61 protein-coding genes and 3 pseudogenes are annotated in these 54,960 nt (G+C 63.4%); 43 read left to right on the top strand and 21 right to left on the bottom strand.

Annotated features, from left to right (window positions below):
- Positions 1–147 precede the first annotated feature (147 nt).
- The 24 genes from ACFOMH_RS17700 to ACFOMH_RS17585 all read left to right on the top strand — a co-directional run bounded on the left by ACFOMH_RS17700 (position 148) and on the right by ACFOMH_RS17585 (position 20,529).
- Positions 148–312, top strand: a complete 165-nt coding sequence (locus ACFOMH_RS17700) for a hypothetical protein (RefSeq protein ID WP_170152199.1) — start codon at positions 148–150, stop codon at positions 310–312.
- Positions 313–487: 175 nt separating this feature from the next.
- Entirely contained in the window at positions 488–856 is a 369-nt protein-coding gene (locus tag ACFOMH_RS17695) for a thermonuclease family protein (protein WP_272020339.1), read from the top strand.
- 97 nt (positions 857–953) lie between these two features.
- On the top strand, positions 954–1,511 hold the full coding sequence (locus tag ACFOMH_RS17690; protein WP_272020340.1) for a hypothetical protein: 558 nt from the start codon (positions 954–956) through the stop codon (positions 1,509–1,511).
- A 60-nt stretch (positions 1,512–1,571) separates the two neighbouring features.
- Positions 1,572–1,988 carry a hypothetical protein gene (locus ACFOMH_RS17685; protein ID WP_272020341.1) on the top strand — a complete coding sequence of 139 codons (417 nt, stop codon included), beginning with the start codon at positions 1,572–1,574 and terminating at the stop codon, positions 1,986–1,988.
- Entirely contained in the window at positions 1,981–2,625 is a 645-nt protein-coding gene (locus tag ACFOMH_RS17680; RefSeq protein ID WP_272020342.1) for an antitoxin of toxin-antitoxin stability system, read from the top strand. Before ACFOMH_RS17685 ends, ACFOMH_RS17680 begins: the two co-directional genes overlap by 8 nt.
- A 157-nt stretch (positions 2,626–2,782) precedes the next feature.
- Positions 2,783–7,132: a strawberry notch-like NTP hydrolase domain-containing protein gene (locus ACFOMH_RS17675; RefSeq protein WP_377746136.1), complete on the top strand. Its 4,350-nt coding sequence runs from the start codon at positions 2,783–2,785 to the stop codon at positions 7,130–7,132.
- Entirely contained in the window at positions 7,132–8,175 is a 1,044-nt protein-coding gene (locus ACFOMH_RS17670; RefSeq protein WP_377746135.1) for a DUF7146 domain-containing protein, read from the top strand. The genes ACFOMH_RS17675 and ACFOMH_RS17670 overlap by 1 nt, the downstream gene beginning before the upstream one ends.
- Before the next feature lie 336 nt (positions 8,176–8,511).
- On the top strand, positions 8,512–9,447 hold the full coding sequence (locus ACFOMH_RS17665) for a DUF2493 domain-containing protein (RefSeq protein ID WP_377746133.1): 936 nt from the start codon (positions 8,512–8,514) through the stop codon (positions 9,445–9,447).
- A gap of 162 nt (positions 9,448–9,609) precedes the next feature.
- Entirely contained in the window at positions 9,610–10,026 is a 417-nt protein-coding gene (locus tag ACFOMH_RS17660; RefSeq protein WP_377746131.1) for a hypothetical protein, read from the top strand.
- A gap of 710 nt (positions 10,027–10,736) precedes the next feature.
- On the top strand, positions 10,737–11,138 hold the full coding sequence (locus ACFOMH_RS17655) for a single-stranded DNA-binding protein (RefSeq protein WP_377746129.1): 402 nt from the start codon (positions 10,737–10,739) through the stop codon (positions 11,136–11,138).
- 466 nt (positions 11,139–11,604) lie between these two features.
- Positions 11,605–11,853 (top strand): helix-turn-helix domain-containing protein, encoded by a 249-nt coding sequence (locus ACFOMH_RS17650; RefSeq protein WP_377746128.1) that lies wholly within the window; start codon positions 11,605–11,607, stop codon positions 11,851–11,853.
- A gap of 59 nt (positions 11,854–11,912) precedes the next feature.
- Positions 11,913–12,224: a DNA -binding domain-containing protein gene (locus tag ACFOMH_RS17645; RefSeq protein WP_449301457.1), complete on the top strand. Its 312-nt coding sequence runs from the start codon at positions 11,913–11,915 to the stop codon at positions 12,222–12,224.
- Positions 12,225–12,335: 111 nt separating this feature from the next.
- Entirely contained in the window at positions 12,336–12,560 is a 225-nt protein-coding gene (locus ACFOMH_RS17640) for a transcriptional regulator domain-containing protein (RefSeq protein ID WP_377746127.1), read from the top strand.
- A 40-nt stretch (positions 12,561–12,600) separates the two neighbouring features.
- Positions 12,601–13,098, top strand: a complete 498-nt coding sequence (locus ACFOMH_RS17635) for a DUF2285 domain-containing protein (RefSeq protein ID WP_377746125.1) — start codon at positions 12,601–12,603, stop codon at positions 13,096–13,098.
- A 140-nt stretch (positions 13,099–13,238) separates the two neighbouring features.
- Positions 13,239–13,520, top strand: coding sequence for a helix-turn-helix transcriptional regulator (locus tag ACFOMH_RS17630; protein ID WP_134726904.1), 282 nt, complete (start codon positions 13,239–13,241; stop codon positions 13,518–13,520).
- Between the two features lie 114 nt (positions 13,521–13,634).
- Positions 13,635–14,714, top strand: coding sequence for a replication initiator protein A (locus ACFOMH_RS17625; RefSeq protein ID WP_449301459.1), 1,080 nt, complete (start codon positions 13,635–13,637; stop codon positions 14,712–14,714).
- Positions 14,711–15,364: a ParA family partition ATPase gene (gene parA / locus ACFOMH_RS17620; RefSeq protein ID WP_377746122.1), complete on the top strand. Its 654-nt coding sequence runs from the start codon at positions 14,711–14,713 to the stop codon at positions 15,362–15,364. The genes ACFOMH_RS17625 and parA overlap by 4 nt, the downstream gene beginning before the upstream one ends.
- Positions 15,361–16,104 carry a DNA-methyltransferase gene (locus ACFOMH_RS17615; RefSeq protein ID WP_377746120.1) on the top strand — a complete coding sequence of 248 codons (744 nt, stop codon included), beginning with the start codon at positions 15,361–15,363 and terminating at the stop codon, positions 16,102–16,104. The genes parA and ACFOMH_RS17615 overlap by 4 nt, the downstream gene beginning before the upstream one ends.
- Positions 16,101–16,355 carry a hypothetical protein gene (locus ACFOMH_RS17610; RefSeq protein WP_377746119.1) on the top strand — a complete coding sequence of 85 codons (255 nt, stop codon included), beginning with the start codon at positions 16,101–16,103 and terminating at the stop codon, positions 16,353–16,355. Before ACFOMH_RS17615 ends, ACFOMH_RS17610 begins: the two co-directional genes overlap by 4 nt.
- Entirely contained in the window at positions 16,352–16,837 is a 486-nt protein-coding gene (locus ACFOMH_RS17605) for a DUF2840 domain-containing protein (protein ID WP_377746118.1), read from the top strand. The genes ACFOMH_RS17610 and ACFOMH_RS17605 overlap by 4 nt, the downstream gene beginning before the upstream one ends.
- Complete coding sequence (locus ACFOMH_RS17600; protein ID WP_377746117.1) at positions 16,834–17,376, top strand: S26 family signal peptidase; 543 nt, start codon at positions 16,834–16,836, stop codon at positions 17,374–17,376. Before ACFOMH_RS17605 ends, ACFOMH_RS17600 begins: the two co-directional genes overlap by 4 nt.
- 67 nt (positions 17,377–17,443) lie before the next feature.
- Entirely contained in the window at positions 17,444–17,779 is a 336-nt protein-coding gene (locus ACFOMH_RS17595; RefSeq protein WP_116223334.1) for a DUF736 domain-containing protein, read from the top strand.
- A gap of 2 nt (positions 17,780–17,781) precedes the next feature.
- On the top strand, positions 17,782–18,546 hold the full coding sequence (locus tag ACFOMH_RS17590) for a lytic transglycosylase domain-containing protein (protein ID WP_377746145.1): 765 nt from the start codon (positions 17,782–17,784) through the stop codon (positions 18,544–18,546).
- 243 nt (positions 18,547–18,789) lie between these two features.
- Entirely contained in the window at positions 18,790–20,529 is a 1,740-nt protein-coding gene (locus ACFOMH_RS17585; RefSeq protein WP_377746115.1) for a relaxase/mobilization nuclease domain-containing protein, read from the top strand.
- Positions 20,530–20,833: 304 nt separating this feature from the next.
- On the opposite strand, the pseudogene ACFOMH_RS17580 reads toward ACFOMH_RS17585, so the two are convergent.
- The 6 genes and pseudogenes from ACFOMH_RS17580 to ACFOMH_RS17555 form a co-directional block, all read right to left on the bottom strand.
- Positions 20,834–21,046 (bottom strand): annotated as a pseudogene (locus ACFOMH_RS17580) (hypothetical protein); the annotation flags it as partial.
- Positions 21,045–21,602, bottom strand: a pseudogene (locus ACFOMH_RS17575) (conjugal transfer protein TrbE); the annotation flags it as partial. The pseudogenes ACFOMH_RS17580 and ACFOMH_RS17575, both read right to left, overlap by 2 nt.
- Positions 21,603–21,612: 10 nt before the next feature.
- Complete coding sequence (locus ACFOMH_RS17570) at positions 21,613–21,894, bottom strand: VirB3 family type IV secretion system protein (RefSeq protein WP_080620506.1); 282 nt, start codon at positions 21,892–21,894, stop codon at positions 21,613–21,615.
- Positions 21,894–22,223 (bottom strand): TrbC/VirB2 family protein, encoded by a 330-nt coding sequence (locus ACFOMH_RS17565; RefSeq protein ID WP_272019983.1) that lies wholly within the window; start codon positions 22,221–22,223, stop codon positions 21,894–21,896. Before ACFOMH_RS17565 ends, ACFOMH_RS17570 begins: the two co-directional genes overlap by 1 nt.
- Positions 22,220–23,170 (bottom strand): P-type conjugative transfer ATPase TrbB, encoded by a 951-nt coding sequence (gene trbB, locus ACFOMH_RS17560; protein ID WP_449301458.1) that lies wholly within the window; start codon positions 23,168–23,170, stop codon positions 22,220–22,222. Before trbB ends, ACFOMH_RS17565 begins: the two co-directional genes overlap by 4 nt.
- 239 nt (positions 23,171–23,409) lie before the next feature.
- Positions 23,410–23,637, bottom strand: coding sequence for a hypothetical protein (locus ACFOMH_RS17555; RefSeq protein ID WP_272019985.1), 228 nt, complete (start codon positions 23,635–23,637; stop codon positions 23,410–23,412).
- On the opposite strand from ACFOMH_RS17555, the gene ACFOMH_RS17550 reads away from it, so the two are divergent.
- Positions 23,632–24,117 carry a pyridoxamine 5'-phosphate oxidase family protein gene (locus tag ACFOMH_RS17550; RefSeq protein WP_272019986.1) on the top strand — a complete coding sequence of 162 codons (486 nt, stop codon included), beginning with the start codon at positions 23,632–23,634 and terminating at the stop codon, positions 24,115–24,117. The two genes, ACFOMH_RS17555 and ACFOMH_RS17550, sit on opposite strands and share 6 nt — an antisense overlap.
- Positions 24,118–24,218: 101 nt before the next feature.
- On the opposite strand, the gene ACFOMH_RS17545 is transcribed toward ACFOMH_RS17550, so the two are convergent.
- Both ACFOMH_RS17545 and ACFOMH_RS17540 read right to left on the bottom strand, forming a co-directional pair.
- A complete protein-coding gene (locus ACFOMH_RS17545; protein WP_272019987.1) occupies positions 24,219–24,647 on the bottom strand; it encodes a CopG family transcriptional regulator in 429 nt (142 codons plus the stop codon).
- A gap of 4 nt (positions 24,648–24,651) precedes the next feature.
- Positions 24,652–26,289, bottom strand: a pseudogene (locus ACFOMH_RS17540) (conjugal transfer protein TraG); the annotation flags it as partial.
- A 74-nt stretch (positions 26,290–26,363) separates the two neighbouring features.
- Between ACFOMH_RS17540 and trbK-alt the strand changes: the two are divergent.
- From trbK-alt to ACFOMH_RS17510, 6 genes are read left to right on the top strand one after another with little or no spacing between them, the layout of a single operon-like run.
- Positions 26,364–26,651, top strand: a complete 288-nt coding sequence (gene trbK-alt, locus ACFOMH_RS17535; protein WP_272019980.1) for a putative entry exclusion protein TrbK-alt — start codon at positions 26,364–26,366, stop codon at positions 26,649–26,651.
- Positions 26,652–26,653: 2 nt separating this feature from the next.
- Positions 26,654–28,012 carry a P-type conjugative transfer protein TrbL gene (trbL, locus tag ACFOMH_RS17530; protein WP_272019979.1) on the top strand — a complete coding sequence of 453 codons (1,359 nt, stop codon included), beginning with the start codon at positions 26,654–26,656 and terminating at the stop codon, positions 28,010–28,012.
- Positions 28,009–28,698: a conjugal transfer protein TrbF gene (gene trbF, locus ACFOMH_RS17525; protein ID WP_272019978.1), complete on the top strand. Its 690-nt coding sequence runs from the start codon at positions 28,009–28,011 to the stop codon at positions 28,696–28,698. The genes trbL and trbF overlap by 4 nt, the downstream gene beginning before the upstream one ends.
- The gene (trbG, locus tag ACFOMH_RS17520; protein ID WP_377746113.1) at positions 28,695–29,723 is read left to right on the top strand and encodes a P-type conjugative transfer protein TrbG; all 1,029 of its coding nucleotides are present in this window, start codon (positions 28,695–28,697) and stop codon (positions 29,721–29,723) included. The genes trbF and trbG overlap by 4 nt, the downstream gene beginning before the upstream one ends.
- Positions 29,720–30,850 (top strand): TrbI/VirB10 family protein, encoded by a 1,131-nt coding sequence (locus ACFOMH_RS17515; RefSeq protein WP_272019977.1) that lies wholly within the window; start codon positions 29,720–29,722, stop codon positions 30,848–30,850. The genes trbG and ACFOMH_RS17515 overlap by 4 nt, the downstream gene beginning before the upstream one ends.
- Positions 30,851–30,852: 2 nt before the next feature.
- Positions 30,853–31,092: a DUF2274 domain-containing protein gene (locus ACFOMH_RS17510; RefSeq protein WP_272019976.1), complete on the top strand. Its 240-nt coding sequence runs from the start codon at positions 30,853–30,855 to the stop codon at positions 31,090–31,092.
- Here ACFOMH_RS17510 and ACFOMH_RS17505 read toward each other — a convergent pair.
- Positions 31,025–32,008, bottom strand: a complete 984-nt coding sequence (locus ACFOMH_RS17505; RefSeq protein WP_272019975.1) for a LysR family transcriptional regulator — start codon at positions 32,006–32,008, stop codon at positions 31,025–31,027. The two genes, ACFOMH_RS17510 and ACFOMH_RS17505, sit on opposite strands and share 68 nt — an antisense overlap.
- A gap of 338 nt (positions 32,009–32,346) precedes the next feature.
- Between ACFOMH_RS17505 and ACFOMH_RS17500 the strand changes: the two genes are divergently transcribed.
- The 3 genes from ACFOMH_RS17500 (at position 32,347) to ACFOMH_RS17490 (ending at position 34,303) form a co-directional block, all read left to right on the top strand.
- Positions 32,347–32,601, top strand: coding sequence for a heavy-metal-associated domain-containing protein (locus ACFOMH_RS17500; RefSeq protein WP_272019974.1), 255 nt, complete (start codon positions 32,347–32,349; stop codon positions 32,599–32,601).
- 278 nt (positions 32,602–32,879) lie between these two features.
- The gene (locus ACFOMH_RS17495) at positions 32,880–33,914 is read left to right on the top strand and encodes a cation diffusion facilitator family transporter (protein ID WP_272019973.1); all 1,035 of its coding nucleotides are present in this window, start codon (positions 32,880–32,882) and stop codon (positions 33,912–33,914) included.
- A 44-nt stretch (positions 33,915–33,958) separates the two neighbouring features.
- The gene (locus ACFOMH_RS17490) at positions 33,959–34,303 is read left to right on the top strand and encodes an ArsR/SmtB family transcription factor (protein WP_272019972.1); all 345 of its coding nucleotides are present in this window, start codon (positions 33,959–33,961) and stop codon (positions 34,301–34,303) included.
- Between the two features lie 141 nt (positions 34,304–34,444).
- Here ACFOMH_RS17490 and ACFOMH_RS17485 read toward each other — a convergent pair whose 3' ends face one another.
- Genes ACFOMH_RS17485 through ACFOMH_RS17475 form a run of 3 tightly spaced genes read right to left on the bottom strand, consistent with a single transcriptional unit; the run spans position 34,445 to position 36,018 of the window.
- Positions 34,445–34,942 (bottom strand): DUF305 domain-containing protein, encoded by a 498-nt coding sequence (locus ACFOMH_RS17485; RefSeq protein WP_272019971.1) that lies wholly within the window; start codon positions 34,940–34,942, stop codon positions 34,445–34,447.
- A 21-nt stretch (positions 34,943–34,963) separates the two neighbouring features.
- Entirely contained in the window at positions 34,964–35,725 is a 762-nt protein-coding gene (locus ACFOMH_RS17480; RefSeq protein WP_272019970.1) for a glutaredoxin family protein, read from the bottom strand.
- A 17-nt stretch (positions 35,726–35,742) separates the two neighbouring features.
- Positions 35,743–36,018 (bottom strand): metal-sensitive transcriptional regulator, encoded by a 276-nt coding sequence (locus tag ACFOMH_RS17475; protein ID WP_064790834.1) that lies wholly within the window; start codon positions 36,016–36,018, stop codon positions 35,743–35,745.
- A 116-nt stretch (positions 36,019–36,134) separates the two neighbouring features.
- Between ACFOMH_RS17475 and ACFOMH_RS17470 the strand changes: the two genes are divergently transcribed.
- Entirely contained in the window at positions 36,135–37,319 is a 1,185-nt protein-coding gene (locus tag ACFOMH_RS17470) for an MFS transporter (protein ID WP_272019969.1), read from the top strand.
- 90 nt (positions 37,320–37,409) lie between these two features.
- On the opposite strand, the gene cueR is transcribed toward ACFOMH_RS17470, so the two are convergent.
- Complete coding sequence (cueR, locus tag ACFOMH_RS17465) at positions 37,410–37,859, bottom strand: Cu(I)-responsive transcriptional regulator (RefSeq protein ID WP_272019968.1); 450 nt, start codon at positions 37,857–37,859, stop codon at positions 37,410–37,412.
- 60 nt (positions 37,860–37,919) lie between these two features.
- On the bottom strand, positions 37,920–40,649 hold the full coding sequence (locus tag ACFOMH_RS17460; protein WP_272019967.1) for a heavy metal translocating P-type ATPase: 2,730 nt from the start codon (positions 40,647–40,649) through the stop codon (positions 37,920–37,922).
- 164 nt (positions 40,650–40,813) lie between these two features.
- Here ACFOMH_RS17460 and ACFOMH_RS17455 point away from each other — a divergent pair, with 164 nt between their 5' ends.
- Together ACFOMH_RS17455 and copM are read left to right on the top strand one after the other, a co-directional pair.
- Positions 40,814–41,008 (top strand): heavy-metal-associated domain-containing protein, encoded by a 195-nt coding sequence (locus tag ACFOMH_RS17455; protein WP_272019966.1) that lies wholly within the window; start codon positions 40,814–40,816, stop codon positions 41,006–41,008.
- A gap of 14 nt (positions 41,009–41,022) precedes the next feature.
- Complete coding sequence (gene copM / locus ACFOMH_RS17450) at positions 41,023–41,415, top strand: CopM family metallochaperone (RefSeq protein WP_272019965.1); 393 nt, start codon at positions 41,023–41,025, stop codon at positions 41,413–41,415.
- Positions 41,416–41,579: 164 nt separating this feature from the next.
- On the opposite strand, the gene ACFOMH_RS17445 is transcribed toward copM, so the two are convergent.
- Together ACFOMH_RS17445 and ACFOMH_RS17440 are read right to left on the bottom strand one after the other, a co-directional pair.
- Positions 41,580–42,614, bottom strand: coding sequence for a 2Fe-2S iron-sulfur cluster-binding protein (locus ACFOMH_RS17445; RefSeq protein WP_272019964.1), 1,035 nt, complete (start codon positions 42,612–42,614; stop codon positions 41,580–41,582).
- A complete protein-coding gene (locus tag ACFOMH_RS17440) occupies positions 42,611–42,877 on the bottom strand; it encodes a glutaredoxin family protein (RefSeq protein WP_080620526.1) in 267 nt (88 codons plus the stop codon). The genes ACFOMH_RS17445 and ACFOMH_RS17440 overlap by 4 nt, the downstream gene beginning before the upstream one ends.
- 341 nt (positions 42,878–43,218) lie before the next feature.
- Between ACFOMH_RS17440 and ACFOMH_RS17435 the strand changes: the two genes are divergently transcribed.
- From ACFOMH_RS17435 to ACFOMH_RS17420, 4 genes are all read left to right on the top strand, one after another.
- Positions 43,219–43,608, top strand: a complete 390-nt coding sequence (locus ACFOMH_RS17435) for an ArsR/SmtB family transcription factor (protein ID WP_272019963.1) — start codon at positions 43,219–43,221, stop codon at positions 43,606–43,608.
- Between the two features lie 127 nt (positions 43,609–43,735).
- Positions 43,736–46,387, top strand: a complete 2,652-nt coding sequence (locus ACFOMH_RS17430) for a heavy metal translocating P-type ATPase (protein WP_272019962.1) — start codon at positions 43,736–43,738, stop codon at positions 46,385–46,387.
- 137 nt (positions 46,388–46,524) lie between these two features.
- Positions 46,525–46,935, top strand: coding sequence for a MerR family transcriptional regulator (locus ACFOMH_RS17425; protein ID WP_272019961.1), 411 nt, complete (start codon positions 46,525–46,527; stop codon positions 46,933–46,935).
- 25 nt (positions 46,936–46,960) lie between these two features.
- Entirely contained in the window at positions 46,961–48,235 is a 1,275-nt protein-coding gene (locus ACFOMH_RS17420; protein ID WP_377746109.1) for an FAD-dependent oxidoreductase, read from the top strand.
- A 453-nt stretch (positions 48,236–48,688) separates the two neighbouring features.
- On the opposite strand, the gene ACFOMH_RS17415 is transcribed toward ACFOMH_RS17420, so the two are convergent.
- The 3 genes from ACFOMH_RS17415 to ACFOMH_RS17405 all read right to left on the bottom strand — a co-directional run bounded on the left by ACFOMH_RS17415 (position 48,689) and on the right by ACFOMH_RS17405 (position 52,798).
- The gene (locus tag ACFOMH_RS17415) at positions 48,689–49,357 is read right to left on the bottom strand and encodes a hypothetical protein (RefSeq protein ID WP_377746108.1); all 669 of its coding nucleotides are present in this window, start codon (positions 49,355–49,357) and stop codon (positions 48,689–48,691) included.
- Positions 49,314–52,415 (bottom strand): HsdM family class I SAM-dependent methyltransferase, encoded by a 3,102-nt coding sequence (locus ACFOMH_RS17410; RefSeq protein ID WP_377746106.1) that lies wholly within the window; start codon positions 52,413–52,415, stop codon positions 49,314–49,316. Before ACFOMH_RS17410 ends, ACFOMH_RS17415 begins: the two co-directional genes overlap by 44 nt.
- A gap of 92 nt (positions 52,416–52,507) precedes the next feature.
- The gene (locus ACFOMH_RS17405; RefSeq protein WP_377746104.1) at positions 52,508–52,798 is read right to left on the bottom strand and encodes an XRE family transcriptional regulator; all 291 of its coding nucleotides are present in this window, start codon (positions 52,796–52,798) and stop codon (positions 52,508–52,510) included.
- Between the two features lie 142 nt (positions 52,799–52,940).
- On the opposite strand from ACFOMH_RS17405, the gene ACFOMH_RS17400 reads away from it, so the two are divergent.
- Complete coding sequence (locus tag ACFOMH_RS17400) at positions 52,941–53,159, top strand: hypothetical protein (protein ID WP_377746102.1); 219 nt, start codon at positions 52,941–52,943, stop codon at positions 53,157–53,159.
- 21 nt (positions 53,160–53,180) lie between these two features.
- On the opposite strand, the gene ACFOMH_RS17395 is transcribed toward ACFOMH_RS17400, so the two are convergent.
- Together ACFOMH_RS17395 and ACFOMH_RS17390 are read right to left on the bottom strand one after the other, a co-directional pair.
- Positions 53,181–53,627 carry a DUF488 domain-containing protein gene (locus ACFOMH_RS17395; RefSeq protein WP_377746101.1) on the bottom strand — a complete coding sequence of 149 codons (447 nt, stop codon included), beginning with the start codon at positions 53,625–53,627 and terminating at the stop codon, positions 53,181–53,183.
- A gap of 6 nt (positions 53,628–53,633) precedes the next feature.
- Positions 53,634–54,245: a DUF488 domain-containing protein gene (locus ACFOMH_RS17390; protein ID WP_377746099.1), complete on the bottom strand. Its 612-nt coding sequence runs from the start codon at positions 54,243–54,245 to the stop codon at positions 53,634–53,636.
- Between ACFOMH_RS17390 and ACFOMH_RS17385 the strand changes: the two genes are divergently transcribed.
- Positions 54,237–54,707 (top strand): DUF2285 domain-containing protein, encoded by a 471-nt coding sequence (locus tag ACFOMH_RS17385; protein WP_377746097.1) that lies wholly within the window; start codon positions 54,237–54,239, stop codon positions 54,705–54,707. The two genes, ACFOMH_RS17390 and ACFOMH_RS17385, sit on opposite strands and share 9 nt — an antisense overlap.
- Positions 54,708–54,960 lie beyond the last annotated feature (253 nt).

Raw genomic sequence — 54,960 nt, 5'->3', positions numbered from 1 at the left:
AGGGGTCGGCTTGACGCTGCGCGTGCCGCCCTCGCGGATTCGGGACAAGCCCGAACGCCCGAGGGTGATTGCAGATCCGGTCGGACACTTCGGGCGCCTGTCGCGCGGGGGATGGTCCCCTGCCTCCCAAGACAGGAGCCGGAACCCATGTCCTATGCAGATGCCACCGCCTTCGCCGCCAGCCTCGCCACCACGCTGATGGTTTCGATCATTGTGTTTCAGGCCGGGGACGGCACCCATGGCGCTATGCCCGCCGATGAGTTCGATGGCGACGAGGAAATGGTGAAGCTGGAACTGGATCCCTTCGGGTAAGGCGCGAAAGCGCCTCACCCCGACGGCCCGCCGCCCAGTCGCAGCCGGGCCTTCTCCCGACAATCGCCGCCGATTGCCGCTTGCCTGCCGGTTCGCGTTGCGATCTCGACCCGCATCGGAAAGAACCGTCGGCGATCCCACCGATTTCGCTCCTTCAAGATGAAAGCCATTCGCCATGCTCAGCCATATCGTCGTTTCCGTCCTGCTCTGCACGGCGTCTTGCGAATCCGCCGAGATCCGTGTCTGGGACGGGGATTCCATCCGGCTCGGCACGACGCGGCAATCCGAGGCGGTCCGGATCTTCAACATAGACGCCCCCGAGATCGAGGGGCAATGCGCGTATGAAACCGATCTAGCGCTGCAATCGAAGATCAGGCTGGCCGGGCTACTTAACGGCCAGCGGGTCGAAATCCTGCGCCAGGGGACGGACCGCTATGGTCGGACCCTGGCGGCGATCCGCGTCGAGGGCCGCGATGTCGGAGACATTCTCGTCAGCGAGGGGCTGGCCCGAACCTGGGCGGGCCGCCGAGAACCGTGGTGCTGAACCACCCCGACCCAGAAGAGTGAGAGGGCGGGCCGGTTGGCCGTGACGGGTTGCAGGCGGAAGAGAGGCTTCCGCCGCCCGTCGTGGAGCAAGCCCCATGACCCTTTCCCACCAGCCCGGTTTTACCGCCATCGGCGCCATCATCACGCGCGAGGTGCTGCCTCGGCTTCGCCATGCGCAGAAGCTGCCGCTTCGTCTCTCCTGCATCGGCACCGCCGGTTATAAAGGCCTCGACGGCGCCAATGAATTCGACCGCACGGTCATCATCGGCCAGTCCGCGTCCGTCGAAGAAGCGGTGATCCTTGCCAGCCAGCGCGTGGCGCACGGCGATATTGGTATCAGCACGGATGATACGCTGCGCTTTCGCCCGCGTGTCATTGTCATTCAGGACGGCGATCTCGGTCTGGTTCTCGCTGGAGAGGTCCGGGCTGGAATCATCGTCTGGCAGCAGCCGGTCGCCTCAGACGCGGAGGCCCGCCGCATCGTCACCGAAGCCAGCCGCTTGCGCGGGCTGGCCTTCGCCGCCTCCGGTCGGGCTGATCACAGGGCAGCCCGCGATCATCGTTATCGCGCGAGCCTGCTCGAGGCACGGCTGGTCGATCCCTATTGGCGCGAGACTGCCGCGGACCTTCTGCGTCTGCCGCAGGCCGCCTGACACCCTCTTCCACATCCTCGCCTGGCCCCGCGCCGGGCTTTCTCGTTTCAGGAGCCCGACATGGCCAACTATTTCACCCATTTCTCCTGCCTGCTCGACGTAGGCACCCCGGAAAACGCCGCCCACGCGCTCGACCTCTACAACGCGCTGTCGGAGGAAAATGCCGCCGAAGATCCTCCCTCGGAAGGATTCCTCCTGTCGATCCAGCCCGAGCATGGCGGCACCCAGCTCTGGATACGCGATGATGAGACCGGCGACCCCGAGCATGTGATCCAGTTCATCAAACGCTGCGCGGCCGCGTTCCGCCTGACCGGCCTATGGGGCTTCCAGTATGCCACCACATGCTCGCAAGCTCGGGTCAACGCCTTTGGCGGTGGTGCGCATGTTCTCGACCTCGCCACCGGCAAGACGATCGCCTGGACCTATACCGATGGCTGGCTCGCCGAGGTTCTAGATGGCGGTGATCCCGATGCCTGAAGTCATCGAAACCACCGTCTATCGGCTCGCCGAGCTTTCCGACGAGGCGAAGGACAAGGCTCGTGCGTGGTATTGCGAGGGCGGCTTCGGCTACGACTGGAATGATGCCGTCTATGAGGACTTCCAGCAGATCGCGGAGATCCTCGGCATCGACTTCAAGACCCGTTCCGTGCGTGTGATGGGAGGCGGATCGCGACAGAAGCCCTGCATCTTCTTCTCAGGCTTCTGGTCGCAAGGCGATGGTGCCTGCTTCGAGGGCTACTATTCCTACCGGAAGAACGCCTCGGCCGAGATTCGGACCCATGCGCCACAGGACACGACCTTGCATGGCATCGCCGACGCCCTTCAATCCGTGCAGCGGCGGAATTTCTACCAGCTTCGCGCCGAGGCAACGCATCGCGGTCGCTATCACCACGAATATTGCATGGCGATTTCCGTCGACCGCGACAGTCCGACATATCAGGACATGACCGCCGATGCCGAGGATATCGTCATCGAGGCGCTGCGCGATCTCGCCCGCTGGCTCTATCGTCAGCTTGAACGCGAACACGAATACCTGACCTCGGACGAGGCGGTCGACGAGAGCATCATCGCCAACGACTACACCTTCACCGCCTCCGGCCGCCGGTTCGGCTGATTTCGACAAGCGCCCCGCCTGACGGCCGGGCGCTTGCTTCATGCCAGCCGGCGCCACGGTTTCAGAGGGAGAGTGGGGCCGGAAGGGACTGGAGCCTGTGCGGTCGAGAGAGAGCGCTGCGCGGCTCGGTCCTTTTCCGCTCTCCCGAGGAACCCTGATGAACATGATTTCCGCATCCGCGGCGGCGTCCGCCACCGCGCCGCTTCCGCTCGACCATGACGCCGAGACCGCATCGCGCGTCTTCGCCGCGGCCGGACTGCTGCTGCCGCATCTGGAACACGGCCAGCGTGTCGATGCCGCCGCCCTGCGCGCTGCCATGGAAGCAGCCTTCGGCGCGTCCGACGCCACTGGCGCCTGGACCTGGAAGCTGGCCTATGACGCCTGCGAGGCGGCGACCGTTCTCTTCCTGCGCAAATACGGCAATGCGCTTTTCCGTAAGGCCGGGTCTCCGGCGGCGATCCTGCCGCAGCTCGGCAAGATCGCTGGCCTGATGCCGACGCATACGCGCCGGTCCGAGGAAGCCCAGACCTTCCAGCAGTTCTCGACCCCGATCCCGCTTGGGTTCGCAGCGATGACGGCGGCGGCGATCACGCCCGCCGACCGTGTGTTGGAGCCCTCGGCCGGAACCGGGCTCCTCGCCATCCTGGCCGAGATCGCCGGGGGCACGCTGCTCGTCAACGAACTCGCCGAGGCGCGAGCCAGTCTCTTGTCTTCCCTCTTTCCGGCCCTGTCCGTCACCCGGTTCGACGCCGCGCAGATCGACGATCATTTCGATGCCGGCCTGATCCCGACCGTGGTGCTGATGAACCCGCCGTTCTCGGTCATGGCCAATGTCGTGGGCCGCAGGACCGAGGCCGCCTTCCGCCATGTCGCCTCGGCGCTGGCGCGCCTGGCGCCCGGCGGGCGGCTCGTGACCATCACCGGGGCGAGTTTCGCACCCGACAATCCGGCCTGGACCGCCTCCTGGACCCGGCTGCAGGAACGCGGCCGCGTCTGTTTCTCCGCCGCCATCGACGGATCGGTCTATGCCAAGCATGGCACGACTGTTCCGACCCGGCTCTCCGTCATCGACAAGCTGCCGGCCGAAGATGCGGCGGTGTTTCCGGCAGCGCCTGGTGTGGCGCCGGATGTCGCCACGCTGATGGATTGGCTGGCCGATCAGCTTCCGGCCCGGCTTCCGGTCGATCCCGGCCTGGCCGTGCCGGTGGCACGACCAGCCGCGCCGCGCACCGTGCGCGGCTATGTCAACCGCGCCGCGAAACCTGCATCCGCCGCGCCGCTGGCCGAGCCGGAGGGCATGCCGCTTGCCTATGAGACCGTGGATTGGGCGCCGGCGGAGGACGGCCGCCTCTCCGATGCGATCTATGAGGACTACGGGCTTCAGACCATCCGCATCGCCGGGGCACAGGCGCATCCGACGCAACTCGTGCAATCCGCTTCGATGGCGAGCATCGCGCCACCGAAGCCGAGCTACCGGCCGGTGCTGCCCGAGGGTATTCTCGGCAAGCTGTCCGAAGCGCAGTTGGAGACGGTGATCTATGCCGGCGAGGCCCACGGCGGATTCCTCGCCGGAGCCTGGACGGTGGACGATACCTTCGACACCCTGTCGGCCGCACCAGAGGACGCCACGGGCGCCATCCGTTTCCGGCAGGGCTTCATGATCGGGGACGGCACCGGCGTCGGCAAGGGCCGGGAATCGGCAGCGATCATCCTCGACAATTGGCTGCAAGGGCGGCGCAAGGCCGTCTGGATCAGCAAATCCGACAAGCTGCTTGAGGACGCGCAGCGCGACTGGTCGGCCCTCGGCATGGAGCGGCTGCTGGTCACGCCGCTGTCGCGATTCCCGCAGGGCAAGCCCATCACGCTCAACGAAGGCATCCTATTTTTAACCTATGCTACGCTGCGCTCCGATGATCGCGGAGAAAGGGTTTCCCGCGTCAAGCAGATCGTCGAATGGTTGGGCTCCGATTTCGATGGAGTCGTCATTTTCGACGAGGCGCATGCCATGCAGAACGCCGCAGGTGGCAAGGGAGAACGCGGCGACGTCGCCGCCAGCCAGCAAGGCCGTGCCGGGCTGCGCATCCAGCACGCGCTGCCCGATGCCCGCGTTGTCTATGTCTCGGCCACCGGCGCCACCACCGTCCACAATCTCGCCTATGCGCAGCGGCTCGGTCTCTGGGGCGGCGAGGATTTCCCATTCTCGACCAGGGCGGAGTTCGTCGAGGCGATCGAGGCCGGCGGCGTCGCGGCGATGGAGGTGCTGGCGCGCGACCTGCGGGCGCTTGGCCTCTACACCGCCCGCTCGCTGTCCTTCAAAGGCGTGGAATACGAGTTGCTCGACCACGAACTGACCCCTGAACAGGTCCGCATCTACGACAGCTATGCCGATGCCTTCGCCATCATCCATAACAATCTCGATGCGGCGATGCAGGCCGCCAACATCACCGGCGGCGAGGGCGGGTCCGGCACGCTGAACCGGCAGGCCAAGTCCGCCGCCCGCTCGGCCTTTGAGAGCGCCAAGCAGAGGTTCTTCGGGCACCTGTTGACGTCGATGAAAACCCCGACGCTGATCCGGTCCATCACGGCCGATCTGGAAGCGGGACATTCTTCCGTCATCCAGATCGTCTCGACCGGCGAGGCGCTGATGGAACGGCGGCTGGCAGAGATCCCCACCGAGGAATGGGGCGATCTGAAAATGGACCTGTCGCCGCGCGAATATGTCCTGGACTACCTCGCCCATTCCTTCCCGGTGCAGCTCTACGAACCCTTCACGGATTCCGAGGGCAACCTGTCCTCGCGCCCGGTCCATCGCGACGGCCAGCCGGTCGAGAGCCGCGAGGCCGTCGCCCGGCGCGACGAGATGATCGCCAGCCTCGCCAGCCTGCCGCCGGTTCCCGGCGCGCTGGACCAGATCATCCAGCATTTCGGCACCGACACGGTGGCCGAGGTGACGGGCCGCTCGCGCCGCATCGTCCGCAAGCGCGGTGTCACTATCGAACGCCTGGTGGTGGAGAACCGGGCCGGTTCGGCCAATCTGGCCGAGACCCAGGCATTCATGGACGACGCCAAGCGCGTGCTGGTGTTCAGCGACGCCGGCGGCACCGGACGCTCCTATCACGCCGAGCTCTCGGCCAGGAACACGCGGCTGCGCGTTCACTACCTGCTCGAAGCCGGTTGGAAAGCCGATGCCGCCATTCAGGGTCTCGGCCGCACGCACCGGACCAACCAGAAGCAGCCGCCCCTGTTCCGGCCGATCTCGACCAACGTGAAGGCCGAGAAACGGTTCCTGTCGACCATCGCCCGCCGCCTCGACACGCTGGGCGCGATCACGCGCGGCCAGCGCCAGACCGGCGGCCAGGGCCTGTTCCGACCCGAGGACAATCTGGAATCGCACTATGCGCGCGACGCGCTGCGCCAGCTTTATCTCCTGCTGGTGCGCGGCAAGGTCGAGGGTTGCAGCCTTGAGCGGTTCGAGGCTGCGACCGGGCTGAAGCTGATGGACAGCAACGGCATCAAGGACGAACTGCCCGGCATCACGACCTTCCTGAACCGGCTGCTGGCGCTGACCATCGAGCTTCAAGGCGTCCTTTTCACCGCCTTTGAAGGGCTGCTGACGGCCCGCATCGAGGGCGCCATCGCGTCCGGCACCTATGACGCCGGGCTGGAGACCCTGCGCGCCGAGAGTTTCATCGTCACCGACCGGCAGGTGATCTATACCCACCCCCGCACCGGGGCGGAAACCAGCCTGTTGACGATCACCGAACGCAAGCGGAACCGGCCGGTGACGCTCGATGCGGCCCTGACCGAACTCGACGACCCGCGCGCCAAGCTTCTGGTCAACGAGCGTTCCGGCCGGGCGGCGGTGCAGATCCCCACCACCAGCACCATGCTGGACGATGGCGAGATCGAGCGCCGCGTCCGCCTGATCCGGCCGATGGAGGCCCATAACGTGCCGGTCAGGATGATGGGCGAGACCCATTGGGTCGAGGCTGACCGCGACGTCTTCGCCTCGGCCTGGGGGGCAGAGGTCGCCGAGGTGCCTGAGTTCGCCGACAGCACGCTGCATATGGTGACGGGTCTGCTGCTGCCGATCTGGAAGCGGCTGCCGAACGACTCCACCCGCGTCTATCGGCTCCAGACGGATGCCGGCGAGCGCATCATCGGCCGCAAGGTCTCGCCGGCCTGGGCCGCGAACGCCACCACAACGGGCATCGCATCGGTCACGCCGGAGGATGCCTTCGCGGCGCTAATGGGAGGCAGGACGATCCTCGATATTGCCGAGGGCCTCCAGCTTCGCCGGGTCCGCGTCATGGGAGCGAACCGGATCGAACTGTCGGGCTTCTCCGACACGATGCGCCAACGCCTCACGGCCTATGGTCTCTATCACGAGATCATCTCCTGGAAGCTGCGCATGTTCGTGCCGATCGATGCCGCCGGCCCTGCCGTGCTCGCCAAGGTTCTCGACCGCTGGCCGGTGGAACGGATCGGCGAGCGGGAGGCGGCCTGATGCCCCGTCACGACGCATCCGAACTGGCGATCCGCCTCGCCCGAGAGGCCGAGGCGGTCTGCCGCCACTACCTATCGTCCGGCAATCGTGCCGGACGATACTGGCTCGTGGGCGACGTGCTGAACACACCCGGCCGCTCCATGTTCGTGCGCCTGACCGGGCCGGACTCCGGCAAGGGTGCGGCAGGGAAGTGGACCGATTCTGCGACCGGAGAGCATGGCGACCTGCTCGACGTCATCCGTGAGGCGCTTGGTCTTGCCGACTTCAAAGACGTGGCCGAGGAAGCGCGCCGTTTCCTCGCTCTCCCGCGTCCCGAGCCGGAAAAGCCGTGGGCGCCGCCCGGCAGCACCTCCAGCGTGGCATCCGGCTCGCCTGAAGCGTCGCGCCGCCTCTTCGCCATGGCGCAGCCGATCAGCGGCACGCTCGCGGAGATCTACCTCAACGGTCGGGCGATCACCGCCCTCTCCGGCACCGCCGCGCTGCGCTTCCATCCCCGGTGCTACTATAGACCTGACGAGCACTCGCCCACCGAGATCAGGCCGGCGCTCGTCGCCGCCGTCACCGATCTGGCCGGCCATCAGACCGGCGCGCATCGCACCTGGCTCGCGCCCGACGGTTCTGGCAAGGCGGCTGTCGAGACACCGCGACGGGCGATGGGCGACCTTCTCGGGCACGGTGTCCGCTTCGGCACTCCCGATGAGGTGCTCGCCGTCGGCGAGGGCATCGAGACCGTGCTGTCGCCCTTTCAGGTCCTGCCCCGCATGCCGATGCTGGCGGCGCTTTCGGCCGCTCACCTCGCTGCCGTCCTGTTCCCGCCGTCGCTGCGCCGGCTCTATGTCCTCAGGGATCGCGACCCGGCCGGGGACGGCGCCAGAGACAGCCTGCTTGCCAGAGCAGCCGATCTCGGGATCGAGGCGATATCGCTCACGCCGCGCGAGGGCGATTTCAACGATGATCTGCGACGCCACGGCGCCGATGCCCTCTGGGCGGCCCTGAAGGATCAGCTTCGTCCTGAAGACGCCCGCCGGTTCATAGAAAGGTGAGGGTGTAATCGGCCCCGGAGGCGCTGCCCGTCCCGTCGCCTGCCGGTTTCGCTCACCTGTCATCGGCAGACGCATCCTGCGTCGGAGAGTCCCGCGCCCACGGCCTTCTGAGAGGGCGATCGGCGCACAAGCGGGCCGGGCAGGCAATGGCCGGGAGCGGACTATTTTCCGCCGGCGGGGCAGGCCCCGCCTTTGCATCGCGAAAGTCAAAATAGCCCGCTCCCGGCCATCAAGGCCCTCGCGGAGCGGGCGAGGGCTGCCAACCCGTCCCGCCCGTGCGCTTCGACGCCTGCGAAGGCCGCGATGGGCGCGGTCTCCAGACGAAGGATGCCACCGATGACGAACGAAACCGAATTTGCAGGCGACGAGCCGGTCCACACCTCCTCCCAGACCGATCACGCCCTCACCGAACTCCAGCTCTACGGCTGGCGCCCGTTCCAGGACGAACCCGATCCCCGGCCCCTTCCCGAGGGCAATACCGTCGCCGCTGCCGTCACGGATATCTTCGATGCCCTCGTCGCGACGCTCGGCGACACCCGCCTCGAACCCGACCTCGAAGAGCTGCTCTGGGGCGCCGTCAATCTCTTCCACCGCGCCACCGGCCGGGTGGAACGCGATCTGGACATGAACGAGCAGGCGCAGCGCCGGCTTCAGCGGGAACAGGACGGCAGCGAGGTGAAATCGGTCGAACTCGAACGCCTCACGGCCGAGGGGCAGACCCTGATCGAACGGCGCGCCAGCATGGAACTCTTCCGCGACATCGCCGCCGAGGCTTTCGAGCACCACACCGGCAGCGCCTGGCGGCCACGCACCGGCTCGATGGTCAATCATCGCAACCTGACCGCCGCGATGATCGACAGCCGCGACTTCCTTGCCGCGAAACGCCGGGCGGAAACCGAGGTGATGCTGCCCGCCGGCCCGAAGGTCGCCCTGACCGGCGGTGCCGACTTCAACGATCACCGGCTGATCTGGGCGAAACTCGATCAGGTCCATGCCAAGCACGCGGACATGGTCTTGCTGCACGGCGGCTCGCCGAAGGGCGCCGAATTGATCGCCTCGCGTTGGGCGGATCACCGCAAGGTGCCACAGGTCGCCTTCCGGCCCGACTGGACGAAGCACGGCAAGGCCGCGCCCTTCAAGCGCAACGATCAATTGCTGGACGTGCTGCCGGTCGGCGTCCTCGTCTTCCCCGGCACCGGGATTCAGGAGAACCTCGCGGACAAGGCCCGCAAACTCGGCATCCCGGTCATGAAGTTCGACGGCGGCGCGTAAGCGCCGCCCTCTGGCGGCCGAAAGGCCGCCAAACCTTGACAGTCGGCCCGCATCCGCCTTTGATGGAGCATCCTTGAAGAACCGGCGAAGCAGCATAGTCGCAGGTGGAGCGCATATTCCGGCAGCCTGTCGCGCAACTCAACCGTTCCGCTGGAGGTTTCCATGACGCTGATCCTGCTCGCCATTTCACTGACCATCACCGCCTGCGTGATCGCCTTCAACCTTGCGATCTATGCTTTGCCGGTGATGGCCGCCATCACCGCCGCGCAATATGCCTGGGGTGCGGGAGCCGGCGTGCTTATGTCCGGCCTTGCCGGCGGCGGCGCCGCTCTCCTGTCGATTGCGCTGGTGATCGCTGTCCTCGGCTTCGCCAGGAACCCGATCCTGCGCTTCATCGCGCTCGCGCTCTTTGCGGTGCCCGCCGTGATCGCGGGCTATGCTTTGGTCTATGGCATCACCAAGAACTCGATCGACTCAGTGTTGCTCCTCAACCTCCTCGGCGGCACGGCCGGTCTCGTGATCGGCATTTCGGCCGTCATCAATCTCAACGCTCTCGGCGAGTCCGTCTTCTCGCGTTGAAACGGCGGCAGCGACTTTTGTTCCTGCCGCAAAGCCCGGCGGCTTGCGCCGCCGGGCTCCGGGCTTCCGGCACAAATGATGGGCAGTCGGTTCATCGTTGAACTCGCCCCATCTCTCCCGGCCTGCTTCGCCCGCACGGAAATCTGTCATCGGCATGATCGGTGCCTCAGTCGGGCGATCCTGCCCCGATGACCCTTCCACTTCGTGTAGTGGATGCGGCTGCAATCACCTTCACCGCCCTTGCCACAACGCTTCTGGACCGCCACGGCCATTGAAGGCGAAGCCTTTCCATTCCGTGCCCAAGAACCCGATAGGGGACCCGTTCCCATCCCGAATGACGGACCTTCCTGCGCGACCACGAGGCTGGCCGGCAAGAGAAGGGCGTGCGCTGGCGCCGTGCCGCGTGTTGCGGGTTCAAGGGCCTGTCTGTTCGCTGTTGCCGGCGAGGACGATGGATCTGCTGTGCGTCCCCGTTTTCGCGTTTTCCGAGGCACCAATCCCTCCGACTGACTGATCCCCTAAGTCCGTTCGGTTTCCACCAGCAACCCCCGCGGCTCCCAGCCGTGTTGCCGCGCGGGGCGCGGCTGCCCGCTCCACCTGGGGCCTTAGGGGCGAGCTGCCGCAAGGGCGGCAGTTGCGGGAGTCTCCCGACGGCCTTGGCCGGGTCTCGTCGGAGGGATGGTCCCTCCGAGAAGCAACGGAGACTTACAATGCAGAACATCGTCATCCTCGCCGGCAACATCGGCCAGTCCCCCGAAACCCGCAACACCCAGGGCGGCACCGCCATCACCCACTTCACCCTGGCCACCTCGCGCCCCCGCTACGTGGAAGGCCGCGTCCTTCGGGACGAGAACGGGTATCGGGTCCAGGACACCGAATGGCACCGCATCACCTGCTTCAACGGCCTCGGCAAGACGGTCCAGGAGCATTGCGACAAGGGTATGAAGGTTCTGGTTCGCGGCCGCATCCACTACACGAAGTGGAAGGACCAGCAGGGCAATGACCGCTACGGCACCGAGATCATCGCCGAGACGGTCGATTTCCTGAGCCGGGCGAAGCAGACCGAGAACGACGAGGGCAAGTTCATCGACGACGATGACATCCCGTTCTGAGCCGGAAGTCCGGAACCCGGCGGCGCAAGCCGCCGGGCCTTTCCACGTTCACCCGCGCGGCCGCTGTTTCACCGCAAGAAATATAGCCCCGACGAGCGGATCGATTGCTCGACAGCGCTTATGAGAGGGGGGCAGACCGCCCCTCTCAAGCTCTCCCCACAAAGGAAGGTGCAAGCCCCCTCCTTCAAACTTCCTCCCCAAGGGAAGAGCTGAAGCCCCTCCCTTGAACCCTCCCATGGGAAGGAGGCGACGGTTCCCTCGCCCTCCTTCCCAAGCCCATCCTCCTCTCCCTGACCCTTCGGAAACGTCGCAGCTACGCAGCAACCGAATCAGATAGACGGCAATACGGCCAAGTTTCACCAAACAAGGCGTTTCCGCGCAAAAACAGGCTGGCGCAACAGCACAGAACGACTAAAATAGTCGTAGTTCTGGAGTGCGTGCAGGTCCGAATGGGAGGTGATCATGTATGATCACCGCCCGACAGTCACGGGCCGCGCGCGCGTTACTGGGTTGGACGCAGGAGACGCTCGCTGACAAGGCCCGCGTATCATTGACCGCGCTCAAGCGCCTCGAATCCGAGAACGGACTCGAGGTGTATGAGTCTACGCGCGATGAAGTACGCCGGGCACTCGAAGCGACCGGAATCGTTCTCCTGTCCACCGACAAGGGCGAAGGCGTGCTGCTGCTCCACGATGGCAGCAACGCGAAGCGGTAATATTGTTGTCTCTGCGACGACGCGCTCTTGTCAAAAAGGATGGCGATCTCCCGAGGGAGATGGTTAAAAAAGTCACGCGGGACGATGAGAGAGCAATGGGCCAGTCAACAGCAGCGTTTCTGGAAAAACCGCCATCCAGCGATTCGCTGACAACGTATGACCGCGAGCATATGAAGCTTTATATGCGACTCCTCGACGCCGAGCGCGACGGTGCGGACTGGCGCGAGGCCGTGCATGTCCTTTTCGGCCTCGATCCCGAGCGTGAGCCAGAACGCTGCCGCGTCGTCCATGATTCCCATCTTGCCCGCGCGCATTGGATGACCGAATACGGCTATCGCGAGCTGGTCCGCGAAAGCCAGCGGAAGAGTTGAACGTGATGCGCACGACGCATCACCCGTTGCCCTTCATCTGACTTCCCTAACTCAACTCACGCGGGAATCCTGAAACTTCCCATTCCCCTAGAGAATACTCGGGAGACCGCGATGACACCTGACGCATCGACCTGGCGTTCTTCGACGGAATACGATCGTTTGGATGCGTTAACTGCATCCGACCTGGCATGGGAATGCCTTCGCCGCAACGAAGCGTATGACGCCGATTTCGAAGCTTCCGCCTCTGGCCACGGAGCCCCCGAACCGCTGACCGAACGAATTCGGCAGCGGTGGGGGTTGCGATTTCCCGGTCGATCCCCGGACCGCGCCTCCTGAGGCCCCGATATTCTGGCTGCCTCAAGAAGACACGAGTGTCGTGGTGCTGACCGAGGCTCCGTTGGCCTTCGGCAGCAACTCCCCGGCACTCCGGCGAGTCCACGTCACCGCGGACGGCGCCGGCAGTGACTTCCGCCTCGCGCTCGGCAACGGGCAACATCTCCAGATACTGGATTGCGCCCTCAATGGCGGTAAAATCGCCGTCGCGGTGGTCCCGCTCGATCTCGACGGTTTCGACCGTATCGAAGCTATACGCCGTTTCCTCGCCGCCCTGCATGGCCGCGCCATCCCGCCAGATAGCCGTCTGACCCTGCAACAGCGCGCGCGTCTTCGACGCATGCTGCGAGCCTTCGATGGACAGCGCGCCGGTGCAACCCAACAGGAAATCGCGCAGGTTCTGCTGAATATCCCTCGCCTGGACCGCGACGAGTGGCAGGCGTCCTCGGCCCGTCATGCCGTCAAATCGCTCCTGCGCGATGCCCGAGCCATGGTCGCCGGCGGCTATCGAAAACTGCTGCGTCATCGCCGTCCACGATAACGCGGTCCCGCGCGCCCGATGGTGGGCGATTTCGATACTCCCCAACTTCGCCCTGCAACTCGCCGGTGCTTCTTCGCCACTGTGGTCGTTGCCCGCCGCTGATCCGCAGCGGCCGTCCCAACACCACGGAGGCCCGTTCCATGCCGCACGAACCCGTCGTTTTGCCGCCGCGCTTTCTGCGCACCAAGGAAGCTGCCGAATTTCTCAGCCTCTCGGCCCGCACCCTCGAAAAGCACCGCACCTACGGCACCGGCCCGGCCTATCGTAAACTCGGCGGGCGTGTCGTCTATGCCATCGACGATCTCGAAACATGGGCCGACCGCGGCGCGGTAACATCCACCTCCGACCCGCGCGGTTCCGTGCTTCCTGCCAAGCGACAAGCCATTCCGACCGGCCCGCAAGCCGGCCGCTACGCTCGCTGACCCCTTCGGGTTCCCTTCATGGCGGTGCGACGTCGATCCCTTTCCGAGCGCGGGCAACTCGACCTGTTCAGGGCGCTCCCCGGCGACTTCGCGCCACGAGACGCGCAGGATCTCATGGCCTATCCCTTCTTCTCCCTCGCCAAGTCGAAGCGCGTTGCGCCCATCGACTTCGCCGCCGGCAATGTGACCATCCGGGTCGAAGCGGTTCCCGATCATGGCATGGCTACGATCTGGGATGCCGACATCCTGATCTGGGCAGCCAGCCAGATCGTCGAAGCCCGCGATAACGGGCTTCGGACGTCCCGACTGATGGCTGCCACACCCTACGAAATCCTCACCTGGGTCGGGCGCGGCACGTCGCTTCGCGACTACCAGCGCCTGAAGGCCGCGCTCGACCGGCTGCAATCGACCACGATCTCGACGTCGATCCGGCAACCGGCCGAAGGACGCCGGCATCGTTTTTCCTGGATCAACGAGTGGCAGGAGCGCACCGACCGCAACGGCCGACCTGACGGTATCGAGATGATCGTGCCGGACTGGTTCTATCAGGCCGTTCTCGACGATGCCCTCGTGCTGACCATCGACCGGACCTATTTCGACCTGACCGGCGGCCTCGACCGCTGGCTTTACCGCCTGGTGCGCAAGCACGGCGGTCGCCAGCGCGACGGCTGGCGCTTCGACTTCCACCATCTCCACCAGAAATCCGGCAGCCTGTCGCCCTTCAAGCGCTTCGCTTTCGAGTTGCGCGATATCATCCGCCGCCAGCCGCTGCCGGGCTACACCCTGTTCCTGGAGGCCGAGATCGGCGGGCGGATGCTGCTCGCTTTCGAGCCCGTTCCGCCCTGTGGAAAACCTGTGAACGGCGTCGTGCTATCGGGAACCCAGGCTATCGTGCTATCGGGAACCGGACTATCGTGCTATCGGGAACCGAAACCGACCCTAACGCACGGAAGTCACTCACGAAATCGCGCCCTTAACTTAGAGTCTAACAAAGAATCTAACCTTGAAGAGCGCGCGCGCGATGTGGAAAACCTCATCCGCGACACCGCCCGAAGCCTCCGTATAGAGGCGAAGAAGAGGGCAATCGCCACCCTTCCGGCGTCGCGATCCGCCTCTGACCAAGAGGCAACGACAGCCTCCGACGACACCGAAGCACCCCGCCTTCCTCTCGATCCTCCGGGAGGCGGAAAATGATTATTGCGCTCCTCAACCAGAAGGGCGGCGTCGGCAAGACGACACTGGCGCTGCACATCGCCGGTGAACTGGCCAGCCGAGGCAATCGCGTCACCTTGGTCGATGCCGATCCGCAGGGATCGTCGCTCGACTGGTCGCAGCAGCGTGCCCGCGAGGGCCTGCCACGGCTGTTCGGCACCATTGGCCTCGCGCGTGACACGCTACACCGCGAGGCTCCCGAACTCGCTCGTGATGCCGATCATATCGTCATCGACGGCCCGCCCCGCGTCGCCGGCCTCATGCGCTCCGCGCTCCTCGCCGCTGACCTGGTGCTGATCCCGGTGCAGCCGTCGCCCCTCGATGGCTGGGCCTCGGCCGAGATGCTGGCCCTCCTTACGGAGGCCCGCATCTACCGGCCGCAGCTCACGGCCCGCTTCGCGCTCAATCGCTGCGGCGCGCGCACCGTCATCGCCCGAGAGACGGCCGAAACGCTCGCCGACCACGATCCGCCGATGCTCGCCACCGCCATCGGTCAGCGCGTCGTCTTCGCCGACGCGGCGCAGGCCGGGCGGCTGGTCCGCGAGATCGACCGCCAATCTCTCGCCGCCCGCGAGATCGCCGCGCTTACCGCCGAGATCGTAGGGCTGGGCATCGGGAGGGCCGTGCCATGACCATCCTCACCGGCGATTGCCGAGAAGAAATGCCATGGCATGCGCCATATGACATGATTCTCGCCGATCCGCCCTACGGAGACACCTCTCTTGCCTGGGACCGGCGCGTCGAGGGCTGGATCGCGCTGGCGCGCGCCGCCCTCCGCCCGACCGGCTCGCTCTGGGTCTTCGGCTCGCTGCGCTGCTTCATGGCGACTGCCGACCGCTTCGCTGATGCCGGCTTGCGGATCGCGCAGGAGATCGTCTGGGAAAAGCAGAACGGCACCGGGTTTCACGCCGACCGCTTCAAACGTGTGCATGAGCTGGCAGTGCAATTCTACCCAGCAGTGACGGCTTGGCGGGACATCTACAACGACGTCCAGACCACGCCCGATGCAACGGCGCGAACGGTTCGCCGCAAGCGCCGTCCTCCCCATACCGGCCAGATCGACGCCGGGCATTACATCAGCCAGGACGGCGGGCCGCGCCTGATGCGCTCCGTCATCTACCTGCGCAATTGCCACGGCCGGGCCATCCACCCCACCGAAAAGCCCTCCGCGCTGCTGGAGATCCTGATCCGCACAAGCTGCCCCGAGGGCGGGCTGGTCGGCGACTGGTTTGCCGGGTCCGGCGCGGCCGGCGAAGCCTGCCGGCTATCCGCCCGGCGCTATATTGGCTGCGAGATCGACCCCGAGATGGCCGAGCGCGCGCGGGCGCGCATCGCCACGGTGCTGCCGTTCCACGACGGAGGTGCGTCATGACCGGACGCACCGACAAACGCGGCTTTGCGGCGCGCCCGACCGATCCCGACGGCTGGATCAAGGCCGGTGACACATCCGCTGCGCGCGAAGGTGACGCGCCCGCCAATACCGCCCGGCTGACCATCGATGTCACCCCTGCAATGCGCGGCCGCATCAAGGTTGCGGCCTTCAATCGCGGCATCACGGTCGCCGACATGCTGCGCGAACTGCTCGCGCGCGAGTTCCCCGACACATCAGGAGATCGGCCATGATCGGTGCTCGCGCACACTACGACGATCTCACCCGCGTCGAACTGACATGGGTGGAAAAGAAGATCGAGTTCTGGATCAGGTTCGGCCACGAGGTCGAATCTCAGATCCTCGACCGCTCCCGTCGCATCGTTTCGTTCCGACCCGATGCGGTATTCGGCTTCGTCCGCTGGGCGGCCAACGACTACGGCACGATCATCTCGCGCATCGACATCCTGCGCGCCGTTGCGCCCGGCAGCGCGTATCAAACGCTCCCCTTCGTGCGACCGGGCGGCGAAATCCTGCTCCGGATCGAGAGCTGGCCCAAGGTCGAGGACGTCCTTCGCCATGTCGATGCCGTCGAATCCCTCGGGATCGACCCCGCCGAGGTCGACCCCGATCACTGGCGTCACGTCGGTCACTGGATGAACGCGGGCGAGGCACCGCGCCCCTACACGGACGAGCGCCACCGGGCATGGCTCCGTCGCCGGGAGATCGGACAATGAGCCGCGCCCGCTTAGTCACGGCAACGGTGGCCGCGCTCGCGATCATGCTCGCGAGCGGCGTTCCGACCGCGCCAAGGCTGGTCTGGAACGCTTCGGCCAGCGTGCCGATCGGCTTCTACATGATTGCGCCCGCCGACAGGATCGAGGTGCCCGATCTTGTCGCCGTCCTGCCTCCCGAGCCTATCGCCGACTTCATGGTCCACCGCGGCTATATCGCGCGCGATGTGCCGCTCCTGAAGCACGTCGTCGGATTGCCGGGACAGTGGGTTTGCCGCGACGGTCACGCGATCACGGTCGATGCGGTTCCGCTCGGCGAGGCGAGGGATCGCGACAGCCAAGGGCGCGAACTGCCGATGTGGCAGGGCTGCCGCATCATCGTCGAGGGCGAGGTTTTCCTGATGAACCTCGACGTGAGCGACAGCCTCGACGGACGCTATTTCGGCCCGCTGCCGGCCTCGACCGTAATCGGCCGGGCTACCCCGCTTTTCACCGACGAAGGCGGCAATGGCCGCTTCGTCTGGCGCGCGCCGGTGCGGTGACGGCGCGGCCAATGCGGGACGCTTGCGCGGCCCGCACCTTTTCCACCGCTTGAGAAAGGAACTTCCAATGCCACAGATAGGTCAATTCACCCGCACTCCATCCGGCTTTTCCGGGCAGCTTCGCACTCTCTCGCTCGACCTGGAACTGACCTTCGTTCCGGCCGACAATGCCGAGTCCGAGAAGGCGCCGGCCTACCGCATCCATCTCGGCGATGAAGATGGCCCGGAAGTCGGCGCCGGGTGGAAGCACACCGGGGAAAGTGCGGGACCATACATCGCGGTGCTGCTGGATGATCCCGCCTTCCAGCAGCCGATCCGCGCCCGCCTGTTCCAGTCGGACGAGGACGGCCGCGACTGGAACCTGCGCTGGACCCGCCAGAAGAAGCGCGACGAACAGGAGTGATGATGTTCACGTCCTGCACGCGACCCGCCTCCGGGAGATGCGGCGCCCGCTGCCGCATCATCCTCTTTCTCCTTTCCGGCCTGCTAATCCCGGCCGCCGTGATGCCGCCCGCTCTGGCGCAGTCGGCTGCACAGGATCGTGCAGCCGCCGCGCATCCGCACGACGCCCATATTGCCGAGGCGTCGCAACGCTTTGGCATCCCGGCGGCATGGATCATTGCCGTGATGCACGCGGAAAGTGCCGGAGATCTGCGCGCCGTATCGTCAGCCGGTGCGATGGGGCTGATGCAGGTCATGCCCGACACCTGGGCCGATCTGCGCATCCGTTACGCCCTTGGCCACGATCCCTATCATGCGCGCGACAACATCCTCGCAGGCACGGCCTATCTGCGCGAGATGTGGGACCGCTACGGCAATGTGGCCGCGATGCTCGCGGCCTACAATGCCGGGCCGGGCCGCTATGACGAATACCGCCTGGCGGATCGACCGCTGCCGGCCGAGACACGCGCCTATGTCGCTGCGCTTGCTCCCGCTCTGCTCGGCGAATTGCCGGACGGCGGCGGCGCGCTTCCCGCCCGACCGCTCGACTGGCGCGAAGCGGAGATCTTCGTCGCGCGCGGTGACGGTGCCCGGACCGCCGATCCGGCATCGCCCGATCGCGCTCCGGACCACGCCTCTTCGCTCCTCCCGGCAGCACCGGAATCCCTCACGGCATCGCAGCCGGAGGGGCTCTTCGTCACGCGCCATGCCGGTGGGGACCGGCCATGACCCTCCACGGCGCATTTCGCATTGCATCGGGCTCTGGCGCATCATGGACGGCGCTGGGGGTGGCGGCAGGCAACACGACCGGAAGATGGCAGGATAAAAGCGCGCACGGTGCGGCTCGGTCGGTCGGTTGTTTTTGTTCATGTTTTCGGCGCGTTCCGCACCGTGCCGCGCATTCGCGCACCGTGCGCCTCGCGCCCATCCTCCTGAATTTCCTTACTGTCTTGCACCGTGCGGGGCTGTGTCATGTCCGATGAACACGAGTTCCGCATAAGGCCGGGGCGCATCCGCTCGACCCGCGCTCAGCAGACCCGGCCCTTCATCGCGCAGGCGCTCGCCGCCGCGAAGAAGGCCGGCGGTGGCGTCTCTCGATCCGGCCGCGTGACTTCCGGCAATCGCTCCCGCTTCGGGCGCGGCCAGCGCGCCAGCGTCCAGGCCAATCGTCTCATCACCACCCGCACACGCGGCGCCGTCGTCAAGGCGCGCGTGGTGCGCAACATGGCATGGTCCGCGCCGCTCGGAACGCATCTCGATTATCTCCGCCGTGACGGCGTGACCCGAGATGGCGAGAAGGCACGGCTGTTCGGGCCGGGAACGGAGGATGCCGATGGTCGCGCCTTCGCGGAGCGGTGCGGCGATGACCGGCATCATTTCCGGTTCATCGTCTCGCCCGACGACGCGCCGGATATGTCCGACCTCCGATCATTCACGCGCGATCTTGTCGGTCAGATGGAAAAGGATCTCGGGACGCGCCTCGACTGGGTGGCGGTCGATCACTGGAACACCGCGCATCCGCATGTCCATCTGATCGTGCGCGGTGTTCGTGACGATGGGCAGGACCTCGTGATCTCCCGCGACTACATCAAGGAGGGGATGCGGGACCGGGCGCGCGATCTCATCACCCAGGAGCTGGGGCCGCGCACCGATCTCGACATTCACCGTGCGCTAGAGGCCCAGATCGAGGCGGAACGCTGGACCCAGCTCGACCGGCAGCTTGTCCGTGATGCGGGAAAATCCGGCATCGTCGATCTTGCCCCGCTCGCCAGCCGACCGCAGGACGAGTTCCATACGCTGAAGGTCGGGCGGCTGCGCACCCTCGAAATCCTCGGCGTCGCCGGGCAGATCGGCCATTCGCAATGGTTCATCAAGCCCGAGGCCGAGACGGTCTTGCGCGAACTCGGCGAGCGCGGCGACATCATCAAGCGCATGCACCGTGCCCTGATCGCGCGCGGCATCGAACGCGGCTCGGCCAGCTATGTCCTCGCCGGCGAAAGCCTCGACGTTCCCGTCATCGGCCGCCTGGTCGAGCGCGGCCTTGACGACGAGTTGAAGGGCACGGCCTATGCCGTCGTCGATGGCGTCGACGGACGCACCCACCACATCAAGCTCCCTCATCTCGATGCCGCCGGTGACAGCCCGCCCGGCTCAATCGTCGAGTTGCGCGCCTATGAAGATGCGCAAGGTGCGCGCCGCGTCGCGCTCGCTGTCCGCTCCGATCTTGATCTCGGTGCGCAGGTGGGGGCCTCGGGCGCGACCTGGCTCGACCGCCAGGCCATCGCCCGCGAGCCGGTTCCTCTCTCGGATAGCGGCTTCGGCGCCGAGGTCCGTCAGGCACTGGACGAGCGGGCGGAGCATCTGATCGGCGAGGATCTCGCGGAGCGGCAAGGCGGGCGCGTCGTCTTCGCTCGCCGGCTATTGAACACGCTGCGCAGGCGCGAACTCGACAGTCTCGGCGAGAAGCTCGCGGCCGAGACCGGCATGTCCTTCGAGCGCGCCGCCAGCGGCGAATATGTCGCCGGCTCCTATCGCCAGCGCTTCGCGCTCGCCTCAGGCCGCTTCGCCATGATCGACGATGGCCTCGGCTTCCAGCTCGTGCCCTGGTCGCCCTCCATTGAGAAGCAGATCGGCCGTCACGTCTCCGGCATCGCCCGCGACGACGGCGGTGTCGATTGGGACTTCGGGCGCAAGCGCGGCCTCGGCCTCTGACCTCAATCGGAAAGGAACCAACCCCATGTCCGCCACCAAGATCCTCTGGGGACAGATCAGCGTCGTCTTCCTCATCATCCTCGCCACCACCTGGGGCGCCACCCAATATGTCGCCTGGAGCCTTGCCTATCAGGCGCAACTCGGGCCGCCCTGGTTCGAGCTGTTCGGCACCCCGATCTACTATCCGCCCGCACTCTTCTGGTGGTGGTATTTCTATGAAGCCTATGCGCCGCCGATCTTCGCCAAGGGCGGGATCATCGCGGCCTCGGGCGGCTTCATCGCCATCGCGGTCGCCATCGGCATGTCAGTCTGGCGCGCGCGCGAGGCGAAGAACGTCGCCACCTATGGCTCGGCGCGATGGGCGGAGAAAGCGTTCGCGCTGGATGCGGCCCTGTTCGGCGGCGGTCGCGCGTTCGGCTTCCATCAGGGCGTCGGCCCGGCCGTTGGCCGAGATGACCGCGATCAGGTCGGAAAGCTGCTGCGACTGGAGGGCGAGAAGCTGGTTACCGGCTTGGGTAGGTCAGCGTGCCGGCGTCATCGAGCCATCGGCACTCGGGCATGAAGCCGTCGAGCAGCGCCAGCACGCGGTCGGTGCGGTCGATGAAGCCGCGCACCAGTTCCCAGGGGTTCACGCCCGAGGTCTCGCGCCCTTCATACAGCCAGGACTCGGAACGTGCGGCATCTTCGGCGGGCGGGAGCCACAGGAAGGTCAGGAAGTAGCCAGAGACGAAATGGCTGCCCTCCTCCTCGAAATCGGCCTTCCGCTCGGCATCGACCAGCGCCGAGGCTGGATCGGGGAAGCGGCTTGCGGGATAGCTTGCGGCTTCCGACCGCTGTGCTTCGACAAAGATGGCCCAGCCGGAGCCGAGACGGCGGAAGGCGTTGTTCAGCCGCCCGGCCACCGCGACCAGCTCGGCCGCGACGGCGGAATCCAGATCGGGACCACGGAACTTCGCCGTGCGCTGGAACGAGCCGTCCTTGTTCAGCACGACGCCGGAGCCGACCAGCGCCACCCAGGGAAGGTAGTCGGCAAGGCGGGAGGCGGTGCGACGGTATTCTGCGAGATTCATCATGGCTCGTGCCTCACACCGAAAGATGGCCGGGGATGCGAAGATGGCGGCGCGCGACCTCGACGAAGAGCGGATCGCGTTTGGCGGCCCAGACGGCGGCGATGTGACCGACGGCCCAGATCAGGATGCCTGCAAGCCATAGCTGAAGGCCGAGGCCGACGGCACCAGCCAGCGTGCCGTTGAGGATCGCGACGGATCGGGGCGCCCCGCCGAGCAGGATCGGCTCGGTCAGGGCGCGGTGAACCGGCACCGCGAAGCCCGGCACGGTATCGAGGGCCTCGAAGCTCACGGCCATCAGACCAGCGCCCCCCCGCCGAAGCTGAAGAACGACAGGAAGAAGCTCGATGCCGCGAAGGCGATGGAGATGCCGAAGACGATCTGGATCAGCCGCCGGAAACCGCCGCCGGTATCGCCGAAGGCCAGTGTCAGGCCCGTGACGATGATGATGATCACCGCCACGATTTTCGCCACTGGACCTTCGACGGATTCGAGGATGGATTGCAGCGGCGCCTCCCAGGGCATGGAGGAGCCGGAGGCCCAGGCCGGGGACGTCATCAGGCTCACCCAGGCGAAGGCCGATGCGGTTACGATATGGTGGCGGATACGGAAGGCACGACGGATCATGCAGGTTCTCCAGTGTTGTGAGTGGTGTCGGGTTCTGAAAAGGCTGAGGAAATTCGGTAGTCTCCGTCCGGCCCGAGCCCCTCGACGCGGACAAGCTCGGCAAGGCGGCGGGCGGAACCGCGCCCGGAGAGGACGGCAACAAGGTCGATGGTTTCCGCGATCATCACGCGCGGCACGGTGACGACCGCTTCCTGGATGAGTTGTTCGAGGCGGCGCAGCGCGCCGATGCCGGAACCGGCATGGATCGTTCCGATCCCTCCGGGGTGGCCGGTGCCCCAGGCTTTGAGCAGGTCCAGAGCTTCGGCCCCACGGACCTCACCGATCGGGATACGGTCGGGGCGCAGGCGCAAGGACGAGCGCACCAGATCGGACAGAGTGGCGACACCATCCTTGGTCCGCATGGCGACCAGATTGGGCGCCGCGCATTGCAACTCGCGCGTATCCTCGATGATTACGACCCGATCCTGCGTATTCGCCACCTCGGCGAGCAGCGCATTGGTCAGCGTGGTCTTGCCGGTGGACGTGCCGCCCGCGACCAGGATGTTCGCGCGCGACTGGACGGCGGCGCGGAGTGCTTCTGCCTGATCCTCGGACATGATGCCGGCCGCCACATAGTCATCGAGGGTGAACACCGCGACGGCGGGTTTGCGGATGGCGAAGGCAGGCGAGGACACCACCGGGGGCAGCAACCCCTCGAAGCGCTCTCCCGATTCCGGCAGCTCCGCCGAGACCCGTGGGCTGCGCGCATGCACTTCGACGCCGACATGGTGGGCCACCAGCCGCACGATGCGCTCGCCATCCGCGGCGGACAGGATCTCGCCGGTATCGGCCAGCCCCTCGGACAGCCGGTCGACCCAGATGCGCCCGTCGGGATTCAGCATGACCTCGACGACAGACGGGTCTTGCAGCAAGGTTGAGATGGCAGGCCCGAGCGCCGTCCGGAGCATACGCGCGCCGCGGTCCACCGTTGCCTGTTTGTGGTTGATGCCTGCCATCTCGTCCCCGCTCCACCGGGGAGGCGAGAGACGATCCCCGGATGGGGATGACTAAAAGAGACCCAAATCGGGTCGTTTCAACAAGTTTCGACCGTCGTAGTAGCGTAGCGCGCAAATACAGGAGAACGGCGGTGACCCCATCTAGGACCAAGCCTGAAAGCAGCGCCCTGGTCCTTGTCAGGTGATTCGGTTCATCGCGCAGCGGTCAGGAGCCAGCTCCGCACATCCGCTGTCGGTTCAGGGTGGCGCGGCTTGCGCGGCGAAACCAGGTAGAAGTCCGATCCGACGCGCAATTCCGTCGCGAAGGGGCGCGCGAGGCGGCCTGCATCAATATCATCCTGCACGAAGAACAGGCTCGCTAACGCCAGACCCTGACCGGCGATGCGGTCAAACAGCGAACGCCCTTTACGCTGATGCAACTCGCGACCGTCGGCGAGGACGGTGCGCCGAAGATCCGAACCATCGTGCTGCGCAGCTTCAACGAGGCATCTGCGAGTCTGTCCTTCATCACCGACCTGCGTTCGCCCAAGGTTCGGGAGATCACGGCCAATCCGTGCGTATCGCTTGCCGGCTTCGACAATGAGAGGGTCGTTCAACTGCGCATCGACGGTCGAGCGGAGATTATCGAAGACGAGACGAGGCGGCGGGACTTCTGGAACGCGCTGCGCCCGCATACACATATCCTCTTTCGGTCGGCACTGCCGCCGGGGACAGTGCTGGCCTCGCCAAATGAAATGGAAACCGACGATAGCGATCCGGCGACCGCCTATGCGCGGTTCTGCCTGGTCGAGATCGTCATAAGCCATGTGGAACGATTGGATCTTTCCTCGGAGCCGCACAGGCGACGCAGCTTTAGGCAAGGGCTCCACGGCTGGGAAGGACGCTGGATCGTGCCCTAAGAATGGTTTTGCGATAGTTGCAGCGTTCGCCTTCGTCGCGCCATCGCCGCGAAAAAGTAGTTTACGGGATCGGCATTAAGGCAAGCACTCCGCCTGACGATCTATTCGTCCGCTGCCGCTACATCCTCAGTAATCTCCTGCCGCAGCTTCGGTCCCTGTGCGAGGCGTCGGCCGAGCGCCGTGATGAACGCCTCGTATCGCTCGGCCGATTTGGCCTTTGCCGCCTTTGCCGCCGGCTCGGGCAAGGCAGGCGTCGTCATCAGCCAGAAACGAATGAACACCGCCAGGCTCTCGACGGCGATGCCGACATCACGCTCTACCCGCGTCATGCGGCGGTCCATCTGGTCGAGCCGCTTGGCGACGATCGCCTCGCGGCGCTCAGCATCATCCGGCGACAGGAAGGATGCGATGGCCGCCTCGGCGATCATGGACTGCGACCGATCCCGGCGCGCGGCAAAATCGGCCAATGCCGAGGTCACGTCGGGATCGAGATAGACCGTGACCTTTGATTTCTTCCTGCGTTGCATCATGGTCCTACAGGTCCATGCCGTCGTTCGGGTCCATGGCAACCTGCCGGGCGATCCCCTGGACCTGCCGGATCATCCGCCGGTTCTGGACAGCCTCCTCGTCCACATCATCGGGCGGGTTGAACTCGAACTCGTTCTCGATGGGCTTTTTCTTCTCCACCGGCTTCACCCGGCTGAGTTCTGGCTGCAAGCGGCGTTCGGATTCGGTCGTATCCTCGTCATCCGTCGTGGGGTTGTCCTCATCCACGGCGGCTTCCGGCCGCGCCGGGAGCGGAAGCGTGGTCCAGTCGTCGGGCCGGGCTCCCTCAGGGCGCTGCAATTCAGGTGGTGACAGAACACGCTCGCGAAACCGGGCGTCCTCGTAGTAGCGCGCCTTCGTCGCCCGGATCGGGGGGATGCCCGCCACCATGACGATCTCCTCATGCGGGGGAAGCTGCATGATCTCGCCCGGCGTCAGCAACTGGCGGGCGGTTTCCGAGCGCGAAACCATGAGGTGCCCGAGCCAGGGCGACAGCCGGTGCCCGGCGTAGTTCTTCATCGCCTTCATCTCGGTAGCAGTGCCGAGCGCGTCCGAGACTCGCTTGGCGGTGCGTTCGTCATTCGTCGCAAAGCTCACCCGCACATGGCAGTTGTCGAGGATAGAGTTGTTCGGGCCATAGGCTTTCTCGATCTGGTTCAGCGACTGCGCGATCAGGAAGCTCTTGAGACCATAGCCCGCCATGAAGGCCAGGGCCGTCTCGAAGAAGTCGAGCCTGCCCAACGCCGGAAACTCGTCGAGCATCAAGAGCAGCCGATGCCGCCCCGTGTTCGCCTGCAGATCCTCGGTCAGGCGGCGGCCGACCTGATTCAGCAGCAGTCGCATCAAGGGCTTGGTGCGGTTGATGTCGGAGGGCGGCACGACGAGGTAGAGCGTGGTCGGCTGATCGCCTCCCACAATGTCGCTGATGCGCCAGTCTGAGCGGCGCGTGACCTCGGCCACGACCGGATCTCGATAGAGGCCGAGAAACGACATCGCCGTCGACAACACGCCGGACCGCTCGTTCTCGGATTTGTTGCGCAGCTCCCGCGCGGCGCTGGCGATGACGGGGTGCGGTCCTGCGTCACCGAGATGCGCGGTTTCCATCATGGCGCGCAGGGTGGAATCCACCGGGCGCTTCGGATCGGAGAGGAATCGTGCCACGCCGGCGAGGGTCTTGTCGGGCTCCGCATAGAGGACATGAAGGATGGCGCCGACGAGGAGCGAATGGCTGGTTTTTTCCCAGTGATTCCTTTTGTCCAACGAGCCTTCGGGGTCGACGAGGATGTCGGCAATGTTCTGGACGTCGCGCACCTCCCACTCGCCGCGGCGCACCTCGAGCAGCGGATTGTAGGCCGAGGACTTTGGGTTGGTTGGGTCGAAGAGCAGCACGCGGCCATGGCGTGCCCGGAAACCCGAGGTAAGCTGCCAGTTCTCGCCCTTGATGTCGTGGACGATGGCCGAGCCGGGCCAGGTCAACAGCGTCGGCACCACCAGGCCGACGCCCTTGCCCGAACGTGTCGGGGCAAAGCACAGCACATGCTCCGGTCCATCATGGCGCAGATACTCGCGATCATACCGGCCAAGGACGACACCATCGGGATCGAGCAGGCCGGCCGCCTTCACCTCGGGTTCCTGACGCCGGGCTCGGGCTACCAGCCCGGCAACGCCCAGATGTTCAACTGACGCCGGGGAGGCCCATCATGGAGGGGAAGGTGCTGGCCCGGATCGCGGCCATCGTATTCGTAGCCGTCGCCATCACGGCGGCGATCATCGAGATGAACCGCGAGGATGTAGCCCGTCCGGCGCCTTCCGTTCCTTTGCAGACGCGACAGGTCGATCCCCTGCGCGAGGGGCAGCGTCGCTGTCAGGAAATGGGCGAGGCGGCGGCCAATGACGCCGAATGCTTGGCGATCTGGGCCGAAACCCGCGACCGCTTCCTCGGACGGTCGCCCGCGCAGTCGACGCTTGGCCCGAATAGGGAGCGATAATCATGGGCGGAACGGGGGTCATCGACAATTTTCTCGGTATCTTCACCAGCTACATCGACTCGGGCTTTGGCCTGCTCGGCGGTGAGGTTGCCTTCATCGCGACGACGCTGATCGTCATAGACGTCACGCTCGCCGCCCTGTTTTGGGCCTGGGGCGCCGACGACGACATTCTCGCGCGCCTGGTGAAGAAGACGATCTTTGTCGGTGTCTTCGCCTATATCATTGGCAATTGGAACAGCCTCGCACGCATCGTCTTCGAGAGCTTCGCCGGGCTGGGCCTCATGGCTTCCGGCACCGGCTTTTCGGCCGCCGATCTCCTGCGCCCTGGCCGTGTCGCGCAGATCGGGCTCGACGCCGGGCGGCCGCTGCTCGAATCCATCTCCAGCCTCATGGGCTGGATCGCCGTCTTTGAAAACCTGGTGCAGATCCTCTGCCTGTTCTTCGCCTGGGCACTGGTTATCCTCGCCTTCTTTATTTTGGCAATCCAGCTCTTCGTCACCCTGATCGAGTTCAAGCTGACCACGCTTGCGGGCTTCGTGCTGATCCCCTTCGGCCTGTTCGGCAAGACCGCCTTCATGGCGGAACGGGTTCTGGGGAACGTCATCTCTTCCGGCATCAAGGTGTTGGTCCTCGCCGTCATCATCGGCATCGGTTCGACACTCTTCGGCCAGTTCACCGCCGGCTTCGGCGGCGCAACCCCGACCATCGACGACGCCATGGCGATCGTGCTGGCGGCGTTGTCGCTTCTCGGCCTCGGAATCTTCGGTCCCGGCATTGCCACTGGGCTGGTTTCCGGCGGTCCGCAGCTCGGTGCCGGAGCCGCCGTCGGGACCGGCCTGGCTGTCGGTGGTGCGGCGATTGCGGCGGGTGGTGCGACCATGCTCGCCGCGCGGGGTGGCGGGGCTGCACTTTCGGGCGGCGCAGCGCTCGCGCGTGGAGGTGGCTCCGCTGCCGGCGCAGCCTCGTCGGCCTATACCCTTGGCGCCATGGGTGAGACCGGCGCTGCCGGTGTCGCGTCCGGCCTAGGCGGTGTGGCGCGCGCGGGTGCGGCAGCGTCGGTCTCACCTCTCAAGCGCGCGATTTCCCGCACAACCGACGGCGTGAAATCGAGCTACTCGGACGGCGCAAAGGCTGGGTTCGCGGCATCCGGCGGCAGTTCAACCATGGGCACTGTCGGCGGAGATCCGTCGCCTGCGCCGTCAACTCCTTCAACCCCTGATAGTTCGCCGAACTGGGCGCAGCAGATGCGGCGCGGCCGGGCCATGCGCCACGGCGTCACGGCTGCCGCCCATGCCGTCCGTTCCGGCGACAGCCGCGGTGGCGGCTCCTCAGTCAGCCTTTCTGAAAGTGACCGGACATGAATATCTTCAAGCGACCGACGACCCACTACGGCAAGGTGCCGGAGCCCGAGACACCCTATCAGCGTGCGGCCCAGGTATGGGACGATCGTATAGGCTCGGCCCGTGTGCAGGCGAGAAACTGGAGGCTCATGGCCTTCGGCTCTCTGATCCTCTCGGTCGGGTTTGCCGGGGCTCTCGTTTGGCAATCGGCGCGCGGAACCGTCGTGCCCTGGGTGGTCCAGGTGGACAACCTCGGTCAGGCCCAGGCCGTCGCACCGGCTACGGCCGATTTTCGGCCGACCGATCCGCAGATTGCATTCCATCTCGGCCGTTTCATCGAGCAGGTCCGCTCACTGCCCGCCGATCCGATCATCGTCCGGCAGAACTGGCTCAGGGCCTATGACTGGACCACGGACCGCGGCGCCGTCGCGCTCAACGATTATGCTCGGGCCAACGACCCGTTCACGCGCGTCGGCCGCCAGCAGGTCGCCGTCGAGGTGTCGAGCATCATCCGGGCGTCGCCGGACAGTTTTCGCGTGGCCTGGACCGAACGGCACTACGAGAACGGCCAGCTTTCCACCACCGAGCGATGGACCGCGATCCTGACCATCGTGATCCAGCCTCCGCGCGACGCCGAGCGGCTGCGCGCCAATCCCTTGGGAATCTATGTCAACGCGATCAACTGGTCGCGGGAGATGAGTCAATGATCCGCATGTCTTTGAGTAACCCCGCTTTTCCGGTTTTCCGTAAACTTGGCTTTCCGGCTTTGTTGCTTGCCGCGACCATGCTCGCTGGCTGCGCCACCAACCAGACATCGCAATTCAGCTACGACGCCGATGTCCCGCCTCTTCCGGCCGCGCAGGCTCCCATCACCGATGCACGGCCAAGGCCGCTGCATGTGCCGCCCACCTGGAATGTGGCGCGGGGCGGCGAGGCTGCCGGCACGGCCACCGGCCGCGTCGAGAACGCCAATGCAGCCGCCCGTGTCGAGCCGCGTCGCGAAGGCTATTACAATGCCATACAGATCTATCCCTGGTCGGAAGGCGCGCTCTACCAAGTCTATGCCGCCGTCGGACAGATCACCACCATCGCGCTGGAGCCGGGCGAGAACCTGACCGGCGCGGGACCGATCGCCGCCGGCGACACGGCCAGGTGGGTGATCGGCGACACAGAGAGCGGAAGCGGTCCGACGCGCCGAGTGCATGTGCTGGTGAAGCCAACCCGGCCGGACATCTCGACCAACCTCGTCATCACCACCGACCGGCGCATCTACATGATCGAACTTCGCGCCCGCGAAGCGCTCTATATGCCTGCCGTGGCATGGGCGTATCCGGCACCGCCGCCGGGCAGCCGGGCGACCGCGCCGTCGGTCCCCGTCATCCCGGCCGAGGCCGCGCGCAACTATCGCTACGGCTTGCAGGTGCAAGGCGACAGCCCGCCATGGCGGCCAATCTCCGTCTTCGATGATGGAAGGCGCGTCTATGTCGTCTTCCCGCGCGGCATCGTGCAGGGCGAGATGCCGCCCCTGTTCGTTCTCGGTTCCGACGGCGAACCGCAGATCGTCAATTCGCGCATCCACCAAAATGTCCTGATCGTCGACAGGCTGTTCGGCGCGGCGGAACTGCGCCTTGGCAGCGGTGACCGCCAGCAGGTGGTCAGAATCGTCCGCATCGAGCAGAGACAGGCCGCTACCCAGCCGGCCGACGCGACCACGGGAGGATCGTCTTCATGAGCGATACCAACACCGCCGCGCCCATGCGGTTGCGCGCCGAGCCGCCCCGCGTCACCCGTTTGTCCCGCAAGGTGCTGGCAGGCGTCGGCGCCGCCGCGCTTCTCGGCGTCGGGGGAGCGCTGATCTATGCGCTCCAGACCCGCGAGGCGGGGCCGGGAGGAGGCGAACTCTACTCAACCGAGAACCGTCCCACTGCGGATGGCCTCGCCGGTCTCCCGCGCGATTATACTGGCCCGATCCTGGGGCCGGCATTGCCGGGCGACCTTGGCCGGCCAATCCTCGATGCACAAAATCGGGGACAGCCGGTCGTTCCGCCTGCCATCACAACCCCTGCCGTCGATCCCGAAGAACAACGCCGCCTCGCGGAAGAAGAAGCCGCACGGTTGAGCAACGTATTTTTCCAGTCCGGCCCACGCACGGGAGGTCCGGCCGGAACAGCCATGCCCGGACTGGCTGGGCTCACAGGACAACCGGACGGAACGGCGGGCCAGAATCGCCATACCGCTTTCCTCAACGGGCCGGTGGACCGGCAGACCGTCGCTCCGGATCGCGTCGCTCCGCCGGCATCGCCTTGGATATTGCAGGCGGGAGCCGTGATCCCGGCCGCGCTCATCACCGGCATCCGTTCCGACCTTCCGGGCCAGATCACCGCGCAGGTGACGGAAAACGTCTATGACAGCCCGACCGGATCGCTGCTTCTGATCCCGCAGGGGACGCGCATCATCGGCCAGTATGATGACGGCGTGACCTTCGGCCAGCGCCGCGTCCTGCTTGTCTGGAATCGCCTGATCCTGCCGGGCGGCCGCTCCGTCGTCCTTGAACGCCTGCCGGGCGCGGACGCCAGCGGGTATGCCGGCCTTGAGGACGGGATCGACTACCACTGGTGGGATCTGATGAAAGCGGCTGGCCTCTCCACGCTGCTCGCAGTCGGCGCGGAGCTGGCGACCAGCGACGAGGACCGGCTGATCCGGGCCATCCGCGACGGCGCGCAGGACACCGTAAATCAGGCGGGCCAGCAGATTGTGCAGCGCCAGTTGCAGGTCGCGCCGACGCTCACCATCCGTCCCGGCTTCCCGATCAGGATCATCGTGACCCGCGACCTTGTGTTCGAGCCGGCAGGAGGTTGACCATGACCAAGCTGAAACTCGGCCCGCTGCCCGACGACAAGCCCGTGAAGATCACCGTGGAGCTGCCCGCGCCGCTCCACCGCGATCTGATCGACTATGCCGAGGTGCTGGCCCGCGAGAGCGGCCAGCCCGTCGCCGATCCCGTCAGGCTCATTGTGCCGATGCTGGAGCGATTTATTGCGACAGATCGCGGCTTCGCAAAAGCACGTCGCTCGCCCCAATCTGCGAAGCCGCTTGCCTGAGCCTCATAGCCTTGGCAGACGCCGCCTTTGCCATGGAGAGCAACCTGCGGAACGCGGGATTGTCGTTCGCGGGGGACCAGACCGCCGAAAATGGAAGCACCTCGGCGGCGATGGGTCGGTATGTGATGCCTGGAAGCGCGGCCACCGTCATGGCCTCGCTCACTAGCGTCAGACCCTGGCCGATCGCTACCAGCGGCAGCAGGTTATCCCGACCGACCGATTGAACCTGGATCTCGGGATGCCGGCCGAGGTCCGCCAACTCCCGCACCAGATGGTCATGGATCTCTTGGCCCGGCGCGGCTTCGCTGACGATGAAGGGCTCATCGGCGAGATCTCCCCACATCACCTCGTCCAAAGCCGCCAGGGGGTGGAGGTCGGGCAGCACAACGAAAACCCGCTCGGACCACAGAGGCGCCCGGTCGCATCCGGGCCATTCCCGGTCGCCGGTCAAGAAGGCGACGTCGAGGCGGAACTGGCGGATGGCCGCGACGTGTTCGGCAGGATCGCCGTCGATCAGTTCGATCCTGACGTCTTTATGAGACCGACCATAGCTTGCCAGCAGCTTTGTCAAAAAGCCCGAAGCGATGGACGAGTAGATGCCGATCCGCACTCGTCCCTGCTCGGATCGTCCTGCGGCGGCAACTTCGTGAGCGCCTTCGTCTATCGTCTTGATAGCCCGACGCGCGCGGTGAAGGAAACGCTGCCCCGCAAAGGTCTGCGACACGCCCCATGCGTGCCGGTGAAAGAGGGACGCGCCCATCCTGTCTTCGAGATCGGCGATGCAACGGCTGATTGCCGATTGCGATAGTCCTAACGAACTCCCTGCCTTTCGGAAGCTGCCATGTTCGGCAGCGGCTATGAAGTAGCGAAGGTGACGAAGCTCGATGGAGTCAGGGAACTTGGCGGTCTCCTTCATCCGAGGGCCGCCGTCCGGATCATATGCTCTCGGACCATAGGCAAGCCAACTGTCCCTCTCCGATTGTCGAGCATTCACGCGATGACGAGACGTATCGCGCGTAGCGGGTCACAGCCAGATCATACAACATTTGAACACATAAACAACTGTTCAATATTTGCATGAAAGAGGGAGATGGTCGAGAGAGGCGATGCCACCGCCAGTTCAAGATGCCGAAGTCTCAAAACGAGCCCGTGGCGCTTGAGGATTGCGGTCGTGGCATGGCGGATGCTTGCGGCTTACAACGGTGGCAAGGTCAAGCGGAAAGTTTCTGAATTTTGCCTCTTGACCTTCCAACGGTGGAAAGCCCCATTTTCCAGAGGACTCAATTCAAGGAGCCCTCCATATATCTCTTCACCGTTCCCAACATGACATGCGGCGGTTGCGCCAAGTCGGTAACCAAGGCGCTGCAAAGCGTCGATGCCGCCGCGAAGATCGAGACTGATCCGCTCAAGCGTGAGGTCCGTGTTGAATCATCTGTGGCCGAGGCAGACCTGCGTGCCGTTCTCACCGAGGCGGGCTATCCGGCCGAAGACGCCCCGGCGGCCGCCTGATGCTACCTCCTGCTCTCTGATCGCGAGCACCAAACTGCTCCCGTAGGTGTCCCCCGGTTCATTGCGGTGTCGAAAAGGGCAATCCTCGGGCTGCCCTTTTGATTTCTAGGATCAGCTAGATCTTCAACGTCGAAGGCGTTGGCATTGCCCTGTACGCCGTCACGGTTCGTCGGTCCTAGAGGCTTCGGGCAGATGGCAAAAAAAGTCGCACGGCCGGTTGACAGGCATACACTTGAACAACTATTCAATTGTTGACTTGATGCAACCGGAAGCGAGCAATGGCAAACTCATCACACTCCCACAGCGACCATGACGGTCACGACCACTCCAAGCACGGCCATAACCACGGCAGCGGCCACGATCATGGTCACGATCACGATCATGACCACTCGCATGTCCCGACAGTCACGAAGGACAACGAGCGCAAAATCCTCATCTCCTTCTTCATCATCTTCACCTTCATGATCGTGGAGGCTGTCGGCGGTGTGATCTCCGGTTCGCTCGCGCTGCTTGCCGATGCCGGCCACATGCTCACCGATGCAATCGCGCTCGGCCTCGCCTATGTAGCTTTCCGCCTGGGTCGTCGTGCCATCGACAGTCGGCGTACATTTGGCTACGCTCGCTTCGAGGTAATTGCTGGTCTCGTCAATGCGCTTACACTCTTCGGCATTGTCGGCTGGATCATCTACGAAGCGATCGAGCGCTTCCAGCAACCTTACGAGATTCTCGCCGGTCCCATGATGCTTGTCGCGGTTATCGGACTCCTGGTGAACATTTTCGTCCTCTGGTTTCTGACCCGCGGCGATACCGATCACGTCAACGTCAAGGGCGCTGTGCTGCACGTCATGGGCGATCTGCTGGGATCGGTCGGCGCGATCCTCGCTTCGGTTATCATCCTTTATACCGGCTGGACCCCGATCGACCCCATCCTGTCCGTGCTGGTATCTCTGCTGATCCTGCGCAGCGCCTGGAAACTTCTCAAGAATACGCTGCACATCCTACTTGAGGGGGCGCCTGACAACGCCGGGAGCGTCGAGATATCCGAACACCTTATGAAAACGGTTCCGGGTATCCAGAGCGTCAACCATATCCACGTCTGGTCGCTGACCTCCGGCCGTGTGCTGGCGACGCTTCAGGTGCAGCCGATGGAAGGCGTCGATGTTCGCGCCGTGATGAAACAGGTGGAGGCTGAACTGAATACGAAGTTCAGCATCGAACATCCGACCATCGGTATAGATTGGGATGGGGTGGCCACTTGCACCTTGGAAAAACCGAACGCCGCAGCGCTCTCCCATGTGGGTCATTCTCACTGATCGCCGCTCAGGATGGCTCACTCAGTTGATCGGGAAGGTTCTACATGAATACCGCAGAGGCCCCTTCTTCCCAAGAGCTGAACTTTCTAGCTGAAACCTTCCGCCTGCTGGGTGATCCCAGCAGGCTGAAGATTCTCCTGCACTGCGAAGACGGTCCGAAATCCGTGACCGATATTTCCGAGGCGCTGGAGCTATCCCAGTCACTCGTTAGCCACCATCTGCGCCTTCTCCGCGGCGCACGGCTGGTAACGCGCGTTCGCCACTCGAAGCAGATGTTCTATGAGGTCACCGACAGGCATGTCGGTGACGTCCTGCTCGACATGCTCTCCCATGCGCGTGAGGAAAGAGAGAGCGATCCGCAAATCGACGGCATTGCTCGCCACTCATGAGTCCTGAGTTTTCCCGCAACACCACCAAGCCGAAGCACTTGCTTGCAGCAATGTTTGCTGCTTCTCGATAGCCGTGTTGCAAGATCGGCTCGTTACAGGTCGGCTAGACATGAGGTGTTTGTCTGCCGGTGCCCTCGACGCCTACAATCGGCTTCGGATGCTCTCCATCTGGCTAATCTCCTCGCGCTGCGCCCCGATGATTGCCTCGCACAGCGTCTTCAGTTCCGGGTCAGCGAGCTTCGCCTCACGGCACATCAGGATCGCCCCGGAATGATGCGGGATCATCGAGTCGATGAACTGGCCGTCATCAATCAGCGCCTGGCTTCGGGTCGCCCAGAAGGAACCGGCCGTCAGGAGGGCGAAGACGACATAAAGGACAATATTCACGCTGCGGTTCGGAAACATGACCGACATTGTCGCCAGCATGAAGATGCCCATCGGCGCCCACATGGTTATCGCCATGTAAAGCATGTTCAGGTTGTTCCGGAAGTCGCCCCAGCCGTCGATCATCGAAAACATCACGACATACATCACAATGAGGCCGAGGATCATGTTGATCCAGAACAACAGATAGGGACGGCCATGGGAGCCGTGGCTATTCCCCGAATGCCCGCCATGAGCCGTGTGGTCGCTCGCCATTTGATCGTCCTTTCGCAGTTGTCAGTGTCCAAGGCCCATCGGCTTGAAGATCATCCAGACCGCCATGCCGATCATCATGAGGTTCTCGGTGAGCGACACGAAGCCAAGCGGCACGTTGCTGTCGCCACCGACGCAGGCGCATTTCAGCTCGCGCTTGTCGATATAGACAGCCTTGAACACTGAGACCGCGCCGATGCCGCCGATGAACAGCGCGACGGGGATCGACACCCACATCAGGGCGCCAGCCATCATCAGGACACCGGCGAGCGCCTCCGCGAAGGGATAGATGTAGGCATATCGGACCCATCGCTGCGCCAGAAGGTCGTAGTTCAGGAACATGGTCGCGAAGCCTTCCACGTCCTTCAGCTTCTGAAGGGCGAGAAGGCACATCGCGATGGCGATGAACCATTCGGCGGCCTGGACCGTCGCGAGGTTTCCGAACGCCGCCCAACTCGCAGCCAAAGCCATTAGGGCAGCCATCGCGAACAGCGCGATCACCGGCTTGTAGGTAACGGCATCCGTATCCTCGACCTTGCCGCCGAAGAACCGGACGAGATCATCGTAGCCGCCAATCCGCTTGCCGCCTATGAAGGTCTGCGGCGTCGATTGAACATTATGCTTTGCCTTGAAGGCGTCCGTCTCGGCGCGGGTTGTCAGATGGTGATCGTCGACCTCGTAGCCCTCCCGCTTGAGCAGATCGAGGGCTTTCAGCCCGTAGGGGCAGGTATGGTTTTCCATCACCATTCGATGAAGTTCGGCGCGTTTGGCTGCATAGGTCGCCATAGTCTGATCCCTTCGATCTAGAGTTTCGCTTTCGCGAACACCTCCACCAGCTCATTGAACTTGGCGCGCTGAAGATCTGCATCGCCCGAGGCGATCGCCTCCTCGACGCAGCAGGCGGCGTGCGATCGCAACACCTGGTTCTCCACCTTCGAGAGGGCGGCTTTAACCGCGTGGATCTGGTTGAGAATGTCGATGCAGTATCGCTCGTCCTCGACCATCTGGCCGACGCCACGAACCTGGCCAGCAATCCGGTTGAGCGACGCGATGATCTGCTTGGAATTTTTGTTGCACATCCAGCTACCCCTACCCGGTATGGGTATATATACGTTTCAGGAAAGGTTTCGTTCCCGCAAAACCCAAGAGTTTTGCCGGCATGTCAACGTCGAAGCAAATAATCGTGGGAGTTCCAATGGACGATACGGTAACTGTCCGGCGCAACATCACCGTCCTTACTGCCGCCCAGGCGCTCGGAGGATCGAGCGCGCCGATCGTCATGTCGCTCGGCGGCTTGGTCGGCCAGCAGCTTGCCGACAACCCCGCATGGGTGACGCTGCCGGTCAGTCTCTTCGGTCTCGGACTTGCAATCGGCACGCTGCCCGCCGCCTTCGTCATGCGCGCCTGGGGACGCCGTGGCGGCTATCTGTTTGGCGCATTGTTCGGTCTTGCAGCGGGACTCATCGCGGCATTTGGCATCTTCGTATCGTCGTTCCTGCTGTTCTGCGTCGGCTGCTTTACCGCCGGTCTCTACGGTTCCTACGTCCAAAGCTATCGCTTCGCTGCCGCCGATGCTGCCGAAGGCGCTTTGAAGGCACGAGCAATCTCCTGGGTGATGGTCGGCGGGCTGATCGCGGCTGTCATCGGTCCGCAGCTCGTCATCTGGACACGCGATTCCTTCCCCGGCGCCCCCTATGTCGGCAGCTTCCTCAGCCAGGCGACGCTTCCGTTGTTGTCGATCCCGATTCTGTTGATGCTGCGCACGCCGCAATCCGCTTCGCAATCCACGTCGGAAAGCTCCGGCCGTTCCCTGATCCAGATCCTCATGATGCCCCGCTACATGCTTGCCGTCGCGGCCGGCGTCGTCTCCTACGGCCTCATGGCTTTCGTCATGACGGCGGCTCCGGTCGCGATGGTCAACACCGGACATTCGGTCGACAGCGCAGCGCTCGGAATCCAGTGGCATCTTCTGGCGATGTTCGCGCCGAGCTTCGTAACCGGCCGCCTCATGACACGATTCGGCAAGGAGCGGGTCACCGCTGCGGGGATGCTGCTCATCGCCGTCTCGGCCGTGGTCGCGCTGGCCGGGCTTGAGCTAATCAATTTCTGGGGGTCTCTGGCCATCATGGGGATTGGCTGGAATTTCAGCTTCATCGGAGCGACGGCGATGGTCACGGACTGCCATACGCCGGGCGAGCGCGCCAAGGCGCAGGGCGCAAACGACTTCATGATCTTCGGCACGACCGCCGCCGTCTCGTTTCTGGCAGGCAGCGTCCTGCACAACTCGGGCTGGGCGGCAATCAACTGGCTATTGTTTCCGCCGATCGCCTTGATCCTCGTGCCGTTGCTCTGGCAAGCGGCACGCAAACCGCAAGCCTGAAACGCAATGTCCCCGCCATTTTGGCGGGGACGCACCGGGTCAGGTCCTCGCTCTGCGCCCTCGCAGCCGAAAGGCTGCTTGGGCATGCGGTTATTGCAGCGAGCGATTGACCGCGCCGGACCGAGGCCGGATCGAAAGATCTTCATCGTCCTGATCGGTCTCAAGGCGCTGTAGGATCGGGCAATGCGGCCGATGATCCCCTTGGCAGGCGTTCACCAGCATGGTGAGCGTGTGGGCCATGTCCTGCATATCCGCGATCTTCCTCTCCAGCGCGTCGATATGGCCCTGCGCTAAGCGCTTCACTTCTGCGCTCTGCCGGGATTCGTCGCGCCAGAGGTTGAGCAGGTCACCGATCTCGGCCACCGAAAAACCGAGGTCGCGCGCGCGCCGGATGAAGCGCAGCATGTGGACATCGGTATCCGAATAGTCGCGGTAACCGGAGTCCTTCCGATCAGCAGCCGGGATGAGACCTGTCTGCTCGTAGTAGCGGATCATCTTGGCCGAAACGCCCGATGCCTTCGCTGCCTGTCCGATATTCATGAACAATCTCCCGTGTGGTGCGACAGCCGACCCTTCATATAGGGTCGGCTGTCTGGTTCTTCAGTTCGCGACCTTGAAGGTCTTGAGCCGCAGCGCATTGCCGAGGACGAAGACGCTTGACAGCGCCATAGCGCCGGCGGCGAAGACCGGCGACAGCAGGATGCCGTAAGCCGGATAGAGCATACCGGCGGCGACCGGGATAAGGGCCGTGTTGTAGGCGAAGGCCCAGAACAGGTTCTGCCGGATATTGCCGATCGTCGCCTTGGACAGCGCGATGGCGTTCGGCACCCCAGTCAGGCTGCCCGACATCAGCACCACATCCGCCGCCTCGATGGCGATGTCCGTGCCGGTGCCGATGGCGAGACCCACATCCGCCTCGGCCAGCGCCGGCGCGTCGTTGATGCCGTCGCCGACGAAGGCGACCTTGCCATGCTCGGCCTTGAGCCGACGGATCGAGTCGACCTTGCCGTCCGGCAGCACCTCTGCCACCACCTCGTCGATGCCCAGGCGAGCCGCGATGGCCTTGGCGGTGCGCTTGTTGTCGCCGGTGATCATTGCGACCTTCAGGCCTAGGTCATGCAACGCCTTGATAGCCGCCGGCGTCGTTTCCTTGATCGGGTCGGCCACGGCGATGATCGTCGCCAGCTTGCCGTCGATCGCGGCATAGAGCGGTGACTTGCCTTCGTTGCCGAGACGTTCGGCAACCTTGGCGAAGCCCGACACGTCATGACCAAGCTCGACCATATAACGGTCGGCGCCGATCTCAACTCGCTTGCCGTCAACCGCGGCCTTCACGCCGAAGCCAGTCACCGATGCGAAGTCCGACACGGCGGGCAGTGCGATGCCTTCCGCCTCGGCCGCATCCACGATCGCACGGGCAATCGGGTGCTCCGACTTGGCTTCAACGGCCGCGACCATGCCCAGCACCGTCGTCCGGTCGAAGCCGGCGGCCAGTTCGAGGTCGGTCAGAGCGGGCTTGCCTTCGGTCAGTGTGCCAGTCTTATCGACGGCCACCACCTTGGCATCCTTCAGCAGTTGCAACGCTTCACCCTTGCGGAACAGCACGCCCAGCTCCGCTCCCCGGCCGGTGCCCACCATGATCGAGGTCGGCGTCGCCAAGCCCATGGCGCAGGGGCAGGCGATGATCAGCACGGCGACGGCGTTGACCAGCGCGAAGGTGAGCGCGGGCGACGGACCGAACCACATCCAGGTCGCGAAGGTAAGCGCGGCGACGGCGAAGACGGCCGGCACGAAATACATCGTCACCTTGTCGACCAGCGCCTGGATCGGCAGCTTCGAGCCTTGTGCTTCCTCGACCATGCGGATGATCTGCGACAGCACCGTGTTGCCGCCGACCGCCGTTGCGCGGATCGCGAAGGCGCCCTTCTGATTCACGGTTCCGGCCACGACCTCGCTGCCGCTCGTCTTGGACACCGGGATCGGCTCGCCGGTGATCATGGATTCGTCGACATAGCTTTCGCCTTCGATGACCTCGCCGTCGACCGGGATACGGTCGCCGGGGCGGACCTCCACGATGTCACCGGACAGCACCGAATCGATCGGCAGATCGACCGTCTTGCCGTCGCGGCGGACACGCGCGGTCTTGGCCTGAAGGCCGACCAGCCGCTTGATCGCTTCCGAAGTGCGCCCCTTGGCGCGGGCTTCGAGCAGCCGGCCGAGCAGGATCAGCGTAACGATAACTGCAGCGGCCTCGTAATAGACGTTGATTGTGCCTGCGGGCAGGAAGCCGGGGGCGAAAGTCGCGACGAGTGAATAGCCATATGCTGCCAACGTGCCGACAGCGACCAGAGAGTTCATGTCAGGCGCGAGGCGCCAGAGCGCGGGAAGTCCCTTGTCGTAGAAGCGGATACCCGGAACGAACAACACGACGGTCGTCAACACGAATTGCAGATACCAGGCGTTCATCATCCCGATCGTCGATTCGATCAGACCATGGACGCCGGGGATGACGTGCGACCCCATCTCCAGGATGAAGACCGGAGCGGTCAGAACCGCCGCGATGGTGAAATCGCGGGTAAGTTCCCGGCGTTCGGCTTCCTTCTTCTCGGCGCGGTCATCGACCTCGGCCTGGCCCGCCCCGCTCGCCGCCGCGATCACCTTGGCCTCGTAGCCCGCGTTCGCGATGGCTGCGACGATAGCCGCCGCCTCGGCGGTTCCCTGGACGGTGGCCTTCTCGGTGGCGAGGTTGACGACGGCGTTGGTGACGCCCGGCACGGCCTTGAGCGCCTTTTCGACACGTCCCACGCAGGAGGCGCAGGTCATGCCCTCGATCGCGACCTCAAGCGAAGCCGCCGTCGGTGCGGTGAAACTTGCCGAAACCGCGTAGCCTGCGTCCTCCACGGCCTTCACGACGACCGCCCGGTCTACCGGGCCGTTCGTCGTGATGCTGGCTTTCTCGGTAGCAAGGTTGACCACGGCATTGGCAACGCCGGGGATGGTCTTGAGGGCCTTTTCCACCCGCCCCACGCAGGAGGCGCAGGTCATGCCTTCGATCGGCACCTCAAGGAGGGCAGCTTTCGGGGCGCTGAAGCTGGCCGGCACTTCATAGCCAGCATTTTCGACAGCCTTGACGAGCGCTATGCGATCAACTGTGTCGTTCGTCGTGATGCTAGCCTTCTCGGTCGCCAGATTGACCACCGCATTGGCGACACCGGGGACGGCCTTCAGGGCGCGCTCGACACGGCCAACGCAGGATGCGCAGGTCATGCCCTCGATAGGCAGGGAAATTGCTGCATTCGTCTTGTCCGCAGCTCGAACAGGGGCATCCATTGCCGCCTCCTTTCTAAGTCAGAATTCGAGTTCGGACACTGATATGCTCCTTCCAACGATAGGAAGGTCAAGGGTAAAAATTCCTTTTCGTTTCCTCTTGACCTTACCATCGTTGGAAACCCCAACTTGAGGACCATGAGAACCGAACCCAAAGGAGAAAGCTCATGGAACTCAAGATTGAAGGCATGACCTGCGGCGGTTGCGCTAAGTCCGTCACCAAGGCGATCCAGTCGGTCGATCCGACCGCCAAGATCGACACCAACCCCGCCCAGCGGACGGTCAAGGTCGAGACGACCGCAACCCCGGCAGCCCTTCAGCAGGTTCTCGAAGAGGCTGGATATCCGGCGACCGTGAATTGAACAGGAGCAAGATCATGCACAAGCTGACCCCGATCTTCATTGGCGGCGCACTCGCCATCAGCGCCGGCCTCGCCATCGCACAAAGCCAACTGAACACGGATACCCCAATGCAAGGCCACGACATGCCGGGTCACTCGATGCCGGCCTCCGACAACCCTTCCACACAGGCTTACATCGAAGCCAATAACCGTATGCACGCCGACATGACAGTCGACTTCACCGGCGACGCCGACATCGACTTCATGCGCGGCATGATCCCGCACCACCAAGGCGCGATCGACATGGCGCGGGTCGTTCTGCAATACGGCACCGACCCTGAGGTTCGTAAACTGGCCGAGGACGTGATCTCCGCCCAGGAAGGCGAGATCGCCATGATGCAGGAATGGCTCACCGCGCGCGGGCAATAAGAACCGCATGCGCGACATCGCCTCGCAGATCCCCAAATTTGGGGCATTCTGCGAGGTCGCCCATACCGGGTCAGGCTGTCAAGTTTGAAACGGCTCATGAAAAGCCAGCCGCGAAGTCGTTCGCGGCTGGCTTTTTGTCACTGGCGGGTTCGGACCGCGGCAGATTACTCTACCGTCGCTGCCGCCACTTGCTCTTCCGGCGTGAAGAAAACATCGGCGTGCATGTTTTCGGGACGCAGGCCCCGCGCAAAAACCACGTCCATCGCCGCATCGACCATCGGAGGCGGACCTGCAACATAGGCCTTCCATCCGTCGAAGTCGGCGAGATCCTCGGCCACCGCATCGGTCACGAAGCCATGCCGATGGCGTGCTGCCTGCATATCCGACAGGACAGCCGTAAAGCTGAGGTTGTTGTGACGGTCCGCCAGCGCCTCGAAATGCTCGACAAGATAGAGGTCGCGCGCGCCGCGTGCGCCAAAGTAGACATGGATCAGCTGCTTCATGCCGTGTGCAAGGGCTGTTTCCACGATCGACTTGATCGGCGCCAGACCGGAACCGCCGGCGACGCACAGGATCGGGCCGGAATGATGCTGACGGAGGTAGGAGGAGCCTAGCGGAAATTCGAGCGTCACCTTGTCGCCGGCTTTCAGCGCGTCATGGACGTGCTGTGACGTGACGCCCCCCGGAACCTTGCGAATGTGAAATTCGAGGCTGTCGTCGCCGTGGCGATTGGCCATGGAGTAGCTGCGCGCGGGCACACCATCGAATCCGACCTGGGCATACTGTCCGGCTGTGAAGAGCAACGGGGAGCCATCCACAGGCGAGATCCGCACCAGCTTGATGTCGTGGGTAAGGTCATCGAGGCCGGACACGATGGCCTCCACCCGTTGAGGAGCCTCAACCGCATCATCGTCATCGCTGCCCAGCCAAGCGACTGCCGCATCGGTCTGCGGCACCGCACGGCATGCCAGGATCAGGCCGTCGGCCTTCTCTTCCTCACTGAGGGCGAAGCGAGAATGCTGGAGCAGTTCCACCTCGCCCTCGATCAGACGTGACTTGCACGAGCCGCAGCGGCCGGAACGGCAGCCGTGGGGATAAGGTATGCCTGCGGCAAGTGCTGCATCGAGGATGGTTTGTCCCTCCTGGACCTCCAGACTGACCCGTGCCTGCCGAATATCAACGAACCTGTTCGTCATCATGCACTCCCGGTCAAACCTAGAGCCTTGACGAGTCCCGGCTTTTGGCTTGGGAAGGTTCCGTAGAAAACTTCTGACCCTACGATTGTGATAGGAGCGACCCTGACACCCGTGCGTGCCTTTGCCTCCTCGGCGATCTTGGGGTCGGTCAGGTCACGCTCCTCATAGGCGAGGCCCTGCTGGGCCAGCCAACGCTTGAGTGCGTGGCAGTCCGGGCAGGTCGGCGTCGTATAGATGAGGATGTGTGGCGTGTTGGCTTCTGGCATGTCCTTGCCCTTCTTGCTTTAGATGTGGATTGGCTTCCGGCAGACCGTCAAACTGCCTCCCGGAAGAGTGGATTGCCGTCAGCGTGCGGCTTCCAGCGCTTGTAAGGTCAAGGCTGTTCTTGCTCGGGGTGGAAATTTCCGAAACGCAGGACGACATCAGCCGATGAAGACTGACGTGCCGCCGGCTACGATCCCTCCGACTCGCTGATCTGGAAGTATCGGGCCTGTTGCGCATTGAGATCGCGTAGCCTTCCGGTAGATTGGACGAGACAAATCGACGTGGCCGACACGTTGCCATCAAACGGGCGTGAACCGCCTCAAGACACAGGTGAAAATCGCTGATGACTGCCGGTAAACCGAAACGGGTCGAAAAGCAGGCCGAGGCCGCAACCCCGAGCGCAACAGAGACACACAGCCACCTCGACCATTCCTCGCTCTCGCAGAACGAGGTTACGATCCTGGCGGAAACCTTCCGGCTTCTCGGCGATCCCTCACGGCTGAAAATCCTCCTGAGCTGCATGCCCGGTCCGATTTCGGTCGGCGAGATCGCGGAGAAAATTGACCTGTCCCTGTCCCTGGTCAGCCATCATCTGCGCCTGCTGCGCGGTGCCCGTCTCGTCAAGGGCGAGCGCCAGGCCAAGCAGATCTTCTACGAGATTGCCGACGAGCATGTCCGTCAGGTTCTCCACGACATGGCGACGCACATCTCCGAGGATCACGCCGAGGAGTGATCTGAAACCGCAAAAGCCGACACTATCAACATACGCTTGAATAGTTGTTCAATCGTGGTATTGACTCCTTTCGTGGCCATGCGAGGCCTGCGCACGCGCCCACCGCATGGTGAGAAAGGAGATCGGAATGACATCGGGACTTTCAGCACCTAGCGGCGGTGAGCGCTTGGGCTTTCGCGTCGAGGGCATGGATTGCGCAAGCTGCGTCGGCAAGATCGAGACCGCGCTGAACCGTCTGGGAGGCATCACTGACGTTACCGTCAATTTTGCCACTGAGACGCTGCAGCTTTCCCGCGATACGGCCAGCACAACGACGTCGAACGACATCGCCAGGAAGATCCGCACGCTCGGCTTCGATGTGACCGAGCTACCGCCCGCCGTCATTCCATCGACGCCCGCCCGGCATTCCGAAGCGCACAGCGGGCATGACCACAGCGGCTGCTCCGGTGAGCATGATCATGGGCACGATCACCACCATGCGCATCATCATGATCACAGCGACTGCGGTGGCCACGATCATGGTCAGGTCGAACAAACGCCGGTCTCGCGCACCGATCCGGCATCGCCGCCCAATGTCTCGATGCGGGTCGAGGGTATGGATTGCGCGAGTTGCGTCGGCAAGATCGAGGTTGCCCTTGCACGGATGCCCGATGTTTCCGGTATTCGCGTGAACTTCACGACCGAAATGCTTGAACTGACCTTGGCTCCCGGCTCGGGCACCAAGGTTGCCGACATCGAAAAAACCATCAGGGGCCTCGGCTTCGGGGTGTCCAACACACGCGAGCTTTCGCCCACATCCGACTCCGCCATGGACGTCGCGCCCGCGCCGGCCATGCGCAATCAACGCTGGTGGCAGACTCGCAAGGGCAAACACGTCATCGGCCTCGGTCTGCTGATGGGCTCGGCCTACCTCATCGCTCAGTTGATCCCCCTCTATGCAGAGTGGATCTTTGCACTCGCCGTCGTCGCAGGCGTCCTGCCATTCGCCCGCAAGGCGTTTGCCCTCGCGACGTCAGGGTCGCCGTTCTCGATTGAGACGCTGATGAGTGTGGCCGCGATCGGCGCCCTGGTGATCGGCGAGGCCGAAGAGGCGGCTGCGGTGGTGTTTCTGTTCGCGGTCGGCGAGCTGCTTGAAAGCGTTGCAGCCGGACGCGCTCGCGCCGGCATAAAGGCCCTTGCGTCGCTGGTGCCAAAGACCGCAATTCTGCTTGATCCCAGCGGCGCTCAGCGCAGCGTCCCGGCGACTTCCTTGCGCGTGAACGACCTTGTTCTTGTGCGGCCCGGCGACCGAGTGCCGGCCGACGGACAGATCGTCCAAGGCACTTCCAGCCTCGACGAATCGCCCATCACCGGAGAATCGGTCCCGCGCGCCAAAGCCAAGGGCGAGAGCATTTATGCCGGGTCCATCAATGTCGATGGCGTTCTCAAGGTTCGCGTCGAAAAGGCCGCTGCCGACAACACGATCTCGCGCATCATCCAGCTCGTCGAGCAGGCTCAGTCCGCCAAGGCTCCTACCGCACGTTTCATCGAGAATTTCAGCCGCTACTATACCCCGGCTGTGATGCTGATCGCTGCGCTGATCGTCATCGCGCCGCCACTGGCGATGGGCGGCGATTGGGACACCTGGATCTATCGCGGCCTCGCGCTGTTGCTGATCGCATGTCCATGCGCGCTCGTTCTCTCGACGCCCGCGGCGATCGCCTCGGGCCTTGCCGTCGGCACCCGCCGCGGCCTGCTGATCAAGGGCGGCAACGCCCTCGAAACCATCGGCAAGGTGAACGCTATCGCGTTCGACAAGACAGGGACGCTGACTGAGGGCAAGCCGCGCGTCACCGAAACGGTGGCCTTCGGCAAGAACGAGGAGAAGGACGTCATCGCATTGGCGGCAGCGGTCGAGACAGGTTCCAGTCATCCGCTTGCCAAGGCGATCATCAACCGAGCAGAGGCTTCCGGCATCGCGATCCCTCCGGCGCAGGACGCCTCTGCGACGGCCGGGAAGGCAGTCCATGCCACGGTCGCCGGGCGCCACCTTGCCGTTGGCTCCCCGAGCCATGCCGCGAACGTGGCAGTGATCGGTAAGCACGAGCAGAGCGCAATCGAAGAGCTCGAAAACCGCGGCAACACCGTTGCCATCCTCTTTGATGAGGGAACGCGGGAAGCAATTGGCCTGATCGCCTTGCGCGACGAACCGCGGCGAGACGCACACGAGGGGGTTGCCCGACTAAAAGCGATGGGCGTTCGTTCCGTGATGCTGACAGGCGACAATCGGCGCACCGCTCAGGCGATCGCCAAGGGTCTTGGTATCGAATGGAGCGCCGAGCTTCTGCCACAGGACAAGCTCGATCTCGTGAACGAGATGAAACGAACGACCAAGGTGGCTATGGTCGGTGATGGTATCAACGATGCCCCTGCGCTCGCAACTGCCGATGTCGGGATCGCCATGGGCGGCGGAACCGACGTGGCAATCGAGACGGCGGACGCCGCCCTGCTGAAGAGCCGAGTGACGGACGTTGCCCATCTTGTGGCGCTGTCCCGTGCGACATTGGCCAACATCCATCAGAACGTCGTCTTCGCTTTGGCGCTGAAGGGCCTGTTTCTCGTCACCAGCGTCCTCGGGATCACCGGCCTCTGGATCGCAGTCCTCGCCGATACCGGCGCCACCGCGATCGTGACGCTGAATGCGCTCCGGCTCTTGCGCTTCAAGGGGGCGAAGTCGACCGACGACGAACGTGACGACGGCACGTCTTCACGCCCCCTGATACCAGCCGAGAGCTACTGATCCCTCCCGTCGAAGAAGCCGTCCGTCAAACTTGACGGGCGGCTTTGCCCGGCTGGAACCAATCGTAGCAACGGCGAACATCGCGCTCGGAAAACCCATTCATGAACTCGCACCACCCTTCAGAAAGGACAACAGCCATGGACCTGGGCATCGGCGAACTCTCCCAGATCACGGGGGTCAAGATTCCAACGATCCGCTATTACGAGCAGATCGGTCTCTTGCCCGAGGGCTTGCGGAACAAGGGCAATCAGAGACGCTACGATCATGATGCGGTCAAACGATTACTGTTCATTCGCCGGGCGCGGGATCTCGGGTTTGACATCGATGCGATCAGGGATCTGCTTCATCTAGCCGACGTCTCGGCCTCGCGTTCGCCCGAGGCACTCCGTATCGCAAAACAACAGCTCGCTTCCGTCGAGGAGAAGATCGCTCAACTGGAAGACCTTGAAAAGGTGATCAAGCGGGTCGCCGAAGGCGAAAGCGATGGGGACGACGCGCCCTATTGCTGCAGCACGGCGACAGATCATACGGATAAGCCCCTCCACTAGCCTCGAAACGACAGGAGGTATGGAGTTGAGATACCTTTATTCCAATCTGGAAAGGAGCCAGAGCTGCGTCGTCGTGGGGGCGGGACCGGCCGGCCTGATGCTCGGACTCCTTCTGGCCCGATCCGGGGTCGACGTAACGGTCATCGAGAAGCACCAGGACTTCCTGCGCGATTTTCGTGGAGATACCATCCATCCTTCGACACTCGAAGCAATGCACGAGCTTGGCTATCTCGACGAACTTCTCACGCTTCCCCATCAGAAAGCCTATCAGCTCCACGCTGAGATCGAAGGACGCAAGGTCACGATCGCAGACTTCTCCAAACTGCCGACGCGCGCCAAGTTCATCGCCTTCATGCCCCAATGGGATTTCCTGAATTTTCTGGCACGGAAGGCAGCGGGATTTCCGCGCTTCCGCTTGCTGATGTCGACCGAGATAACGTCGCTCCGTTGGGAAGCAGGTCGAGTTGTCGGCGTGAATGCTCGCCAGAGCGACCGCAATCTGGTTCTTGATGCCGATCTCGTAATCGGTGCCGACGGACGCAATTCCGCCACCCGCAAGGCTGCGGGACTTGAGGTTCAGAGCTTTGGCGCGGCCACAGATATTCTATGGATGAAGGTCTCGAAAGAGGCCGGCGATCCCCAGCAAGCGATGAGCCATGCCGGCCCGCGACAGGGGCTGGTTCTGATCGACCGGGGCGACTACTGGCAGTGCGGCTACATCATCACCAAGGGGACCGTCGACGCGCTGAAGGACGGCGGAATTGGTACGCTTCGCGCAAGGATCGCTGAGGTCGCACCTTTGCCTGCGGACCGCCTCAAGGAGATCCGCTCTTGGGATGACGTGCATCTGCTGAGCGTTCGGATCGACCGCCTGAAGACGTGGTGGAAACCCGGCCTGTTGTTTATCGGGGATGCCGCACACGCCATGTCGCCGATTGGCGGCGTTGGTGTGAACCTCGCTATTCAGGACGCTATAGCGACGGCCAACCTACTGGCTGAAGCCTTGCGCGAAGGACGAATGAAAACGCGCTTGCTGGAGGCCGTGCAGCGCCGACGCGCCTTTCCAACCAGAGCGACCCAAAAACTACAACTGATGATGCGCAGCCGAAAGCGTGCGGGTGAGGCAGACAGCGCACGAAGTCCGAAGCCTCCTCTCTTCATGCGCCTGATTGCCCGATCGCCACTGTTGCCCCGGCTGACCGGCCGCCTCATCGGACTTGGCTTTCGTCCCGAGCATGTTCGCACACAGCTAGTCTATTGGTCCTGTTCGCTCAGGAAGTCTGCGGCTCCGCCCCGATAAAACTATGGAGCAGGTGCTTGACCTAGGCAGCCTTGGCCGATGTCACCTTCACCGTAGAGATTAGCTTGCGAGAGAGGGATTATCGTTCGCTGGTGAATTTCTCGCTGACATTCTCGCCATCCGCCGCAGCACGGGAGATTCTCTGTCCGTTTCGAAGAACCAGCAATCAACGATTAGGGGAGAATGGCGCGCCGCACCGGGCGATGATGAGAACTATGTCTACGCTATAGCCCTCTAGGGCCTGCCTTTGGGTGGTTTCCGTCGCTCGAGTTCAGTGTTTGCGGCAAGGCCATGGAGCAGGGACGCGGAATTAGTAGGTTTTAGTTCGCACCGTGCGACGGATCAGTCAGCGTGACACTCGCCATGAACGGCGATTGCTCATGATAGCTGCGGGCCTACCGGCCGCGACAGTCCGTTACCGGATGCCTATTCATCTTATCCGATGCTGTCGATCTACGGCCATGCCAATAGAGTATGGGCGACTTCGATAACATGCCCTGACACGCAAGCGTGTGTTGTATGAAAGCGAAGCGGCCGACCGCTGACGATAGCAGCATCGCGTTCGGACTGGAGACCTATCGCAGTCGAACGCAGGGCCATAATCCTCCCTACACCACGCCGCGCCACATCTGTTTTCGCATTCATGACGTAACCCAGCATCATCGCTAATGGCAGGCCACTAGAATACTGGCCGGTCACGAACCGCATCAGGCCCTCATCGACATATTCGCCGACCAGCGCGCGTACCCCTGTCTTGTACGGGACATTCAGCCGCTTGCATTCGCAGGCCAGATAGACGTCCTCGTCGTCACCCACGGTTAGAACGAAGTCGATATTGCTTGGCGCCGATACGTTGCCGCCCGCATCTTCCGCTAGCAATGTGTACTGATAGATGATCCGTCCCGGCACCAACTTCGTTCGGATCAGCGATTGCACGAGGTGCTCGGTGATGTGATCCTCGTGCGTCATCGCATTCTTTTTCGATTGAAGCGGCTTAATACAGACGGGCCAGGCGGCTTCGACCGCGTCGGCTATGCGCTCTTCCAGACCTCGAAAATGTGGGAGCCACTCATCCAGACTACCGGCCAGCATAATCACCACCGGTTCGACCGTGACGGGCAATGACGGCAGTGAACTCCGCCGCAATCTGCTCCGCATCCGCCAATGCAGTCGACCTCAGCCAGTGCCGGAGCTGCATCGGCTTGACCAGATACATGTCGCTTCCGATTACGAAACGAAGATCCGGCACCACCTGCACGTTTCCAGGCAAGCGCACCGGCAGATGCGCTTGGATTGACTGTAGGAATTGCCCGGCCTCGAAAGAGGCTTCCTCCCTGTATTCATCACTCGTGGCGTTGATTGTCAGTTTTAGGATCGCGACGTCACCAGACTTCGCGGCGAGCGATGCCTGGATCGGTTGCTGGAAGCAGGGCGCGAGGGCTTCGCAAAGCATGGCGGCATAATCGGCACGGTGTTCGTGTCTGCTGCTAGCCCAGATCTTTTGTAGCCCGGCGCTACGCCGGGGTTGCATCGCCGGAATTACGTAACGGAAGGTATCGTCGATCAAAGCGGTCTCATGCGCGTCCAGACCGTAATAATCGAAGACTAACTGATCGATTTCATCGAGGGAGTCCGACTGCACCGAAAGCAACTCGTCGGCCTTCGCTATTTCCCTATCGATGAGTTGGACGATCTTCTCCTCCGCGATCATCGCTCTCGCGGGGTCGGGCATATTTTCCGGTGCAGCGAACGGTAGCTTGAGCAATTCGCCCTGGTGAACTTTGGCACGGTCGGCGCCGAGATTTGCCGTATCGTGGAAATAGACCCAGGCCGCCAGACTGCTGTTGAGAACAGCAGTCAGGACCTTCGCCGATCGCTTTTCCGCGTCGGGGAAAGCGATTGCCTGGATGGAATCCTGGAATACAAGGCTCTGCTCACAATACGCCGCACGGGCGCGCCCTATTGAGCGTTCGACACCCTGTGGAATCAGAATGTGCGGGCCAGCAAACCCCTCGGTAAACCCAGCGCGATGTACAATTGCCGTTGACCACGCACTGTTTTTGATCGTCGGAAGAGCTATCGATCGAAAGACACGGGCGTTCAAATACGGAAAACGGGTAACGACTTCCGCCGTGGTTGTATCGTAGGCGGGATCGTCCAGCCGATCCTCCATAGCGGGCTTGAAGCCTTGCCCGATGACCCAGTCAGTCTTTCGATCGACCGTGGCCTTGGCCTTGCGGACCTCCTTATATTCCTTGATGAAGGTGTTCAGAGAAGGAATTGTCCGCAAATATTGAAGTAGCGCTTCCTCTGGACCGCGCGTCCAGAGCCGGCGCTTGAACAGCGTCGGGTCCTCGCCCACTAGATCCGATCGTAAACGAAGACGGTCCGCGCGCGACAAGGTCATCATGCGCTTGAGGCGGAGATTGAGATCGGCTTTGGGCACCCAATATTCGAAGCGATAGGGGCGCTGGTCGCTACCCGCTGGTGCGTAGAGAACAAACGCAGTCGGCCGCTGTGCGCCGTCGAACAACTGGAAGCAAAGGTCCGACAGATTGACGATCCGTCGCACGCGCGCATCGCGAAGAAGCCTCCGCCGCGCATGCTGAGCCTCTTGCGAGGTGTTGTGCAGGACACCCATCGCGGGCAGAAGAAACGCGACGAGTCCGTCCGGCTTGACGACTCTCAAAGCCTTCCAGATGAAGCCCCAGGCTATATCCTTGGCAGGATCGGGATATCCATTGGACTTTGCCCACGTCTGAGCGGTTGTGATCTGACCACTCCGCCCCTTCCAGGGTGGATTGCCAACTACCCCATCGAATTTCTGTAGATCCGCAACCGCGAAGAAATCGGATGCCGGGAGCAGCGTATCGCCGTAGAGCGATGGCAAAAGCTTCCCGGCTTTGAGAAGCGCCGGCAGATCGGGCGGATTGGATTGTTCCAGCAACGCGATATATAGCGAGAACGCAGCCACACGCACAGCAGAGGGATTGATGTCCCCTCCATGCAGGCGTCTCGCAATGAACTTCAACTCGTTCCACGTGGCATGAGGCTTGTTCTTAATCCGGCAATGATGAGCAACGAGGCGCTGGAACAGCCGCACAAGAAAAATTCCCGACCCACATGCCGGATCGCAGAACAGGCCCTTCGCCCGCTGCTCGTCGGTTAGATCGTCCCAGAGCTGGTTGACGACGACATCCGCCAAGAACATCGGCGTATAGAATGCGCCGTCGGCGCTCTTCTTCTCGGCCTCCTCCTTCAGGAAGCGATCATAGACCGCGCTGATGAGGCCGATCGACATGTAGCGGAAGTCGTAGCCCCATAGACGGAATTGGCCGGATACCATCTCCTCCCGTCCGTGCCGGAAGCGCGCCAAGATTCGAAGATGCCGCACCGCCAGCTTCGGCGGCGTCGTATCGCCTGTCTCGAAGGCGCAAGGCGCGTTGAAGAGGTTGCCGTTGAAGGCGTCCTTCAGCCATATGAACAGTGTTTCGAAATAGGTCGGGGAATCCGCCTCCAGCATCTCCGCAAGACTGGAACATGTCTTGTCGGAGGCATCCCGGAACACGGCCTCCTTGATGATCTTGCGATCTTCGAGATACGCAATAAACATCGTCTGCATCAGCAATGCTTGGGCTGCCTCGCCACCGAGGTCGCCGCGCATGTCACGAAAGGCTTCCAGCAGGTTCGACAGCAACACGCTGTCGACGCGATCATCGGGGTCGAAGAATGTGTCGTTCTCGAACCAAAACCGCCCGGACTCAGTGGAATCGATCAGTTCCCGTAGCTTCAACGCATCAGACAGCAGTGAAAGCGTCATGATCAGCCGAGGATCGTTTCGCTGGCCTTCCTGACGCTGGAACGGCCTCTGGACGAGAGAATAGGCAACCAACTCATCCTCCTTGAGGACGAGCAGCAGGCTCATCAGGCCCTGATTCCAGAGAACCCGGTGCAGTTCGTCGATGCGGGAAAGCGAGACATCCGGTTCGTCCAAAAATCCGACCGTGGGAACGCCCTCGATGCAGAAGACGGCCGCCAGCCCGAGATTGGACAAGGCGAAACGGACCGCATCCGCATGTGGTCCCGGCTCCACATCAGAGGGGGACGTGTAAAATTCGGGCGCCGTGCGGCGATCGAGAGCGAGAGCCTCCCGCCAATGCGAGGCGAAGCTATCTGCCATGCTTCACCTCCTCGCGCTCATAGGACAGGCATTCGTATCACGGGTGCGAGAACAAATCAAAAACATTGCTGTTATACAGGCCGAACGGCCGATCATTTGTCCAGCTCCAGCATCCCTTGCGGATCGCCGGCAAATTTGCCGGACCTGGCTGCGCCACGCGGCTTTTTCCTGCCGGGTCCCAGGCGCTCGAAAATAGGATCGTAATCGATATCCCGGTGTGTCATTTCGGCGAGAAGGCTGGCGATCACAGCAAGATGCATCGGTATCTCGCCCTTCTTCTTGTTGTTTGACACCGAGTTCGGCTGCATACCCAAAAGATCCGCAAAGCGCCGGACAGTCAGCCCCGCCTTATTCAATTCGGCGATGAAGTCGTCGTATGTCACAGCGTCAGTCACCCATGATTTAATGAGTGTAGCACATAAAATCATGTGCCTTCAAGGCGCTCCGCAGAGAGGGAGGCTTTGTTTGCCAGCTGTAGCGCAGGTCGGGGCGGTGGCTGTCGCTGCCGTTTAAGGTCTGCTGATCGTGCTGTTCATGATGGTGCGTCCGCCAATCCTGCGTCTCGCCGTGGCGTTCGTCTTCGCCGCACCCGCCGCGATCGCAGGCTATGCGCCGGTTCACGGCATCACGCGCCATGCCGCGCCATCCGATATCTGGCGCATAATTTTCTGTCTGGTCGGCGGAGGCCTCATGGGCCTGTCGGCGCTGAAGCGGATCGCAAGTCAATCCCAACGATGGGCATGACAGCGCGGTGCCCCAACGAGATCAGAGGTGGCGGACTTTCAGCGTGCCGTCCCACTTGGTGTTCAGATATTCGCAGACGAGTCGCCGATGGCAGTGGTGCGGCTTGTCCTCGGAACAGAGCAGACATCCGCCCTCGAACATCCACGGCTTGAGCCGCTCTTCGATCTTGCGCTGTTCCATCAGCCGCATGAACGAGTCTTCGTAGATAGCCCAATCGCCCTTGTCGCGCTTGAACGCTTTCAGAATATCGTCCGTCGGCGCGAGGAGTGGCTGATGAACATATTGCGCACCGCAAATCTCCTTTAGAAAATATGCCAGATCATCGGCCTTCGCGAAACCGGCGAGTTGCGACGTGTTATGCAAGCGAACGTCGATCACCTTTTTGACACTGGCGCTTTTCAGCCGGTCAAAGAACTTCGCTGCCGTGGTTTTTGTAAAGCCGATCGTCGCCAGGTTGACACCACTCAAAGTCTCTTACTCCGCCGCCGCTGTCTTTCGGGCGTTGTCTGGTCTCTCGGAGAACGCAACCCTCATCGCCCTGTCCCGATATGCAGCGGCGAGCCGCTTCGCAGGGGGCTCGAAAAGATCGATGTCGCTCTTGCCGGACATTTCCATCAGCTTCTCCTCGATCTGTCGATGATCGACGATCTGGCCGTCACTCAGGATATGGCGGACTTTCACACCGCGCTCGTGAAGCGCCCGACCGACCAGAAGGCAGCGGTGGCAATCCAGCGGATCATGCTCCGAACACATCATGGCGATCCGGTACTTTTTCGCCCCTTCGATGACGCGTTCCAGCCCTCGCGCGAAATCGGCCGTCTCGGCCATCTTCTCATAGTCGGCCACCCCATCGCAAAAGAACCGCTGGCCTTTCGGACGACCACCCAATTCCTCGCCGAGAAACACATAGGCCACGTTGTCCTGACGCAGTTCGTCGCGCAGGCTATCCCTGTTGAAATGCGGGAAATGCCTCGAGAACGGGGCGGTCCTGACATCAGCGATAGCGGTCACCGACGCCTGCCGGAGGAGCGCCAGAAAGCGTTCATAAGGTAGCGTCGAATGCCCGATAGTCTGACGTTGGCGCATCTCGACGGCCTCGATATGCGCCTCGCTGCCGATGGCTGGCACGGCATCTGGCAGGCGGACGGCGTTGCGCATCAATTCTGGCTACCCGTGGCCGTGCCGGACACCGCCGCGTTTTACGCCGTCACGCTACCGATGGACGCCTTTCTGGAGCTGCGCGCTCACGCTGTCCGTCGATTCTGGCGGTCCCTCAATGGCCGCGCGCCCGGTCCCGACTTCCGGGCGATCCCCGCCCAGCTCCGGCAATGGCACATCCTGTCCCTGCGTGCGCTCGACGCACGGTTCCGCGGCGAAAGCTACCGCACAATCGCCAAAGTCCTGCTCGGCTTTCGCGGCAGGAAGGAGGATTTTGAGAACGACCCGCGCAAGAACAAGGCCCGCCGCCTAGTTGCGCATGGCATCAAGATGATGCGCGGCGGCTATCGCCTGTTGCTTCATTACCCGATCAAACCCTGCAAGCGTTAATCGTCTGCGAGCCCTATCTGTCGAAAATCATGTCGCAAATTTGTGCCGCTTACGACAAAGACATGCAGTACGGAAACCCCTGCTTCTCCTAGACCGGCCGATCTGTTAGAGAATTTTAGAAATTGCGTGACGGTGATGGTATTTGCCGGTCAGATCGATCCGACATTCTCCAAGTGGCCTGCCGCTTGACTTCAAGATCGCCTGATTTTGCTCGCTGGGCAAGCGTTTTTCGCCCCGAGCGGTGTCTGTCGTC

This window comes from Paracoccus mangrovi (assembly GCF_042648425.1).
Lineage (GTDB): Bacteria > Pseudomonadota > Alphaproteobacteria > Rhodobacterales > Rhodobacteraceae > Paracoccus > Paracoccus mangrovi.
This window is presented reverse-complemented; position numbering and strand designations above follow the sequence as displayed.

Coding starts and splice junctions, on each gene's coding strand:
- ACFOMH_RS17610 (WP_377746119.1), top strand. CDS start 16,101: ATGACCGGACGCACCGACAAACGCGGCTTTGCGGCGCGCCCGACCGAT.
- ACFOMH_RS17700 (WP_170152199.1), top strand. CDS start 148: ATGTCCTATGCAGATGCCACCGCCTTCGCCGCCAGCCTCGCCACCACG.
- ACFOMH_RS17435 (WP_272019963.1), top strand. CDS start 43,219: ATGACTGCCGGTAAACCGAAACGGGTCGAAAAGCAGGCCGAGGCCGCA.
- cueR (WP_272019968.1), bottom strand. CDS start 37,859: ATGAATATCGGACAGGCAGCGAAGGCATCGGGCGTTTCGGCCAAGATG.
- trbB (WP_449301458.1), bottom strand. CDS start 23,170: ATGCTCCGGACGGCGCTCGGGCCTGCCATCTCAACCTTGCTGCAAGAC.
- ACFOMH_RS17680 (WP_272020342.1), top strand. CDS start 1,981: ATGCCTGAAGTCATCGAAACCACCGTCTATCGGCTCGCCGAGCTTTCC.
- ACFOMH_RS17685 (WP_272020341.1), top strand. CDS start 1,572: ATGGCCAACTATTTCACCCATTTCTCCTGCCTGCTCGACGTAGGCACC.
- ACFOMH_RS17670 (WP_377746135.1), top strand. CDS start 7,132: ATGCCCCGTCACGACGCATCCGAACTGGCGATCCGCCTCGCCCGAGAG.
- trbF (WP_272019978.1), top strand. CDS start 28,009: ATGAATATCTTCAAGCGACCGACGACCCACTACGGCAAGGTGCCGGAG.
- ACFOMH_RS17630 (WP_134726904.1), top strand. CDS start 13,239: ATGCCGCACGAACCCGTCGTTTTGCCGCCGCGCTTTCTGCGCACCAAG.
- ACFOMH_RS17645 (WP_449301457.1), top strand. CDS start 11,913: ATGGTTAAAAAAGTCACGCGGGACGATGAGAGAGCAATGGGCCAGTCA.
- ACFOMH_RS17570 (WP_080620506.1), bottom strand. CDS start 21,894: ATGGCCGTGAGCTTCGAGGCCCTCGATACCGTGCCGGGCTTCGCGGTG.
- ACFOMH_RS17475 (WP_064790834.1), bottom strand. CDS start 36,018: ATGTGCAACAAAAATTCCAAGCAGATCATCGCGTCGCTCAACCGGATT.
- ACFOMH_RS17655 (WP_377746129.1), top strand. CDS start 10,737: ATGCAGAACATCGTCATCCTCGCCGGCAACATCGGCCAGTCCCCCGAA.
- ACFOMH_RS17410 (WP_377746106.1), bottom strand. CDS start 52,415: ATGGCAGATAGCTTCGCCTCGCATTGGCGGGAGGCTCTCGCTCTCGAT.
- ACFOMH_RS17585 (WP_377746115.1), top strand. CDS start 18,790: ATGTCCGATGAACACGAGTTCCGCATAAGGCCGGGGCGCATCCGCTCG.
- ACFOMH_RS17590 (WP_377746145.1), top strand. CDS start 17,782: ATGTTCACGTCCTGCACGCGACCCGCCTCCGGGAGATGCGGCGCCCGC.
- ACFOMH_RS17675 (WP_377746136.1), top strand. CDS start 2,783: ATGAACATGATTTCCGCATCCGCGGCGGCGTCCGCCACCGCGCCGCTT.
- ACFOMH_RS17460 (WP_272019967.1), bottom strand. CDS start 40,649: ATGGATGCCCCTGTTCGAGCTGCGGACAAGACGAATGCAGCAATTTCC.
- copM (WP_272019965.1), top strand. CDS start 41,023: ATGCACAAGCTGACCCCGATCTTCATTGGCGGCGCACTCGCCATCAGC.
- ACFOMH_RS17600 (WP_377746117.1), top strand. CDS start 16,834: ATGAGCCGCGCCCGCTTAGTCACGGCAACGGTGGCCGCGCTCGCGATC.
- trbL (WP_272019979.1), top strand. CDS start 26,654: ATGGGCGGAACGGGGGTCATCGACAATTTTCTCGGTATCTTCACCAGC.
- ACFOMH_RS17550 (WP_272019986.1), top strand. CDS start 23,632: ATGCAACTCGCGACCGTCGGCGAGGACGGTGCGCCGAAGATCCGAACC.
- trbG (WP_377746113.1), top strand. CDS start 28,695: ATGATCCGCATGTCTTTGAGTAACCCCGCTTTTCCGGTTTTCCGTAAA.
- trbK-alt (WP_272019980.1), top strand. CDS start 26,364: ATGGAGGGGAAGGTGCTGGCCCGGATCGCGGCCATCGTATTCGTAGCC.
- ACFOMH_RS17695 (WP_272020339.1), top strand. CDS start 488: ATGCTCAGCCATATCGTCGTTTCCGTCCTGCTCTGCACGGCGTCTTGC.
- parA (WP_377746122.1), top strand. CDS start 14,711: ATGATTATTGCGCTCCTCAACCAGAAGGGCGGCGTCGGCAAGACGACA.
- ACFOMH_RS17650 (WP_377746128.1), top strand. CDS start 11,605: ATGATCACCGCCCGACAGTCACGGGCCGCGCGCGCGTTACTGGGTTGG.
- ACFOMH_RS17390 (WP_377746099.1), bottom strand. CDS start 54,245: ATGCGCCAACGTCAGACTATCGGGCATTCGACGCTACCTTATGAACGC.
- ACFOMH_RS17515 (WP_272019977.1), top strand. CDS start 29,720: ATGAGCGATACCAACACCGCCGCGCCCATGCGGTTGCGCGCCGAGCCG.
- ACFOMH_RS17510 (WP_272019976.1), top strand. CDS start 30,853: ATGACCAAGCTGAAACTCGGCCCGCTGCCCGACGACAAGCCCGTGAAG.
- ACFOMH_RS17505 (WP_272019975.1), bottom strand. CDS start 32,008: ATGAAGGAGACCGCCAAGTTCCCTGACTCCATCGAGCTTCGTCACCTT.
- ACFOMH_RS17445 (WP_272019964.1), bottom strand. CDS start 42,614: ATGATGACGAACAGGTTCGTTGATATTCGGCAGGCACGGGTCAGTCTG.
- ACFOMH_RS17595 (WP_116223334.1), top strand. CDS start 17,444: ATGCCACAGATAGGTCAATTCACCCGCACTCCATCCGGCTTTTCCGGG.
- ACFOMH_RS17615 (WP_377746120.1), top strand. CDS start 15,361: ATGACCATCCTCACCGGCGATTGCCGAGAAGAAATGCCATGGCATGCG.
- ACFOMH_RS17430 (WP_272019962.1), top strand. CDS start 43,736: ATGACATCGGGACTTTCAGCACCTAGCGGCGGTGAGCGCTTGGGCTTT.
- ACFOMH_RS17440 (WP_080620526.1), bottom strand. CDS start 42,877: ATGCCAGAAGCCAACACGCCACACATCCTCATCTATACGACGCCGACC.
- ACFOMH_RS17480 (WP_272019970.1), bottom strand. CDS start 35,725: ATGGCGACCTATGCAGCCAAACGCGCCGAACTTCATCGAATGGTGATG.
- ACFOMH_RS17660 (WP_377746131.1), top strand. CDS start 9,610: ATGACGCTGATCCTGCTCGCCATTTCACTGACCATCACCGCCTGCGTG.
- ACFOMH_RS17490 (WP_272019972.1), top strand. CDS start 33,959: ATGAATACCGCAGAGGCCCCTTCTTCCCAAGAGCTGAACTTTCTAGCT.
- ACFOMH_RS17485 (WP_272019971.1), bottom strand. CDS start 34,942: ATGGCGAGCGACCACACGGCTCATGGCGGGCATTCGGGGAATAGCCAC.
- ACFOMH_RS17565 (WP_272019983.1), bottom strand. CDS start 22,223: ATGATCCGTCGTGCCTTCCGTATCCGCCACCATATCGTAACCGCATCG.
- ACFOMH_RS17640 (WP_377746127.1), top strand. CDS start 12,336: ATGACACCTGACGCATCGACCTGGCGTTCTTCGACGGAATACGATCGT.
- ACFOMH_RS17665 (WP_377746133.1), top strand. CDS start 8,512: ATGACGAACGAAACCGAATTTGCAGGCGACGAGCCGGTCCACACCTCC.
- ACFOMH_RS17470 (WP_272019969.1), top strand. CDS start 36,135: ATGGACGATACGGTAACTGTCCGGCGCAACATCACCGTCCTTACTGCC.
- ACFOMH_RS17495 (WP_272019973.1), top strand. CDS start 32,880: ATGGCAAACTCATCACACTCCCACAGCGACCATGACGGTCACGACCAC.
- ACFOMH_RS17545 (WP_272019987.1), bottom strand. CDS start 24,647: ATGATGCAACGCAGGAAGAAATCAAAGGTCACGGTCTATCTCGATCCC.
- ACFOMH_RS17625 (WP_449301459.1), top strand. CDS start 13,635: ATGGCCTATCCCTTCTTCTCCCTCGCCAAGTCGAAGCGCGTTGCGCCC.
- ACFOMH_RS17690 (WP_272020340.1), top strand. CDS start 954: ATGACCCTTTCCCACCAGCCCGGTTTTACCGCCATCGGCGCCATCATC.
- ACFOMH_RS17425 (WP_272019961.1), top strand. CDS start 46,525: ATGGACCTGGGCATCGGCGAACTCTCCCAGATCACGGGGGTCAAGATT.
- ACFOMH_RS17605 (WP_377746118.1), top strand. CDS start 16,352: ATGATCGGTGCTCGCGCACACTACGACGATCTCACCCGCGTCGAACTG.
- ACFOMH_RS17455 (WP_272019966.1), top strand. CDS start 40,814: ATGGAACTCAAGATTGAAGGCATGACCTGCGGCGGTTGCGCTAAGTCC.